This window comes from Sulfitobacter sp. TCYB15, from assembly GCF_040435955.1.
Taxonomy (GTDB): Bacteria; Pseudomonadota; Alphaproteobacteria; order Rhodobacterales; family Rhodobacteraceae; genus Sulfitobacter; species Sulfitobacter pontiacus.
The window spans coordinates 2,791,825-2,846,296 of the sequence record NZ_CP159193.1 but is presented as its reverse complement, the minus strand read 5'-3'; the positions used below and the strand labels follow the sequence as shown (position 1 = coordinate 2,846,296).

64 protein-coding genes and 1 tRNA gene (2 of these 65 running past the window's edge) are annotated in these 54,472 nt (G+C 56.9%); 54 read left to right on the top strand and 11 right to left on the bottom strand.

Annotation, left to right across the window (positions count from 1 at the left end; genetic code table 11):
- The 4 genes in view from rapZ to ABM428_RS13760 are tightly spaced (at most 55 nt apart) and all read left to right on the top strand, a layout consistent with a single transcriptional unit that may run on beyond the window.
- Positions 1–600, top strand: the 3' portion of a protein-coding gene (gene rapZ, locus ABM428_RS13775; protein WP_009825323.1) for an RNase adapter RapZ. The gene continues 294 nt to the left of window position 1, outside the view; only the last 600 of its 894 coding nucleotides appear in the window; its start codon lies beyond the left edge, outside the window; its stop codon occupies positions 598–600.
- The gene (locus ABM428_RS13770) at positions 597–989 is read left to right on the top strand and encodes a PTS sugar transporter subunit IIA (RefSeq protein WP_005849910.1); all 393 of its coding nucleotides are present in this window, start codon (positions 597–599) and stop codon (positions 987–989) included. Before rapZ ends, ABM428_RS13770 begins: the two co-directional genes overlap by 4 nt.
- Before the next feature lie 15 nt (positions 990–1,004).
- Complete coding sequence (locus ABM428_RS13765; protein ID WP_005849908.1) at positions 1,005–1,274, top strand: HPr family phosphocarrier protein; 270 nt, start codon at positions 1,005–1,007, stop codon at positions 1,272–1,274.
- Between the two features lie 55 nt (positions 1,275–1,329).
- Positions 1,330–2,220 carry a lysophospholipid acyltransferase family protein gene (locus ABM428_RS13760; protein ID WP_132998200.1) on the top strand — a complete coding sequence of 297 codons (891 nt, stop codon included), beginning with the start codon at positions 1,330–1,332 and terminating at the stop codon, positions 2,218–2,220.
- Between the two features lie 65 nt (positions 2,221–2,285).
- Here ABM428_RS13760 and ABM428_RS13755 read toward each other — a convergent pair whose 3' ends face one another.
- The gene (locus ABM428_RS13755; protein ID WP_005849905.1) at positions 2,286–3,161 is read right to left on the bottom strand and encodes a 3-hydroxybutyryl-CoA dehydrogenase; all 876 of its coding nucleotides are present in this window, start codon (positions 3,159–3,161) and stop codon (positions 2,286–2,288) included.
- Positions 3,162–3,319: 158 nt separating this feature from the next.
- Between ABM428_RS13755 and ABM428_RS13750 the strand changes: the two genes are divergently transcribed.
- Entirely contained in the window at positions 3,320–4,144 is an 825-nt protein-coding gene (locus ABM428_RS13750) for a DUF6473 family protein (protein ID WP_353628013.1), read from the top strand.
- Positions 4,145–4,194: 50 nt separating this feature from the next.
- Here the strand turns inward: ABM428_RS13750 and ABM428_RS13745 are convergent, their stop codons facing one another.
- The 6 genes from ABM428_RS13745 to ABM428_RS13720 form a co-directional block, all read right to left on the bottom strand.
- Positions 4,195–5,121, bottom strand: coding sequence for an electron transfer flavoprotein subunit alpha/FixB family protein (locus ABM428_RS13745; RefSeq protein WP_005849902.1), 927 nt, complete (start codon positions 5,119–5,121; stop codon positions 4,195–4,197).
- The gene (locus tag ABM428_RS13740) at positions 5,121–5,879 is read right to left on the bottom strand and encodes an electron transfer flavoprotein subunit beta/FixA family protein (protein ID WP_005849900.1); all 759 of its coding nucleotides are present in this window, start codon (positions 5,877–5,879) and stop codon (positions 5,121–5,123) included. Before ABM428_RS13740 ends, ABM428_RS13745 begins: the two co-directional genes overlap by 1 nt.
- Before the next feature lie 146 nt (positions 5,880–6,025).
- Positions 6,026–6,598, bottom strand: a complete 573-nt coding sequence (locus ABM428_RS13735; protein ID WP_132998202.1) for a cob(I)yrinic acid a,c-diamide adenosyltransferase — start codon at positions 6,596–6,598, stop codon at positions 6,026–6,028.
- Positions 6,598–6,804 (bottom strand): twin transmembrane helix small protein, encoded by a 207-nt coding sequence (locus ABM428_RS13730; protein ID WP_037953908.1) that lies wholly within the window; start codon positions 6,802–6,804, stop codon positions 6,598–6,600. The genes ABM428_RS13735 and ABM428_RS13730 overlap by 1 nt, the downstream gene beginning before the upstream one ends.
- Positions 6,805–6,862: 58 nt before the next feature.
- A complete protein-coding gene (locus ABM428_RS13725; protein ID WP_132998203.1) occupies positions 6,863–7,690 on the bottom strand; it encodes an SDR family oxidoreductase in 828 nt (275 codons plus the stop codon).
- Between the two features lie 30 nt (positions 7,691–7,720).
- Positions 7,721–8,374 (bottom strand): SH3 domain-containing protein, encoded by a 654-nt coding sequence (locus ABM428_RS13720; protein ID WP_132998204.1) that lies wholly within the window; start codon positions 8,372–8,374, stop codon positions 7,721–7,723.
- A gap of 201 nt (positions 8,375–8,575) precedes the next feature.
- Here ABM428_RS13720 and ABM428_RS13715 point away from each other — a divergent pair, with 201 nt between their 5' ends.
- From ABM428_RS13715 to ABM428_RS13705, 3 genes are read left to right on the top strand one after another with little or no spacing between them, the layout of a single operon-like run.
- Positions 8,576–10,897: a DNA topoisomerase IV subunit A gene (locus tag ABM428_RS13715; RefSeq protein WP_132998205.1), complete on the top strand. Its 2,322-nt coding sequence runs from the start codon at positions 8,576–8,578 to the stop codon at positions 10,895–10,897.
- 56 nt (positions 10,898–10,953) lie between these two features.
- The gene (locus ABM428_RS13710; RefSeq protein WP_132998206.1) at positions 10,954–12,213 is read left to right on the top strand and encodes a DUF898 family protein; all 1,260 of its coding nucleotides are present in this window, start codon (positions 10,954–10,956) and stop codon (positions 12,211–12,213) included.
- Positions 12,210–13,304, top strand: a complete 1,095-nt coding sequence (locus tag ABM428_RS13705; RefSeq protein ID WP_132998207.1) for a M48 family metallopeptidase — start codon at positions 12,210–12,212, stop codon at positions 13,302–13,304. Before ABM428_RS13710 ends, ABM428_RS13705 begins: the two co-directional genes overlap by 4 nt.
- On the opposite strand, the gene ABM428_RS13700 is transcribed toward ABM428_RS13705, so the two are convergent.
- Positions 13,301–14,650, bottom strand: a complete 1,350-nt coding sequence (locus ABM428_RS13700; protein ID WP_132998208.1) for a cytochrome P450 — start codon at positions 14,648–14,650, stop codon at positions 13,301–13,303. The two genes, ABM428_RS13705 and ABM428_RS13700, sit on opposite strands and share 4 nt — an antisense overlap.
- A gap of 127 nt (positions 14,651–14,777) precedes the next feature.
- Between ABM428_RS13700 and ABM428_RS13695 the strand changes: the two genes are divergently transcribed.
- From ABM428_RS13695 to ABM428_RS13640, 12 genes are all read left to right on the top strand, one after another.
- On the top strand, positions 14,778–15,377 hold the full coding sequence (locus tag ABM428_RS13695; protein ID WP_235208576.1) for a hypothetical protein: 600 nt from the start codon (positions 14,778–14,780) through the stop codon (positions 15,375–15,377).
- Between the two features lie 132 nt (positions 15,378–15,509).
- On the top strand, positions 15,510–16,685 hold the full coding sequence (tuf, locus tag ABM428_RS13690; protein WP_005849852.1) for an elongation factor Tu: 1,176 nt from the start codon (positions 15,510–15,512) through the stop codon (positions 16,683–16,685).
- Positions 16,686–16,846: 161 nt separating this feature from the next.
- Positions 16,847–16,922: transfer RNA gene (locus ABM428_RS13685), tRNA-Trp, on the top strand.
- A gap of 130 nt (positions 16,923–17,052) precedes the next feature.
- Positions 17,053–17,250, top strand: coding sequence for a preprotein translocase subunit SecE (gene secE, locus ABM428_RS13680; RefSeq protein WP_005849880.1), 198 nt, complete (start codon positions 17,053–17,055; stop codon positions 17,248–17,250).
- 205 nt (positions 17,251–17,455) lie between these two features.
- On the top strand, positions 17,456–17,989 hold the full coding sequence (gene nusG, locus ABM428_RS13675) for a transcription termination/antitermination protein NusG (RefSeq protein WP_005849878.1): 534 nt from the start codon (positions 17,456–17,458) through the stop codon (positions 17,987–17,989).
- Positions 17,990–18,148: 159 nt separating this feature from the next.
- A complete protein-coding gene (gene rplK / locus ABM428_RS13670) occupies positions 18,149–18,574 on the top strand; it encodes a 50S ribosomal protein L11 (RefSeq protein ID WP_005849876.1) in 426 nt (141 codons plus the stop codon).
- Between the two features lies 1 nt (position 18,575).
- Positions 18,576–19,274, top strand: a complete 699-nt coding sequence (rplA, locus tag ABM428_RS13665; protein ID WP_005849875.1) for a 50S ribosomal protein L1 — start codon at positions 18,576–18,578, stop codon at positions 19,272–19,274.
- 398 nt (positions 19,275–19,672) lie between these two features.
- On the top strand, positions 19,673–20,188 hold the full coding sequence (gene rplJ / locus ABM428_RS13660) for a 50S ribosomal protein L10 (RefSeq protein ID WP_037941629.1): 516 nt from the start codon (positions 19,673–19,675) through the stop codon (positions 20,186–20,188).
- Between the two features lie 75 nt (positions 20,189–20,263).
- A complete protein-coding gene (gene rplL, locus ABM428_RS13655; protein WP_005849872.1) occupies positions 20,264–20,635 on the top strand; it encodes a 50S ribosomal protein L7/L12 in 372 nt (123 codons plus the stop codon).
- Between the two features lie 284 nt (positions 20,636–20,919).
- On the top strand, positions 20,920–25,056 hold the full coding sequence (rpoB, locus tag ABM428_RS13650) for a DNA-directed RNA polymerase subunit beta (protein ID WP_005849870.1): 4,137 nt from the start codon (positions 20,920–20,922) through the stop codon (positions 25,054–25,056).
- A 94-nt stretch (positions 25,057–25,150) separates the two neighbouring features.
- The gene (gene rpoC, locus ABM428_RS13645) at positions 25,151–29,398 is read left to right on the top strand and encodes a DNA-directed RNA polymerase subunit beta' (RefSeq protein ID WP_289084199.1); all 4,248 of its coding nucleotides are present in this window, start codon (positions 25,151–25,153) and stop codon (positions 29,396–29,398) included.
- Between the two features lie 167 nt (positions 29,399–29,565).
- Positions 29,566–30,444 (top strand): DMT family transporter, encoded by an 879-nt coding sequence (locus ABM428_RS13640; protein WP_037941634.1) that lies wholly within the window; start codon positions 29,566–29,568, stop codon positions 30,442–30,444.
- On the opposite strand, the gene ABM428_RS13635 is transcribed toward ABM428_RS13640, so the two are convergent.
- The gene (locus ABM428_RS13635; protein WP_353628012.1) at positions 30,441–31,247 is read right to left on the bottom strand and encodes a putative rhamnosyl transferase; all 807 of its coding nucleotides are present in this window, start codon (positions 31,245–31,247) and stop codon (positions 30,441–30,443) included. The two genes, ABM428_RS13640 and ABM428_RS13635, sit on opposite strands and share 4 nt — an antisense overlap.
- Before the next feature lie 404 nt (positions 31,248–31,651).
- On the opposite strand from ABM428_RS13635, the gene rpsL reads away from it, so the two are divergent.
- The 14 genes from rpsL (at position 31,652) to rplP (ending at position 42,560) form a co-directional block, all read left to right on the top strand.
- Positions 31,652–32,023, top strand: coding sequence for a 30S ribosomal protein S12 (rpsL, locus tag ABM428_RS13630; RefSeq protein ID WP_005849863.1), 372 nt, complete (start codon positions 31,652–31,654; stop codon positions 32,021–32,023).
- A gap of 176 nt (positions 32,024–32,199) precedes the next feature.
- Positions 32,200–32,670 carry a 30S ribosomal protein S7 gene (gene rpsG, locus ABM428_RS13625; RefSeq protein ID WP_005849857.1) on the top strand — a complete coding sequence of 157 codons (471 nt, stop codon included), beginning with the start codon at positions 32,200–32,202 and terminating at the stop codon, positions 32,668–32,670.
- 83 nt (positions 32,671–32,753) lie between these two features.
- On the top strand, positions 32,754–34,880 hold the full coding sequence (fusA, locus tag ABM428_RS13620; RefSeq protein WP_037941636.1) for an elongation factor G: 2,127 nt from the start codon (positions 32,754–32,756) through the stop codon (positions 34,878–34,880).
- A 104-nt stretch (positions 34,881–34,984) separates the two neighbouring features.
- On the top strand, positions 34,985–36,160 hold the full coding sequence (gene tuf, locus ABM428_RS13615) for an elongation factor Tu (RefSeq protein ID WP_005849852.1): 1,176 nt from the start codon (positions 34,985–34,987) through the stop codon (positions 36,158–36,160).
- Positions 36,161–36,479: 319 nt separating this feature from the next.
- Entirely contained in the window at positions 36,480–36,797 is a 318-nt protein-coding gene (rpsJ, locus tag ABM428_RS13610; RefSeq protein WP_005849850.1) for a 30S ribosomal protein S10, read from the top strand.
- Positions 36,798–36,815: 18 nt separating this feature from the next.
- Positions 36,816–37,658 (top strand): 50S ribosomal protein L3, encoded by an 843-nt coding sequence (rplC, locus tag ABM428_RS13605; protein WP_005849843.1) that lies wholly within the window; start codon positions 36,816–36,818, stop codon positions 37,656–37,658.
- Positions 37,655–38,272, top strand: a complete 618-nt coding sequence (gene rplD, locus ABM428_RS13600) for a 50S ribosomal protein L4 (protein ID WP_009825301.1) — start codon at positions 37,655–37,657, stop codon at positions 38,270–38,272. Before rplC ends, rplD begins: the two co-directional genes overlap by 4 nt.
- The gene (locus ABM428_RS13595) at positions 38,269–38,565 is read left to right on the top strand and encodes a 50S ribosomal protein L23 (protein WP_005849839.1); all 297 of its coding nucleotides are present in this window, start codon (positions 38,269–38,271) and stop codon (positions 38,563–38,565) included. The genes rplD and ABM428_RS13595 overlap by 4 nt, the downstream gene beginning before the upstream one ends.
- 204 nt (positions 38,566–38,769) lie before the next feature.
- Entirely contained in the window at positions 38,770–39,645 is an 876-nt protein-coding gene (locus ABM428_RS13590) for a DUF1206 domain-containing protein (protein WP_132997809.1), read from the top strand.
- A 272-nt stretch (positions 39,646–39,917) separates the two neighbouring features.
- Positions 39,918–40,760, top strand: coding sequence for a 50S ribosomal protein L2 (gene rplB / locus ABM428_RS13585; protein WP_005849835.1), 843 nt, complete (start codon positions 39,918–39,920; stop codon positions 40,758–40,760).
- A gap of 3 nt (positions 40,761–40,763) precedes the next feature.
- The gene (rpsS, locus tag ABM428_RS13580) at positions 40,764–41,042 is read left to right on the top strand and encodes a 30S ribosomal protein S19 (RefSeq protein ID WP_005849833.1); all 279 of its coding nucleotides are present in this window, start codon (positions 40,764–40,766) and stop codon (positions 41,040–41,042) included.
- A 3-nt stretch (positions 41,043–41,045) separates the two neighbouring features.
- A complete protein-coding gene (gene rplV / locus ABM428_RS13575) occupies positions 41,046–41,426 on the top strand; it encodes a 50S ribosomal protein L22 (RefSeq protein ID WP_005849831.1) in 381 nt (126 codons plus the stop codon).
- Positions 41,426–42,133, top strand: coding sequence for a 30S ribosomal protein S3 (gene rpsC, locus ABM428_RS13570; protein WP_005849830.1), 708 nt, complete (start codon positions 41,426–41,428; stop codon positions 42,131–42,133). The genes rplV and rpsC overlap by 1 nt, the downstream gene beginning before the upstream one ends.
- Before the next feature lie 13 nt (positions 42,134–42,146).
- Positions 42,147–42,560, top strand: coding sequence for a 50S ribosomal protein L16 (rplP, locus tag ABM428_RS13565; RefSeq protein WP_005849828.1), 414 nt, complete (start codon positions 42,147–42,149; stop codon positions 42,558–42,560).
- An 89-nt stretch (positions 42,561–42,649) separates the two neighbouring features.
- On the opposite strand, the gene ABM428_RS13560 is transcribed toward rplP, so the two are convergent.
- Positions 42,650–43,114, bottom strand: a complete 465-nt coding sequence (locus ABM428_RS13560; RefSeq protein ID WP_132997808.1) for a hypothetical protein — start codon at positions 43,112–43,114, stop codon at positions 42,650–42,652.
- A 213-nt stretch (positions 43,115–43,327) separates the two neighbouring features.
- Between ABM428_RS13560 and ABM428_RS13555 the strand changes: the two genes are divergently transcribed.
- Complete coding sequence (locus ABM428_RS13555) at positions 43,328–43,540, top strand: hypothetical protein (RefSeq protein ID WP_005849822.1); 213 nt, start codon at positions 43,328–43,330, stop codon at positions 43,538–43,540.
- Here ABM428_RS13555 and ABM428_RS13550 read toward each other — a convergent pair.
- Entirely contained in the window at positions 43,537–44,157 is a 621-nt protein-coding gene (locus ABM428_RS13550) for a TIGR02466 family protein (protein WP_064215813.1), read from the bottom strand. The two genes, ABM428_RS13555 and ABM428_RS13550, sit on opposite strands and share 4 nt — an antisense overlap.
- Before the next feature lie 161 nt (positions 44,158–44,318).
- Between ABM428_RS13550 and rpmC the strand changes: the two genes are divergently transcribed.
- The 19 genes from rpmC to ABM428_RS13455 form a co-directional block, all read left to right on the top strand.
- Positions 44,319–44,525 (top strand): 50S ribosomal protein L29, encoded by a 207-nt coding sequence (gene rpmC, locus ABM428_RS13545; RefSeq protein ID WP_005849818.1) that lies wholly within the window; start codon positions 44,319–44,321, stop codon positions 44,523–44,525.
- 15 nt (positions 44,526–44,540) lie between these two features.
- Complete coding sequence (rpsQ, locus tag ABM428_RS13540) at positions 44,541–44,780, top strand: 30S ribosomal protein S17 (protein WP_005849816.1); 240 nt, start codon at positions 44,541–44,543, stop codon at positions 44,778–44,780.
- Between the two features lie 157 nt (positions 44,781–44,937).
- On the top strand, positions 44,938–45,306 hold the full coding sequence (gene rplN, locus ABM428_RS13535) for a 50S ribosomal protein L14 (protein ID WP_005849814.1): 369 nt from the start codon (positions 44,938–44,940) through the stop codon (positions 45,304–45,306).
- Positions 45,306–45,617 (top strand): 50S ribosomal protein L24, encoded by a 312-nt coding sequence (gene rplX / locus ABM428_RS13530; RefSeq protein WP_005849812.1) that lies wholly within the window; start codon positions 45,306–45,308, stop codon positions 45,615–45,617. The genes rplN and rplX overlap by 1 nt, the downstream gene beginning before the upstream one ends.
- Complete coding sequence (rplE, locus tag ABM428_RS13525; RefSeq protein WP_005849810.1) at positions 45,610–46,173, top strand: 50S ribosomal protein L5; 564 nt, start codon at positions 45,610–45,612, stop codon at positions 46,171–46,173. The genes rplX and rplE overlap by 8 nt, the downstream gene beginning before the upstream one ends.
- Before the next feature lie 19 nt (positions 46,174–46,192).
- A complete protein-coding gene (gene rpsN / locus ABM428_RS13520) occupies positions 46,193–46,498 on the top strand; it encodes a 30S ribosomal protein S14 (protein WP_005849808.1) in 306 nt (101 codons plus the stop codon).
- Between the two features lie 12 nt (positions 46,499–46,510).
- Positions 46,511–46,903 carry a 30S ribosomal protein S8 gene (gene rpsH / locus ABM428_RS13515; protein ID WP_005849806.1) on the top strand — a complete coding sequence of 131 codons (393 nt, stop codon included), beginning with the start codon at positions 46,511–46,513 and terminating at the stop codon, positions 46,901–46,903.
- A 10-nt stretch (positions 46,904–46,913) separates the two neighbouring features.
- Positions 46,914–47,447 (top strand): 50S ribosomal protein L6, encoded by a 534-nt coding sequence (rplF, locus tag ABM428_RS13510; RefSeq protein WP_005849804.1) that lies wholly within the window; start codon positions 46,914–46,916, stop codon positions 47,445–47,447.
- A gap of 11 nt (positions 47,448–47,458) precedes the next feature.
- Positions 47,459–47,818 (top strand): 50S ribosomal protein L18, encoded by a 360-nt coding sequence (gene rplR / locus ABM428_RS13505; protein ID WP_005849801.1) that lies wholly within the window; start codon positions 47,459–47,461, stop codon positions 47,816–47,818.
- A gap of 109 nt (positions 47,819–47,927) precedes the next feature.
- On the top strand, positions 47,928–48,509 hold the full coding sequence (gene rpsE / locus ABM428_RS13500) for a 30S ribosomal protein S5 (protein WP_005849799.1): 582 nt from the start codon (positions 47,928–47,930) through the stop codon (positions 48,507–48,509).
- 2 nt (positions 48,510–48,511) lie between these two features.
- Positions 48,512–48,700 carry a 50S ribosomal protein L30 gene (rpmD, locus tag ABM428_RS13495; RefSeq protein ID WP_005849797.1) on the top strand — a complete coding sequence of 63 codons (189 nt, stop codon included), beginning with the start codon at positions 48,512–48,514 and terminating at the stop codon, positions 48,698–48,700.
- Positions 48,701–48,940: 240 nt separating this feature from the next.
- A complete protein-coding gene (rplO, locus tag ABM428_RS13490; protein ID WP_005849796.1) occupies positions 48,941–49,423 on the top strand; it encodes a 50S ribosomal protein L15 in 483 nt (160 codons plus the stop codon).
- 120 nt (positions 49,424–49,543) lie between these two features.
- Positions 49,544–50,908 (top strand): preprotein translocase subunit SecY, encoded by a 1,365-nt coding sequence (gene secY / locus ABM428_RS13485; protein WP_037945112.1) that lies wholly within the window; start codon positions 49,544–49,546, stop codon positions 50,906–50,908.
- On the top strand, positions 50,905–51,552 hold the full coding sequence (locus tag ABM428_RS13480) for an adenylate kinase (RefSeq protein WP_037944866.1): 648 nt from the start codon (positions 50,905–50,907) through the stop codon (positions 51,550–51,552). Before secY ends, ABM428_RS13480 begins: the two co-directional genes overlap by 4 nt.
- A gap of 311 nt (positions 51,553–51,863) precedes the next feature.
- Complete coding sequence (gene rpsM / locus ABM428_RS13475) at positions 51,864–52,232, top strand: 30S ribosomal protein S13 (RefSeq protein WP_005849790.1); 369 nt, start codon at positions 51,864–51,866, stop codon at positions 52,230–52,232.
- Positions 52,233–52,247: 15 nt separating this feature from the next.
- Positions 52,248–52,637, top strand: a complete 390-nt coding sequence (rpsK, locus tag ABM428_RS13470; protein WP_005849789.1) for a 30S ribosomal protein S11 — start codon at positions 52,248–52,250, stop codon at positions 52,635–52,637.
- Positions 52,638–52,753: 116 nt separating this feature from the next.
- Positions 52,754–53,770, top strand: a complete 1,017-nt coding sequence (locus tag ABM428_RS13465; protein WP_005849787.1) for a DNA-directed RNA polymerase subunit alpha — start codon at positions 52,754–52,756, stop codon at positions 53,768–53,770.
- A gap of 131 nt (positions 53,771–53,901) precedes the next feature.
- Positions 53,902–54,321 (top strand): 50S ribosomal protein L17, encoded by a 420-nt coding sequence (gene rplQ / locus ABM428_RS13460; RefSeq protein ID WP_005849785.1) that lies wholly within the window; start codon positions 53,902–53,904, stop codon positions 54,319–54,321.
- Between the two features lie 138 nt (positions 54,322–54,459).
- On the top strand, positions 54,460–54,472 hold the beginning of the coding sequence (locus tag ABM428_RS13455) for a trypsin-like peptidase domain-containing protein (RefSeq protein WP_132997807.1). The gene runs 1,358 nt beyond the window's last position; only the first 13 of its 1,371 coding nucleotides appear in the window; it begins with the start codon at positions 54,460–54,462; the stop codon falls past the right edge of the window.

Genomic DNA, 54,472 nt, shown 5'->3' with positions numbered 1-54,472 from the left:
AACGTCCTGCTTCGGCGCTTCTCCGAAACACGCCGGCGCCATCCCATGGCGGCCACCGCTACACCAGTCGAGGGGATCGTGCGCGAGAAAGAGCTGCTTGAACCGGTGCTGGCGCTGGCGGATGTCCTGATCGACACGTCCGAGCTGAATGTACACCAGTTGCGTGCGGAAGTGGAGCGCTGGTTCGCGCTTGATGGGGAGCATCACCTCAGCGTATCCGTACAGTCTTTCTCGTATAAGCGCGGTTTACCCCGCAGTGCGGATATGGTGTTTGACTGCCGGTTTTTGCGCAATCCCTATTGGGAACCCTCGCTGCGTGGTATGAACGGCACACAGAAAGAGGTCGCCGATTACGTGCATGCCGACCCGCTGTTCGAAAGCTTTGCCGCACAGGTAAACTCTCTGTGTCAATTGATCCTGCCAGCCTGCAAGACTGAAGGTAAATCGCATATCTCTCTTGCGTTTGGCTGCACAGGGGGGCAACACCGTTCCGTAACTTTGGCCGAACATCTGGCGTTCAAACTTTCGAACGACGGCTGGCAGGTGTCCATCAGACACCGCGAACTGGATCGTAGTAAACGGGAAGAGACATCGCGTTGATTGGTATTGTGATTGTTGCACACGGCGGATTGGCCAAAGAATATTTGGCTGCGATCGAACATGTTGTTGGGTCGCAAAACGGCGTGCGCGCTATTGCGATCCATGCAGACCATGATCGTACCGAAAAGCAGCGGGAAATCTGCGAGGCTGCCGATGCCGTGGATACGGGCAATGGTGTTGTCGTCGTTACGGACCTTTTCGGTGGGTCTCCGTCGAACCTCAGTTTGCTTGCATGCCGTCCTGAAAACCGTCGGATCCTTTACGGCGCAAACCTTCCTATGTTGATCAAGCTGGCAAAGTCACGTGATCTTGAAGTGCCCGAGGCGGTGCGCGCCGCCCTGGCGGCCGGCAGAAAATATATTGATAGCCAGAATGTTAGTGCGGAATAGCAAGGCCCCTATTGTATGACCCAAGTTTCATTGAAAATCGTAAACGAAAAAGGCCTGCATGCCCGCGCCTCCGCCAAGCTGGTTGAGGTCGTCGAGGCTTTTGATGCGCGCGCCGAAGTCAGCAAGGACGGGATGTCCGCCTCTGGTGACAGCATTATGGGGCTGCTGATGCTGGCGGCGTCCAAAGGGTGTACGATTGATGTACAGACCTCCGGCCCGGATCAGGACGCATTGGCCGATGCGTTAACAGCCTTGGTGGCTGACAAGTTCGGCGAAGGCCAGTAACGGCGGTGTTTGCAATGCGGCCGGTGGTCACTGTGATGCGTAAAGGGTTAACCACATGACGGAGAATGCGCCAACCGGCCCTGCGCCCCTGCTGAACGATGGCAGCGGCGAACCGGTGACCTTCACGAAGTATGACCGCCGCAGCCTGTCCTATGCATCCACGTTTGATCATCCTGTCAAATCGGGGATCATCAGCGCTATCGAACTTTTCACCGGCAAGCTCAAGGTTCTGCGCCTGATCCGACAGTTCGAGAAACAGGGCGCGCCCACAGGGCAGGGCTTTTGGCGCGCGGCACTTGATACGATGGGTATCGACCTGACGACCCCGCAGGAACAGCTGGATCGCATTCCGAAAACGGGTCCAGTGGTCGTTGTTGCGAACCACCCGCACGGGATGGTCGATGGTATGATTTTCGCCGATCTGATCGGACGGGTACGCCCTGATTATCGGATTCTGACGCGCTCCTTGTTGACCTCTATCGATGAGGTCGCGGGCAGCTATATGATCCCCGTGCCGTTTCCTCACGATCCCGATGCGCAGCGCAAGGGTGTCGAAATGCGGAGCAAAGCGATGGCGCATCTGAAGGATGGCGGTGTTGTCGCGCTGTTCCCCTCTGGGGTCGTAGCGGCTTCGGATACCATGTTCGGCCCTGCCATAGAGGCGGAGTGGAACGTTTTCACCGCTAAAATGATCCGGCGCTCGGGCGCGCAAGTTGTGCCAATGCGCTTTCCAGGGCAAAATAGCAGAGCCTATCAAATTGCGAATAAAATCTCGCCCATCTTGCGGCAGGGGCTTCTGCTCCACGAGATTGTGCACGCATGCGACAAGCCGCAGGGCCCGATCGTAGGCGCGCCGCTTTCGCCAGAGCAGATGGCCGCTCATGCGGACGATCCACGCGGTTTCATGGCGTGGCTACGGGCGCATACACTTGCGCTTAAAGACTAACGCTATCTTCCAAATGGAATAAATCCCGGGGGCGCGGGGGCTGGCCCCCGCTGTTTGCTGCAAATTTATCGCGTGGGGACAGGCACATCGCCGCGGTAGTCATAGAAACCCCGCTGAGATTTACGCCCCAGCCAGCCCGCTTCGACGTATTTTGTCAGAAGCGGGCAGGGACGATATTTCGTATCGGCCAGCCCGTCATGCAACACGTTCATAATCGCCAGGCAGGTGTCTAGACCGATGAAATCTGCAAGCTCCAGCGGACCCATCGGGTGGTTGGCCCCCAGCTTGAGTGAACTATCGATGGATTCGACAGAGCCCACACCTTCATAGAGTGTATAGACAGCCTCGTTGATCATCGGCATCAAGATACGATTTACGATAAAGGCTGGGAAGTCTTCGGCAGAGGCCGCAGTTTTGCCCAGTTTATCAACGACGCCGCGGCAGGCCTCAAAAGTTTCCTTATCCGTCGCAATCCCGCGGATCAGCTCCACCAGCTGCATCACGGGCACCGGGTTCATGAAGTGGAACCCCATAAATTTTTCAGGGCGATCGGTTCGGCTGGCGAGCCGTGTAATCGAAATTGACGACGTGTTCGACGTCAGGATCGTGGTCGGTTTGAGGTGGGGGATCAGATCTTCAAAAATCGCTTGCTTGACGGTCTCGCGTTCAGTCGCCGCCTCGATCACCAGATCGCTTTGGCCCAACTCTGCAAGTGTTTGGGTTGTAACGATTCTTTTGAGCGTAGCGTCACGGTCTGCTTCGGTTACCTTACCGCGGCCAACCTGACGGTCGAGGTTGCCGGTAATGGTATCAACCGCCTTTTGCAGTGCTTCAGCGCTTACATCGTTCAACAGCACGTCGTAGCCCGCCAAAGCCATAACATGGGCGATGCCGTTGCCCATTTGGCCTGCGCCAACGATGCCGATTGTCTGGATATCCATGCGCTGTCCCCTTTTGTTTCGCCGCAGCATAAAGCGGGCGGGGTAGCAGCCGCAAGGGTCGGAATTCACGACAGCTTTTCTCAAATCCGAACATTAAGGAAATCGAAAATACTTAGGGCGATTCTGCGTCCGTAAAGCGGTGGAACAGGGTGAACGGTATGGGCGCTACGGATGATGGCAGGCGGCGGTTGGACTACGCGTTGTGGCGCTATGGCACGTCGAAACTACTGTTTCGCGGACCCTTTCGGGGAACTTCCGCGCCTTATGTGGTTTTTGTTGGCGGGACCCAGACGTTTGGCCGCTATGTCGAAACTCCGTTCCCTGCGTTGGTAGAACTGTCTAGCGGGGTGCCTTGCATCAATTTCGGGTTACAAAACGCGGGTCTAGATGTGTTTCTACATGATGCCGAAGTCATGAAAATTGCCGCAGGGGCGCATGTGACCGTGGTGCAAGTGTTGGGGGCACATAATATGTCGAATCGTTACTACTCAGTGCACCCGCGTCGAAACGACAGATTTATCGCTCCGTCGAAACTGCTTTGCTCCATCTACCCCGAGGTTGATTTTGCGGAGTTTCATTTCACACGCCACCTATTGGAAGCGCTCAAGCAAGTCTCGCCCACTCGGTTCGCAATGGTGGTGCATGAGCTTCAACAGGCTTGGATCGCACGGATGACCCTGCTGCTTGGCCGGATGACGGGGCCATGCGTGCTGCTTCACCTTAGTCCCGAAAAGCCCACGCGGGACATGGGGGCGCGGGCTCGTGCGGGGCCTCTGTTCGTGACCAAAGCTATGGTTGCTCAGGTAAGTCGTCTGGCGGCCGGGATGGTATATCTGACACCGTCACACGCGGCCATTTCCGAGGGGACGGAGGGGATGGTGTTCCCTGCAATAGAAAAAGAGCGGGCGTTACAGCTCCCCGGCGTTCGGGCACATCAAGAGATTGCGAAGGCGGTCGCGCAGGCGATTGAACACCTGAAATAGAAAAAGGCCCGCAGGTGATTGCGGGCCTTATCCGTGAAAACCTTAAAGGCTTACAGTTTCTCGATCAGCTCGGGAACGGCTTCGAACAGATCGGCCACCAGACCATAGTCCGCAACCTGGAAGATCGGCGCTTCTTCGTCTTTGTTGATGGCGACGATGATCTTGCTGTCTTTCATGCCGGCCAAGTGCTGGATCGCACCGGAGATACCAACCGCCACATAAAGCTCGGGCGCGACAACCTTACCGGTCTGACCAACTTGCCAGTCGTTCGGAGCATAGCCCGAATCAACGGCAGCGCGCGAAGCGCCAACAGCGGCACCCAGCTTGTCAGCCAGCTTTTCGATCAAGGCGAAGTCTTCTTCGGAGCCAACGCCACGGCCGCCGGAAACAACCACGCCAGCCGATGTCAGCTCGGGGCGATCGCTTTCTGCAACGTGGTCTTCAACCCAGGAAGACAGGCCGGGATCGGCCGCAGCGGATACCGTCTCTACAGAGGCGGAGCCACCGTCGCCCGCGGCGTCAAACGTCGTGGTGCGGAAGGTGATGACCTTTTTCGCGTCCGAGGATTTGACCGTCTGGATCGCGTTGCCCGCATAGATGGGACGCTCGAACGTGTCGGCGTCGACAACACCGGACACATCGGACAGCAACATGACGTCAAGCAACGCAGCAACACGTGGCATCACGTTTTTAGCGTCTGTGGTCGCTGGTGCGGTGATGTGGTCGTAATCACCGGCGAGCGATACGATCAACGCAGCCGTGGATTCCGCGAGGCGGTGGCCAAGGGTCTCATCCTCGGCGACCAGAACTTTGGAAACACCGTTGATTTTCGCCGCCGCTTCGCCCGCCGCAGCGGCGGAACCACCAGCGCAGAGAACAGTAACATCGCCAAGCATCTTGGCCGCAGCAACGGCTTTGGATGTTGCGTCAAGTGCCAGTTCGCCATCAGTTACTTCTGCAAGGAGTAGAACAGCCATTACACAGCCCCCGCTTCTTTAAGTTTCGCAACCAGTTCATCGACCGACTCGACCTTGATGCCCGCAGCACGTTCTGCTGGCTCAGCCGTCTTGATGATTTCCAAACGGTTGGAAACCTCGACGCCATAATCGGCAGGTGTCTTCTCATCCAAAGGCTTTTTCTTTGCCTTCATGATGTTGGGTAGCGACGCATAGCGTGGTTCGTTCAGGCGCAGATCCACAGTCACGACTGTAGGCATGGAAACCTTAATAGTCTGCAAACCACCGTCGACTTCACGTGTAACAACAGCGCTGTCGCCATCGATGTCGACTTTGGAGGCGAAGGTCGCTTGCGACCACCCCAGCAGAGCGGACAGCATCTGGCCAGTGGCGTTCATGTCGTTGTCGATCGCCTGCTTACCGCAAAGAACAAGGTCGGGCTTCTCTTCTTCGACGACGCCTTTCAGAATTTTGGCAACGGTCAAAGGCTCGATATCGTTGTGCACATCGTCGGCCGCCACGATCAGAATCGCGCGGTCGGCGCCCATTGCCAGCGCTGTGCGCAGTGTTTCCTGCGCCTGTTTTACGCCGATAGAGACGACCACAACTTCTTCGACCTGGCCGGCCTCTTTCATGCGGATCGCTTGTTCGACGGAAATCTCGTCAAACGGGTTCATCGACATCTTTACGTTGGCAAGATCAACACCCGTGCCGTCCGCTTTGACGCGTACTTTCACGTTGTAGTCGATCACGCGCTTTACAGGTACCAGTACCTTCATGAGCGTTCTCTCTCCTCAGTTGACGATCCGGGCCGGTTCGGCCCCGATCATGTGAACTCTTCGTCGGTGTAACGAAGCAATCGAATGCAAAACAGTCAAAAATAGTAATTTATTGTCTTTCGACGCGGCGTTTCTGACTGACGGCCTTAGCGATTTGCCCCGGGCACCCATAATACATCGTCCTTACCGCCGTTATTTGAAGCCCTCGCCGCGACGAAAAACCAATCGCTTAGCCGGTTCAGATATTTGACGGTGGCCGGATTGATAGAATCCCTGTCTGCCAAATGCACCGCAAGCCGTTCGGCGCGGCGCGCAACTGTCCGGCACACGTGCAAATGCGCGGCAAGTGCGGTGCCGCCGGGTAGAATAAAGCTTCTCAGCGGGGACAGATCAGCGTTCATCACGTCGATCTCACGTTCAAGCCTGTCGACCTGCGCCGCCGCGAGGCGCAGAGGCGGGTATTCGGCATCTGCATCCGCTTCCATATCGGGGCGGCACAGGTCAGCGCCCAGGTCGAACAGGTCGTTCTGGATACGCGACAGTGCGGCGTCGGTTTCGCCTTTCGCCTCAAGCCGCGCGACACCAACAAAACAGTTCAATTCGTCGGATGTGCCATATGCCTCGACCCGGAGGTCGTGTTTGGCCACACGGTCCCCGTTCCCCAACGCGGTTTCGCCTTTGTCGCCGGTGCGGGTGTAGATTTTATTAAGAACAACCATCAGCCAGCGTCCTTTCGCAGGTACACATATATGACGATGAGAACGACAGCGATGAACTGTGCGATGATGCGCATGCGCATAAGTTTATTTGAATTGCGCTTATTGAATTCTCCGCCACCAGCGAAGCCCCCAAGCCCAAAAATCAATACGATAACCACCGCAATCACGGCAACGACGGTCAGGATATATAACGGATCAGCGAACATAAGCATCCTTTGTGTTGCTGAAAGATGTAGCGGGGTCATGCAGTAGCGCAACCCGAATTTATCGAGAGAGCACCCAGTCTAGGGCACGTGTTGGTAAAATACGCTTTAAAATGCCCGAGATACGCGTCGGCGTCGTGACATAATACCGCGGCCGTGGGCGGTCGGCCTCCAGCGCATGGATAAGCCTGTCAACGACTGCTTGTGGCGGAAGCTCGAACCTGTCGGGCCCTCTCGCAGTGTAAAGCCTATCTAACAACGCGCTTTCGTATTGCGCCTTTCGGGCAGAGCTTTTCCAATCGATCCAACGCTCGAAGTGCGGGATAGAGTTCGCGCGGATGTTGGATGTAATGGGCCCGGGCTCGATCAGGGTCACGTGGATGGGGGTGTCGCGCAGCTCAATACGAAGCGTGTCCGTTAAGCCTTCCAGCGCGAATTTCGTAGAATTGTAAGCGCCACGCCACGGCATTGTGACAAGACCCAGGACGGACGAGCATTGGATAATGCGTCCGTGACCCTGTGCCCGCATCACAGGGATGATCTTGCGCGTAAGCTCGTGCCAGCCGAAGAAATTGCTTTCGAATATCTCGCGCAGCGCGTCTGTGGGGAGATCTTCGACGGCACCGGGTGTCGCATGGGCACCGTTGTTATAAAGGGCATCGAGCGTGCCACCGGTTTGCTCAAGTACATGATCCAGCGCAGTGGCGATGCTATTGGCACCCGTATAGTCGAGCTGGGGCGCATCAAATCCTTCGGCGGCTAGCCTCTCGCAATCGCGTGTTTGGCGGCACGAAGCGAAAACCCTCCAGCCGCGTTCGCGCAGCGTATGCGCAGCCGCGTAGCCGATCCCGGAGGAGCAGCCGGTAATTAAAATTGTACGTTGTTGCATTAACTGTTGTCTCGGGAGTTGTTGAGTAGTTTACCCGTTCGACAACAGGAAATCGGCCATCCAGCCCTCTGGCCCGCCGTCCACGGGGCGCATCTTTACCCATCCATCGCCGTTATCCTGAATGATCTCGACCGAATCGCCGCGACCTAGCTTGGTCACGACCTGAAACTCGGTGCCCGGGCCACCACGGACATTCACACGGTTGCCGGATACAGAACGAATATCCGCTTCGCTGCTCAGGTTCGTTTCAGCACGGGCTTCTACGATCGCGGCACCGCTGTCGTTCGGAACGATCAGGCTGGGAATAATTGCGGGCGTGTCCGCCCCGTTCGCCGCGATATTCTGGGCGACAGGCACATACGATACGTCAGTCGCAGCACCAGTGTCCGCGGTATTCAATGCGGTGGTGAGGGTGACAGAAACGCGTTCGGCATCATCAGCTTGCGCGGTGCTTTCAAAACCCGGCGGGGTCGTATCAACCGGAGCCGTCGCGACCGCCGGGATGACCTTTGCCGTCTCGACTGGTTCGTTTGAGGTTTCAGCGGTGATTTCGTTCTCCTGTGCTGGCATTTGGTCTGCATTCGCAGCCATCTGAGCGCTCGCGGGTTGAAAATCGGCCCCGCCGCTCATCTCGTAGAATGCCCAACCAAGAAACCCGAAGGTCAACAAAATAAACCGCTTCATCAAACATTCCTCGAAATAGCAGACAGCCTAGACCCGCAGCAGGTCTCCCCAAGGCTGTATTATCAAGTATAACATAAAATGCTGCCTAATCGTTCCAATATGTTTGCAAAGTTGCATGACAGAGACACCGCACGCCCTGCTGGGGCGCTGCGCCCCAAACAGTCGCTTGCCGCGTCTCGCGGCCTTGGCTAAACAATGAAGATGTCAGATGTAACCACCCCCGCCGATCCAGATTCTCGCAATTCGTCAGAGCCTTTGCGCCGTGCATTGGGCGACCGGTACCTGACCTATGCGCTGTCTACCATTATGCACCGCGCGCTGCCCGATGCGCGCGACGGGTTAAAGCCCGTTCACCGTCGGATTCTATTCGCGATGCGTGAACTGAGGCTTAACAGCACCGGGGGATTCCGGAAGTCTGCGAAAATTTCTGGCGACGTGATGGGGAACTATCACCCGCATGGCGACGCTGCGATTTACGATGCGATGGCGCGTCTCGCGCAAGATTTTAACGTGCGTTATCCGTTGGTTGACGGGCAGGGGAACTTTGGCAACATCGACGGGGATAACCCCGCTGCGAGCCGATATACCGAAGCGCGCATGACCGCCGTGGCCGAGGCCATGCTGGAAGGTCTGAATGAAAATGCTGTCGATTTTAGAGAGAATTACGACGGCACACTGACCGAGCCTGCCGTTCTGCCCGCGCAGTTCCCGAACCTTCTGGCAAACGGGTCGTCGGGTATCGCTGTTGGCATGGCCACCAACATCCCGCCGCATAATATCTCGGAACTAGTGGACGCCTGTATCCACCTGATCAAAACGCCCGATGCCCGCGACGATACCTTGCTCAAATACGTTCCCGGTCCCGATTTTCCGACCGGCGGTATTATCGTTGAACCCCCTGAAAACATTGCGAATGCCTATCGTACGGGTAAGGGCGGTTTCCGTCTGCGCTGTCGGTGGGAAACAGAGGATCTGGGGCGCGGTGCTTGGCAAATTGTCATCACTGAAATTCCCTATCAGGTGCAGAAATCCAAGCTGATCGAAAAGATCGCAGAGCTTATTCAGACCAAGAAGATTCCGATTCTGGGCGATGTACGCGACGAATCGGCCGATGATATTCGCCTGATCATAGAGCCGCGTTCCAAGAACGTTGATCCCGAGGTCCTGATGGGGATGCTGTATCGCAGCTCTGATCTTGAGGTGCGATTCTCGTTGAACATGAACGTCTTGATCGACGGGGTGACGCCTAAAGTATGTTCGATGAAGGAAGTGCTGCGCGCATTTCTTGATCACCGGCGCGAGGTGCTTCAGCGGCGCTCGACCCACCGGATGGAGAAGATCGACCACCGCCTAGAGGTCTTGGAAGGTTTTATCGTCGCGTTTCTTAACCTTGATCGCGTGATTGATATCATTCGCTATGATGAGGACCCGAAATCGGCGTTGATGGCCGAGGATTGGGGTAAGGATCACGTGCGCGCGATGGACGAGGCAAGCTATGTACCGCCAGCGCCCTCCGCTGAGAACTCGCTATCCGAAGTCCAAGCCGACGCGATTTTGAACATGCGCCTGCGGTCGTTGCGCCGGTTGGAAGAAATCGAATTGCTGCGCGAGCAAGCCGCCTTGATGGAGGAGCGCTCGGGCCTCGAACATCTGCTGGAAAATGAAGGTACCCAATGGGATACGATCATCGACCAGCTGCGCGAGACGAAAAAGCAGTTCGGCAAGGACTGGTCGCTGGACGGTAAGAACATCGGTCGTCGTAGAACGAGCTTTTCCGAAGCCGGCGTGATCGAGGAAGTCCCGCTGGAGGCGATGATCGACCGCGAACCGATTACAGTTGTCTGTTCGCAGATGGGCTGGATCCGTGCGATGACGGGACATATCGATCTGAACCGCGAGTTGAAGTTCAAGGATGGGGACGGACCCCGCTTTATTTTCCATGCAGAGACAACAGACAGGCTGTTGGTCTTCGGGTCGAACGGGCGCTTTTACACGGTGTCTGCATCGACCTTGCCTGGCGGGCGCGGCATGGGGGAGCCATTGCGATTGATGGTGGATCTGCCCAACGAAGTTCAAATTGTCGATATTTTGATCCACAAGGCGGGGCGCAAGCTCTTGGTGGCCTCCTCGGCCGGGGATGGATTTATCGTGCCGGAGGATGATGTTCTGGCGCAGACACGCAGCGGTAAACAGGTGCTGAACGTGCGCGGCGACGCGAAAGCAATGATTTGCGCTCCGGTGACCGGCGATGCCGTTGCCGTTGTGGGTGAGAATCGCAAAGTCTTGGTGTTCGGCTTGGACGAGCTTCCCGAAATGGGACGCGGCAAAGGTGTGCGGCTGCAAAAGTACAAAGACGGGGGCATGTCTGATGCGATCACGTTTAGCCGCGAGAACGGGCTAAGCTGGCTGGATCCCGCGGGACGGACACGCACAGAAGCTGACCTGACCGAATGGACTGGCAAGCGCGCGACAGCGGGGCGCATGGCACCGCGTGGGTTCCCGCGTGACAACCGCTTCGGTTGATCGCAAACGACGTGAGTGACGCCGAGCTGTCATACCCCAGTGGTTCGGCACCCGCGATGTCGGTTCAATTCGTCGGGGGGCGCGGCGCGCTCTTTTGGTTGGCGTTCAAAACCGGTTTTCTCACGATTATTACGCTGGGTTTTTACCGGTTCTGGATGAAGACCCGTTTGCGGCGATGGTATTGGTCCGCAATCCGGCCGGGCGGGCATCCGATGGAATACGTCGGCGATCCGATTGAAAAGCTATTGGGCTTCTTCATCGCCGTTGTGATCCTCACCTTCTACATCGGAATCATTAATCTGATTCTGATGTTCGTCAGCTTCTCGGTGTTTTCGAGCGCGACCTTAGGGTACTTCGCAGCGGGATTCGGGGTTGTTCCTTTGTGGTTCTATGCCCGATATCGTGCGCGACGGTACGTCTTGGGACGGACGCGATGGCGCGGGGTGCGGTTTGGCCTTGATAAAGGCGCATGGGGGTATGTCTGGCGCGCTATGCTGCATTGGTTGGTCACCATTTTCTCGCTAGGGCTGCTTTGGCCACGTATGACTTTCCACCTTGAGAAATACACGACGGACCGCACCTATTTCGGATCGGCACAGCTGCATCAAGGGGGGCGTTGGGGCATGCTCTATCGTGCCGCGATTCCGTTTGCTTTGTTCACCTTGCTGCTTCTTGGTAGCGTGGCCCACGCGTACATATCTGCCGCGTCCCAGACTTTCGACACATCTGGCTTTGCCTCGAAGATGCTCGAAACGCTGGCTGACGGGCAAGGCGCACCATTTTCTATGCAAGGCGCTTGGTGGTTGCTCCTTTTCCCCGTGAGCCTGCTAGGCATGGTCTACGGTGCAGTGCACTATCGATTTGTTTCGAAAAGGCTAATGGCAAACCACAAGTCAGCGAATGGTATCGCCATAACGTCGAGGCTAAGCGCACCGCGTATCGCGTTTATCTACGTTTTCGGCAGCTTTATCGCATATTCGGTCCTCGTTCTGGGGGTGATTTTGCTAGTGTTAGGGGCATTTGTCGTGATTGGACCAAGCGCCTTTATGGGGTTTGATTTGGGGATCGACATTGAAACGCTTCCGATCCCGCGGGCTTTGGCGATCGTGGTGTTGGCGGGCTTTTACCTCTCGGTCTTTTTGATGTGGAACGTTTGCTACAACACATTCGTCACCTTTCCGTTAATGCGTCACATGGCCAAAACCTGTGCGCTTCCGCGGTATGACGGTTTGCAAAGCATCAGCCAATCGGGGCGGGATGACTTCGCCGAAGCCGAAGGGTTTGCAGAGGCGTTGGACCTGGGAGCCGCGATATGAGCGTCGGATTTAACGGCATGGGGGCGGCATACTTTGATGGTGATCGTCCGGTTGCCGAAGATGTCAGCCTGCATATTGCGAACGATAATCTGCAGATTGGACTGGATAGCGAAGATATTATTTTCTGGCGGCTTGGCGATATTCGGTTGGTGTCCGATCAGTCGCGTGGGAAAGACTATACCCTGCGCTCAGTTACAGATCCGGTGGCGCGGCTTATCGTTGCGGATAAGACGCTGCTACGACATCTTCCTGCCGCTCGCCGCCCTGCGCCGGCCCGAGGGCGACGCAGGTTGTTCGCTTGGGCAATCGCAGCTGTCGCGGCCGTTGTGCTTCAGATTACAGCGCTGGTGCCTTTTTTGGCGGACCGTTTGGCGAATTTCATCCCACCAGCAGGAGAGGCCGCCTTGGGTGAGGCGACATTGGGTCAAATCCGCAGGGCCTTGGACGAAAGCGGCATGCAGCCCCTCGCCATTTGCGACGGCTCGGCGGGCGAAGCGGCGCTCACCAGCATGATCACCGCGCTTAACGCGGGCGAGGGGGCAGTGCAGGATTTGAATGTCCTGGTGCTGGACCACCCGATGGTTAACGCTTTTGCGCTGCCCGGCGGGATTGTCGTGCTGTTCGACGGACTGATCCAACAAGCCCAGTCCCCGGATGAGGTCGCCGCTGTGTTGGCGCATGAAATTGGTCACGTTGTCAGTCGTGACCCGACACGCCACGCGTTGCGATCCGCCGGATCGATCGGCGTGTTGGGGCTTTTGTTCGGTGACTTCGCAGGCGGTGCCGTGGTGTTGTTTCTGGCAGAGCGTTTGATCAGCGCGAACTATACCCAGCAGGCTGAAACAGAGGCAGACGCATTCGGGCATAAACTTCTGGCGACTGCGGGCGTGTCTCCGAAAGCGATGGGGTCCATGTTCGAGCGCATGCGCCAGACCCAAGGCGAAGCGAACCCGTTGATGGCCCATTTCCTGAGCCATCCATCCTTCGATGACCGTATCGCCGCAGCGCAAAATGCGGCGCGCGCGCAGTCTGAATACTCAACTATTGTCGACGCGGACGCCTGGGGCGACTTGCGGCGGATTTGCGACTAGGCAGGCGTTGCGGTTAACCATACTCCGCCTTCGGGGCGAAGGGTCAGGATCATAACCGGTTCAGGGCTTTTCCCGGCGACCGGTGTGAAACGAAACCGCGAAAGCAAGGTCGCAAGGATGATCACCGCTTCTTGCTGCGCAAAGGACGCGCCGATGCAGATACGCGGGCCATCGCCAAAGGGCAGGTAGGCGTATCGGTCGATCGCTTTGCGATCTTTGAAACGGTCGGGATCGAAAACGTCGGGCTGATCCCAAAGCTGCTGATGGCGGCCAAGCGCATAAATCGGCACCATGACAGTATCGCCGGGCCGAACTTCCCTGCCGCATAAGGTGTCATTTCTCTGCGCGGTGCGTGAAATCACCCCCGCTGGCGGGTACAGGCGCAGGGTTTCGTCGATAATTTGGCGGATGTATGGTAGGTTTTCGACGTCTGCACCCGTCGCCGCGCGCCCCTGCAGCACGGTTTGCGCCTCGGCGCGGGCTTTCTGCTGCACGGCCTGATCAAAGCCCATCAGATAGAGCGCCCAAGACAGGGTAAGGGCCGTCGTCTCATGCCCTGCGACGATGAAGGTTAACAGATTGTCCCGTAGCTCGGCCGTATTCATCTGACGCTTGGTCTTGGGGTCGGTGCCATCAAGGAGAAGATCCAGGAGGTCCGGCGTATCGCTGGGCCCCCGTTCGGCCCGCGCATCTATCGCGCCGTCGGCAATGCGTTTCATGTCTTTAAGGGCACGGCCCGACATCGCCCGTCCTGGGCGCGGAAGCCAGTCTGGCAGGCCAAGAATATCGAAAAGGCTCAGTTTCCCGGCTTCTGCAATATAGTCGTCAATGGCGCGGTGCACGGCGTCGCGGTCAAATCCATCGCCGCCCGAGAATGTGACATCCGAGATGACGTCGAATGTCGACGTGACCATCTCGTCCAGCATATTGATGGCCCGCGGGCCAGCGGCGGCGATCCGGTCGGCTGACCTTTGCGCTGCTGCGGTCATGATGGGCGACAGGTTCAGCATATTGCGGTGTGAAAAGGCCGGTGCCACCGCGCGGCGTTGCCAGCGCCAATGCGCACCCTCCGCAATGAAAAGGGAGTCTCCGATCGCGGGGCGCAAAAGGTTTTTTGTCACCAAGGATTTAGGGTAGTCGTCAACCCGATCCAACAGAATCTCGCGGATGGCAGTCGGGTCCATAACCATGTGCCAACGCTTGCCCATTTTACCAGAGACCATCGGCTGTTTGACAGCTATTTCAGGAATAATGCTAAGCACATTACGTCGCGCCATAGCGAGGCTGCGAAACAGGCCTAGGGGTTGGTTAACCAAGGCCACGCGGGCGGGCAGGGGGCGATCCATGGCAATTATCCTTCATCAGACGGATATAGGGTAGCACGCCACCCCGTGCGTGCCACTTTAGCAAACGTTGCACCCTATTCAGCCTTAGGGTATCGCAAAGGGCATAAATGCGCCGAGGAGGCATGAAATGGTTCGAATTTTATCAGCTTTGATCAGTATCGTGGTCCTTTCTGCGTGTAACGGGGCATCCGACCTCGACAAGCCGGCGGTGCCTTTGGGTGACTTTAATCTATACCACAACATCGTTGTCGCGCCGAAGGTACAGAAACTGCCGATCAGCCGTGAAGTCAGTGAAGAGGTGCTGACGACGGCTGTCAAAGACGCCATTGCCGAACGTTTTGACCGCTATGAAGGCGCGCGCAATTACCACTTTGGCGTCAGTGTCGAAGGCTACGTTCTTGCCCCTCCGGGTATTCCGCTTGTGCTTGCGCCCAAGTCGATCATGATCCTGAACCTTACCGTTTGGGACGACGCCGCGGGTAAGAAGCTTACGGACGAACCGCACCAGATCACCGTGTTCGAATCCCTTGATCAGGGGCCTATCGTCGGGTCTGGCTACACCAAGACTGCTGAAGAACAGCTTAAGAACCTCAGCCAGAATGCGGCAAAGTCGATCGAGACCTATTTGGTCAAGCAAAATAAGGCCGAAGGCTGGTTCGAACGCCCGGCGGACGCGGTCATCGAGCGCGCAGAAATCCCCTCTGCGCCGGCGGTAACAGCGAACTAGTGCGCATTTACATGAATTCTGCGGCGGTGTGAGGCGAACAGGTGCTTGATTTTATGCGCCAGACCCAATACATCGCCCGCCAGATAGGTTTGGGTCTGGGTTCAGGCCCTCATTAATATAAAGGGCTGCTCCATGGCTAAGGCAAAGTTTGAACGTAATAAACCACACGTTAACATCGGTACCATTGGTCACGTTGACCACGGCAAAACCACGTTGACCGCGGCGATCACCAAGTACTTCGGCGACTTCCGCGCCTATGACCAGATTGACGGCGCGCCCGAAGAAAAAGCACGCGGCATCACCATCTCGACCGCACACGTTGAGTATGAGACCGAAGGCCGTCACTACGCCCACGTCGACTGCCCAGGCCACGCTGACTATGTGAAAAACATGATCACCGGTGCGGCGCAGATGGACGGCGCGATCCTGGTTGTGAACGCAGCTGATGGCCCCATGCCACAGACCCGCGAGCACATTCTGCTGGGCCGTCAGGTCGGCATCCCCGCCATGGTTGTCTACATGAACAAAGTAGACCAGGTGGACGATGAAGAGCTGCTGGAACTGGTTGAAATGGAAATCCGCGAACTGCTGTCTTCCTACGACTACCCAGGCGACGACATCCCTGTGATCCCCGGTTCCGCTCTGGCGGCGATGGAAGGCCGTGACGAGAACATCGGCGAGAACTCCATCCGCAAGCTGATGGAAGAAGTCGACAACTACATCCCGACACCAGAGCGCGCTGTTGACCAGCCGTTCCTGATGCCTGTGGAAGACGTCTTCTCGATCTCCGGTCGTGGTACAGTTGTGACCGGCCGTGTTGAGCGTGGCGTGATCAACGTTGGTGACGAAATCGAAATCGTTGGCATCCGCGACACCAAGAAAACCACATGTACCGGCGTTGAAATGTTCCGCAAACTGCTGGACCGTGGGGAAGCTGGCGACAACATCGGCGCCCTGCTGCGCGGTATCGACCGTGAAGGCGTTGAGCGTGGTCAGGTTCTGTGTAAGCCAGGTTCGGTTAAGCCGCACACCAAGTTCACAGCCGAAGCCTATATCCTCACCAAAGAAGAGGGTGGCCGTCACACGCCGTTCTTCGCGAACTACCGTCCACAGTTCTACTTCCGGACCACAGACGTTACAGGTACCGTTCAGCTGCCAGAAGGCACTGAAATGGTTATGCCTGGCGACAACCTGCAGTTCGACGTGGAGCTGATCGCCCCCATCGCGATGGAAGACGGTCTGCGCTTCGCGATCCGCGAAGGCGGTCGTACCGTTGGCGCGGGCGTGGTTTCCAAAATCACCGAGTAAGCCAACCCGCGGGTCATCCCGCGCACCGGCGACAAGACGAAGGCCGCTCCCAATCGGGGCGGCCTTTTTTGTTGTGTGGGGGCGGGCGACATTATTCCTGCGCAATGCGTCTATCTGCCCTTGATCCCCCAGCGAATATCGACTACCTCACCACTCGGCATAGGGGTTTAGCTCAGTTGGTAGAGCATCGGTCTCCAAAACCGAGGGTCGTGGGTTCGAGTCCCTCAGCCCCTGCCAATCTCAACACATGTGAGAACGCGCACTTTGGTGTACCAGCTTCGCCAGTAGGCGAGCTTGATATGAAGCCTTGAATTCAGCGCTTTTGACAGATACATCCCCACAATCGTTCGTATACAGGAAAACCGACATGGCCACAGTCAACCCGCTTCAGTTCATCCAGCAAGTGCGTTCCGAAGTATCCAAGGTCGTCTGGCCCACCCGTCGCGAGGTCATGCTCACCACGGTTATGGTGTTCATCCTTGCCGCGTTGACAGCGGTGTTCTTTGCGATCGTCGATATCCTCATCCGTGGCGGGTTGCAGTACATCCTGGCCGCCTTCGGCTGATCCAGGGGCGCGGCACCTTAAAACGCCGTGGCCCTCTTGAAACATGTGCGATTGCGGGCTATCCCGCAGACCTGATCAAGAGGGGCGTGCGGCGATTCGTGTTGCGCGCCGATTTTTTGTTCACCGCCGGCATGTTGCGACAGGCTGGTTTTTACGAGAATTAGATGTGGCCGTTGCTGCATCACAAGACAGGGACCAAGTTCAGATGGCGAAAAGATGGTATTCGGTCAGTGTTTTGTCGAACTTCGAAAAGAAGATTGCCGAGCAAATCCGCACCACGGTCGCCGAGCAAGAGCTTGAGGACCAAATCGACGAAGTGCTGGTCCCCACCGAAGAGGTGATCGAGGTCCGGCGCGGCAAGAAAGTAACGACAGAGCGTCGCTTTATGCCCGGCTATGTGCTGGTTCATATGGAGATGTCCGATCGCGGGTATCACCTGATCAACTCGATCAACCGCGTCACCGGTTTCCTGGGCCCGCAGGGCCGTCCGATGCCGATGCGTGACGCCGAGGTCACCGCGATCCTGGGCCGCGTTCAAGAGGGCGAAGAAGCACCACGCACGCTGATCCACTTCGAAGTGGGTGAGAAGGTCAAAGTGGCGGACGGCCCGTTCGAGGACTTCGACGGTATGATCGAAGAGGTCGACGACGAGAACCAGCGCCTCAAGGTGTCTGTGTCGATCTTTGGCCGGGAAACTCCGGTCGAATTGGAATTCACTCAGGTCAACAAACAGGTCTGAGCGATCGGCGGGGCGACCCGCTATACGGTGGCAACACCGTTCGTTTGTGGGAGGGGATAGCGGCGCGCCGCCCAACCGCACCACGCTAGCAAGCGGCCACATCGCGATGTGGTTGTATAGGGTGAACGAAAGTTCACCGACATTAAAAGGAGAAGGCCAATGGCCAAGAAACTCGTCGGTACGATGAAGTTGCAAGTTAAAGCGGGTCAAGCGAACCCATCCCCACCCGTCGGCCCCGCATTGGGTCAGCGCGGGATCAACATCATGGAATTCTGTAAGGCGTTCAACGCCAAGACAGCGGACATGGAGCCAGGTGCCCCTTGCCCGACCGTGATCAGCTACTATCAGGACAAGTCCTTCACCATGGACATCAAGACGCCTCCTGCGTCCTACTACCTGAAGAAAGCTGCCAAGGTTAACTCCGGCGCGAAAACACCAAGCCGCGAGACCGTCGGCACCGTGACCACCAAGCAACTGCGCGAAATCGCAGAAGCCAAAATGGCCGACCTGAGCGCTGTGGATGTCGAATCCGCGATGAAAATCATTCTGGGCTCTGCCCGCTCCATGGGCATCGAGGTTAAGTAAGATGGCAAAACTCGGAAAACGCACCCGCGCCGCACGCGAAGCATTCGTAGGCAAAGAAGATCTGACCGTTGAAGAAGCAGTCGCACTGATCAAAGCCAACGCAACCGCGAAATTTGACGAAACCATCGAAATCGCGATGAACCTCGGTGTTGACCCCCGTCACGCCGACCAAATGGTTCGCGGTGTTGTCGGCCTGCCAAACGGCACCGGCAAATCCGTTCGCGTTGCTGTATTCGCCCGTGGCCCCAAGGCTGACGAAGCACAAGCAGCGGGTGCCGACATCGTTGGTGCCGAAGACCTGATGGAAGCTGTCCAAGGCGGCAAGATCGACTTTGATCGCTGCATCGCGACACCTGACATGATGCCCATCGTTGGTCGTCTTGGTAAGGTTCTCGGCCCACGTAACCTGATGCCAAACCCAAAAGTCGGCACAGTTACAATGGACATCAAAGAAGCTGTTGAAGCTGCTAAAGGCGGTCAGGTTCAGTTCAAAGCTGAAAAAGGCGGCGTTGTGCATGCTGGCATCGGCAAACTGTCCTTCGACGAAGCCAAGCTGGTTGAAAACGTACGTGCCTTTGTTGGCGCTGTGTCCAAAGCCAAGCCTACCGGCTCCAAGGGTGCCTACATGAAAAAGATCGCGCTGAGCTCCACAATGGGCCCAGGTGTGACTGTAGAGGTCGACAACGCTGTAACCGAGTAAGGTCCAGCGATAGGCGCAGTCCTGCGCCTGCTATCAGATCCCCGCATTGGTCATCCGATGCGGGGATTTTTTATGCGCAAACCGGCCAGAGAAACCCGGTCTGACGGCGTTTGAAACAGATTAGCCTAAACTCGGCGCAAGAAAGTCGAGTTTCCCCTTGGCATTCCGCGCTGCATTCCCTAAGAAGCCCTCGATTCACTGTGCATCGCATGGTGAGTCTTCTGTCCGAGACGAAGGGTGGCGCAAGCCTTAATTCCTTTCTGAGATGGGAGATGCAAGAATTACCGTTCGCGTAAGCGTGGGGCTATTTTGGCTTATTCCCGTAAAATGGACCAAGACTGTTCGCGTAAGCGGACTTAATTGAGCCGGGGGGTAACCCCCAGATTTGGAGTGAAACTGTGGATAGAGCCCAGAAAGAACAGTTGGTCGAAGAGCTCGGCCAAATCTTCGAAAGCTCTGGCGTCGTTGTGGTAAGCCACTACGTCGGCCTGACAGTTGCTGATATGCAGGACCTTCGTGCGCGCGCTCGCGCTGCGGGCGGGGCCGTGCGTGTTGCCAAAAACAGGCTCGCCAAAATTGCCCTAGACGGAAAGCCATGCGAAAGCATTGCAGATCTCCTGACGGGTATGACCGTTCTGACCTATTCCGAAGACCCCGTGGCAGCTGCCAAGGTCGCTCAGGAATTCGCTAAAGAGAATCAAAAGTTTGTCATTCTCGGCGGCGCAATGGGTGAGAACGCACTGGATGTCGCCGGTGTTGAAGCCGTGTCCAAGATGCCTTCGCGGGAGGAGCTTATCTCCACCATCGCGGGTATGCTGGGCGCACCTGCTTCCAACATCGCCGGGGCCATTGGCGCACCTGCAAGCAACATCGCTTCCATCTTGTCCACCATCGAGGACAAGGCGGCTGCGTAAAGCAATATCGTCAAGCTGGCGCAGGGTTGAACACTCGCGTTGGAACACACATATCGTTAACGGAAAGAGCTAAACATGGCTGATCTGAAAAAACTGGCAGAAGACATCGTTGGTCTGACACTGCTGGAAGCACAAGAACTGAAAACCATCCTCAAAGACGAGTATGGCATCGAGCCCGCAGCTGGCGGCGCAGTGATGATGGCTGGCCCTGCCGATGCAGGCGCGGCTGCTGAAGAGAAAACTGAATTCGACGTCGTTCTGAAGAACGCCGGCGCATCCAAAATCAACGTGATCAAAGAAGTTCGCGGCATCACCGGTCTGGGCCTGAAAGAAGCCAAAGATCTGGTTGAAGCTGGCGGCAAGATCAAAGAAGGCATCGACAAAGCCGAAGCCGAAGACATCAAAGCCAAGCTGGAAGCAGCTGGCGCAGAGATCGAACTGGCCTAAGCCATTAGATCTGGGTGCTGTTTTTGCTTGATGAAAGCAGACCGAAGTTTGTAAAGCTTTGGGCAAGCCCATAAAAATTAAGGCTGGACGGGGAATTCCCTGTCCAGCCTGATCTGTTTTGAAAAGTATTTCGCGCGAAATGCTTCTCTGGATAGGTCCTAGTGGTCGGAAGAGGTACGGTGGGACGTGCCTCAAGAATTGATCAGGATTTACCGCTCTTATGGGCGCGCATCACGGCCCCGGTGATGGCGAGCTCGGCAAGAGATACGAAAGGTGACAGACACATGGCGCAAACCTTCCTTGGCCAGAAACGTCTACGTAAATACTATGGCAAAATCCGCGAAGTGCTGGAGATGCCGAACCTGATCGAGGTTCAGAAATCCTCTTATGATTTGTTCCTGCGCTCCGGCGATGCGGAAACACCGACAGACGGTGACGGCATCCAAGGCGTGTTCCAGTCGGTTTTCCCGATCAAGGACTTCAACGAGACGTCGGTGCTTGAATACGTCAAGTACGAGCTCGAGAAGCCCAAATACGATGTCGAGGAATGTCAGCAACGCGACATGACCTACAGCGCGCCTTTGAAGGTGACGCTGCGCCTCATCGTATTTGATGTGGATGAGGACACCGGTGCGAAATCGGTAAAAGACATCAAAGAACAAGACGTGTTCATGGGCGACATGCCCCTGATGACGCCAAACGGTACCTTTGTTGTGAACGGTACAGAGCGTGTTATCGTATCCCAGATGCACCGTTCGCCCGGCGTTTTCTTTGACCACGACAAAGGCAAAACCCACTCTTCGGGTAAGCTGCTGTTTGCTTGCCGCATCATCCCATACCGCGGGTCGTGGCTCGACTTCGAATTCGACGCCAAAGACATCGTGTTCGCGCGCATCGACCGTCGTCGTAAGCTGCCTGTAACAACGCTGCTCTACGCGCTTGGCCTTGACCAAGAAGCGATCATGAACGCGTATTACAACACCGTGAACTATACGCTGAAAGACGGCGAAGGCTGGGTTGCACCTTTCTTCCCTGACCGTGTGCGGGGCACACGTCCATCGTATGATCTGGTTGACGCCGCAACAGGCGAGATCCTGTTCGAGAAGGGCAAGAAGGTTACGCCTCGTGCCGTGAAGCAGTTGATCGACGAAGGCAAAGTGACAGAACTGCTGCTGCCCTTCGGTCACATCGCTGGCAAATTCGCCGCGCGTGACATCATCAACGAAGAAACCGGCGCGATCTATGTCGAAGCGGGCGACGAGCTGACGCTCGAGCACGACAAAGACGGCACGCTCATCGGCGGTACAGCGAAAGAGCTGATCGACGCGGGCATCACCGAGATCCCACTTCTCGACATCGACAACATCAACGTCGGCCCCTACATGCGTAACACCATGGCGGCGGATAAGAACATGAACCGCGACACCGCGCTCATGGACATCTACCGTGTGATGCGCCCGGGCGAGCCGCCCACAGTCGAAGCCGCGTCGAACCTGTTCGACACGCTGTTCTTTGATGCGGACCGCTACGACCTTTCCGCGGTTGGCCGCGTGAAGATGAACATGCGTCTTGCGCTCGACAAAGAAGACACGCAGCGCACGCTGGACCGTGACGACATCGTTGCCTGTATCAAGGCGCTGGTTGATCTGCGTGACGGCCGTGGCGACATCGACGACATCGACCACCTTGGGAACCGTCGTGTACGCTCCGTTGGTGAGCTGATGGAAAACCAGTACCGCGTCGGCCTGCTTCGTATGGAGCGCGCGATCAAGGAACGTATGTCCTCGGTCGAGATCGACACTGTCATGCCACAAGACCTGATCAACGCGAAACCAGCGGCTGCTGCGGTACGTGAATTCTTCGGCTCCAGCCAACTGTCGCAGTTCATGGACCAAACCAACCCACTGTCCGAGGTGACGCACAAGCGTCGTCTGTCCGCGCTTGGGCCAGGTGGTCTGACACGCGAACGTGCCGGCTTTGAGGTGCGTGACGTTCACGCGACCCACTACGGCCGTATGTGTCCGATTGAAACGCCCGAAGGTCCGAACATTGGTTTGATCAACTCGTTGGCAACATTCGCCCGCGTCAACAAATACGGCTTTATCGAAACACCCTACCGTAAAGTAACGAACGGTGTTGTTTCCGATGACGTGCAGTACATGTCCGCGACCGAAGAAATGCGTCACACCGTGGCGCAGGCGAACGCGAACCTTGATGAGAACATGAAGTTCGTCAACGATCTGGTGTCGACACGGAAATCCGGTGACTACACGCTGTCGCCTTCCGAGAATGTCGATCTGATCGACGTTTCGCCAAAACAGTTGGTCTCGGTCGCTGCGTCCTTGATCCCGTTCCTTGAAAACGACGATGCGAACAGGGCCTTGATGGGCTCGAACATGCAACGTCAGGCGGTGCCTTTGCTTCAAGCCGAAGCACCACTGGTGGGCACGGGTATCGAAGAAGTCGTCGCACGGGATTCCGGTGCTGCCTATATGGCGAAACGCGGTGGTATCATCGACCAAGTCGACGCCAGCCGTATCGTTATCCGCGCCACCGAAGACCTTGAACTGGGCGACGCGGGCGTAGACATCTACCGCATGCGCAAGTTCCAGCGTTCGAACCAGAACACCTGCATCAACCAGCGTCCGCTGGTGAAAGTGGGCGAGACGGTTCAAAAGGGTCAGGTTATCGCGGACGGTCCATCGACCGACATGGGTGAACTGGCGCTTGGTAAGAACGTGGTCGTCGCGTTCATGCCCTGGAACGGCTACAACTACGAAGACTCCATCCTGATCTCTGAACGTGTATCGCGTGACGACGTGTTTACCTCGATCCACATCGAGGAATTCGAAGTCGCCGCCCGTGACACAAAGCTGGGGCCAGAGGAAATCACACGCGATATTCCGAACGTCGGTGAAGAAGCGCTGCGCAACCTCGACGAGGCGGGCATCGTGTACATCGGTGCGGATGTTGAACCCGGTGACATTCTCGTCGGCAAGATCACTCCCAAGGGCGAAAGCCCGATGACGCCAGAAGAAAAACTGCTGCGCGCCATCTTTGGTGAGAAAGCCTCGGACGTGCGCGATACGTCGCTGCGTGTGAAGCCCGGTGATTTCGGTACCGTTGTTGAAGTCCGCGTGTTCAACCGTCACGGCGTTGAAAAAGACGAACGTGCGCTGCAGATCGAACGTGAAGAAGTCGAACGTCTGGCCCGTGACCGGGACGACGAACTTGGCATTCTTGACCGCAACATCTACGCGCGTCTGCAGTCGATGATCATCGGCAAGACGGCTGTCAAAGGCCCGAAAGGCGTCAAGGCAAACTCTGAAATCACCGAAGACCTGCTGGCATCCTTGTCGCGCGGTCAGTGGTGGCAGTTGGCTTTGGCCGACGAAGATGATGCCAAGATCGTCGAGGCCCTGAACGAGCAGTACGAGATCCAGAAACGGACCTTGGATGCACGTTTCGAGGACAAAGTCGAAAAAGTCCGTCGTGGTGACGATCTGCCCCCGGGCGTGATGAAGATGGTCAAGGTTTTCGTCGCGGTGAAGCGCAAGCTGCAACCGGGCGATAAGATGGCCGGTCGTCACGGCAACAAAGGTGTTATTTCCAAGGTTGTACCGATGGAAGACATGCCGTTCCTCGCGGATGGTACGCCGGTTGACTTCTGTTTGAACCCGCTGGGTGTTCCGTCGCGTATGAACGTCGGTCAGATCCTTGAAACCCACATGGGTTGGGCCGCACGTGGCCTGGGCATCAACATCGACGAGGCGCTGCAGGAATACAAACGCTCCGGCGATCTGACACCTGTGCGCGAAGCAATGCACCACGCCTATGGCGACGATGTCTACGAAGAAGGCATCTCGGGTATGGACGAGGAAACATTGCTGGACGCCGCCAAGAACGTCGCGCGCGGTGTCCCAATCGCCACGCCGGTTTTCGATGGTGCCAAGGAAGCGGATGTGAACGACAGCCTGACACGGGCCGGTTTCGACAGCTCCGGTCAGTCGGTACTGTTTGACGGCCGCACGGGCGAGCAGTTTGCGCGTCCGGTGACCGTCGGCGTGAAATACCTGCTGAAACTGCACCACCTTGTGGACGATAAAATCCACGCGCGTTCAACTGGTCCATACTCGCTGGTCACCCAGCAGCCATTGGGCGGTAAAGCGCAGTTCGGTGGTCAGCGCTTCGGTGAGATGGAGGTCTGGGCTCTGGAAGCTTACGGCGCTGCATACACCCTGCAGGAGATGCTGACTGTGAAATCGGATGACGTGGCCGGACGGACCAAGGTCTATGAAAGCATCGTCAAAGGCGAAGACAACTTCGAAGCCGGTATTCCGGAATCGTTCAACGTACTTGTGAAAGAGGTACGCGGTCTTGGCCTGAACATGGAACTCCTGGATGCGGAGGAAGACGAGTGAGGCACGCGCCGGGGTTTTCATAAACCCCGGACCGTTTCCTGAAGCAGGAAACACCTCTCTCCCTCCGCTTTCGAGACTTATCTAAGGATTTAAGATGAACCAGGAACTGACAAACAACCCGTTCAACCCCGTCGCGCCGATGAAGACGTTCGACGAAATCAAGGTCTCTCTGGCATCGCCAGAGCGGATCCTGTCGTGGTCGTTCGGTGAAATCAAGAAACCAGAAACCATCAACTACCGGACGTTCAAACCAGAGCGTGACGGCCTGTTCTGCGCGCGTATCTTTGGCCCGATCAAAGACTACGAATGCCTGTGCGGTAAATATAAGCGCATGAAGTATCGCGGCGTTGTCTGCGAGAAATGTGGCGTCGAAGTCACGCTGCAAAAGGTCCGTCGCGAGCGTATGGGCCACATCGAGCTGGCGTCGCCTGTTGCGCACATCTGGTTCCTCAAGTCGCTGCCATCGCGCATCGGCCTGATGCTGGATATGACCCTGCGCGACCTGGAACGTGTTCTTTACTTTGAAAACTACGTTGTGATCGAACCCGGTCTGACGGACCTCACCTATGGTCAGATGATGACCGAGGAAGAGTATATGGACGCGCAGGATGCCTATGGCATGGACGCGTTCACCGCCAATATCGGTGCCGAAGCGATCCGCGAAATGCTGGCCGCCATCGATCTGGAAGCCGAAGCAGACCAGCTGCGTGCCGATCTGAAAGAGGCGACCGGCGAACTGAAGCCCAAGAAGATCATCAAGCGTCTGAAAGTCGTTGAATCCTTCCTCGAGTCCGGCAACCGGCCCGAGTGGATGATCATGACCGTCATTCCGGTGATCCCGCCAGAGCTGCGCCCGCTGGTGCCGCTGGACGGTGGCCGTTTCGCGACGTCGGATCTGAACGACCTGTATCGCCGCGTGATCAACCGGAACAACCGCTTGAAGCGTCTGATCGAACTGCGCGCGCCTGACATCATCGTCCGCAACGAAAAGCGGATGTTGCAGGAATCCGTCGATGCCTTGTTCGACAACGGCCGTCGCGGCCGCGTCATCACTGGTGCCAACAAGCGCCCTCTGAAGTCGCTGTCCGACATGCTGAAAGGTAAGCAAGGTCGCTTCCGTCAGAACCTTTTGGGTAAGCGCGTCGACTTCTCCGGTCGTTCGGTCATTGTGACCGGCCCCGAGCTGAAGCTGCACCAGTGCGGTCTGCCCAAGAAGATGGCGCTCGAGCTGTTCAAGCCGTTCATCTATTCGCGTCTTGAAGCCAAAGGTCTGTCTTCCACTGTGAAGCAAGCTAAGAAGTTGGTGGAAAAAGAGCGTCCCGAAGTGTGGGACATCCTCGACGAAGTGATCCGCGAACACCCTGTCATGCTGAACCGTGCGCCTACCTTGCACCGTTTGGGCATTCAGGCGTTCGAGCCGGTTCTGATCGAAGGTAAAGCGATCCAGCTTCACCCGCTGGTCTGTTCCGCCTTTAACGCTGACTTTGACGGCGACCAAATGGCTGTGCACGTGCCGCTTTCGCTGGAAGCACAGCTGGAAGCACGCGTCCTGATGATGTCGACGAACAACGTTCTGTCGCCTGCAAACGGCGCGCCGATCATTGTTCCGTCGCAGGATATGATCTTGGGTCTGTACTACACGACCCTGGAACGCGAAGGCATGCCGGGCGAAGGCATGGTGTTCGGCTCTGTCGAGGAAGTCGAGCACGCGCTTGGTGCCGGTGCGATCCACCTGCACTCCAAGATCAAGGCGCGGATCAAACAGATCGATGCCGAAGGCAACGAGGTGATGAAGCGTTACGACACCACGCCGGGCCGTATCCGCCTTGGCGCGCTGCTGCCGCTGAACGCCAAAGCGCCGTTCGATCTGGTGAACCGTCTGCTGCGTAAGAAAGAAGTGCAGCAGGTCATCGATACGGTCTACCGCTACTGTGGTCAGAAAGAATCCGTTATCTTCTGTGACCAGATCATGACCATGGGCTTCCGTGAAGCTTTCCGTGCCGGCATTTCCTTCGGCAAGGACGACATGCTGATCCCGGAAACCAAGTGGACCTTGGTGGACGAAACGCGCGAGCAGGTTAAAGACTTTGAACAGCAGTACATGGACGGCCTGATCACTCAGGGCGAAAAGTACAACAAAGTCGTCGACGCCTGGTCCAAGTGTAACGACAAGGTCACCGACGCGATGATGGGGGCCATTTCGGCCGAACGTCGCAACGATAACGGCGCGGTGATGGAGCCGAACTCGGTCTACATGATGGCGCACTCCGGTGCGCGTGGCTCGGTCACACAGATGAAACAGCTGGGCGGGATGCGCGGTCTGATGGCGAAGCCGAACGGCGACATCATCGAGACTCCGATTATCTCGAACTTTAAAGAAGGTCTGACCGTTCTGGAGTACTTTAACTCCACCCACGGTGCCCGTAAGGGTCTGTCGGATACCGCTTTGAAAACAGCGAACTCGGGTTACCTGACCCGTCGTCTGGTGGACGTGGCACAGGACTGTATCGTGCGTATGCATGACTGTGGCACCGAAACCGCGATCACGGCCGAAGCGGCTGTGAATGATGGTGAGGTTGTCTCTTCGCTGGCGGAACGTTTGCTGGGTCGCGTTGCGGCGGATGACATCCTGCGCCCCGGGACCGACGAAGTGTTGGTGCCTGCGCAGACTGTGATCGACGAACGTCTGGCTGACATCATCGATGAAGCGGCTGTTCAATCCGCACGGATCCGCAGCCCGCTGACCTGTGAGGCCGAAGAGGGCGTCTGCGCCATGTGCTATGGTCGTGACCTTGCACGCGGTACGCTGGTGAACCAAGGTGAAGCTGTCGGCATTATCGCTGCTCAGTCGATCGGTGAACCCGGCACGCAGCTGACCATGCGTACATTCCACATTGGTGGTGTTGCGCAGGGTGGCCAGCAGTCCTTCCTCGAGGCATCGCAGTCCGGTAAGGTTGTGTTCGAGAACGCTCAAACCCTTGAGAACGCCGCAGGCGAGATCATGGTAATGGGCCGGAACATGAAGCTTGCCATCGTTGATGATAACGGCGACGAGCGTGCCAGCCACAAGGTTGGCTACGGGACCAAGCTGTTCGTCAAGGAGGGTCAGTCGATCCTGCGCGGCGACAAGCTGTTCGAATGGGACCCCTACACGCTGCCGATCATCGCGGAGAAATCCGGTATGACCAAGTTCGTCGACCTGACGTCGGGGATCGCGGTCAAGGATGAAACCGATGATGCAACCGGTATGACACAGAAGATCGTGATCGACTGGCGTGCAGCACCCAAAGGCAATGAGCTGAAGCCTGAAATCATTCTGGTGGATGCCGATGGCGAGCCGGTCCGCAACGATGCGGGCAACCCGGTGACCTACCCAATGTCCGTTGATGCCATTCTGTCCGTTGAGGACCAGACTGAAATCAAGGCCGGTGACATCGTCGCGCGTATCCCGCGTGAAGGTGCCAAGACCAAGGATATTACCGGTGGTCTGCCACGTGTTGCGGAACTCTTTGAGGCACGTCGCCCCAAAGACCACGCGATCATCGCCGAGATCGACGGCTACGTCCGCTACGGCAAGGACTACAAAAACAAGCGTCGTATCTCGATCGAGTCGTCCGAGGATCCGGATCACAAGGTCGAATACATGGTGCCTAAGGGTAAGCACATTCCCGTTGCGGAAGGTGACTTTGTCCAGAAGGGCGACTACATCATGGACGGCAACCCTGCGCCGCATGACATCCTCGCGATTATGGGTGTCGAAGCGCTGGCTGACTACATGATCGACGAAGTGCAGGATGTTTATCGTCTGCAGGGCGTTAAGATCAACGATAAGCATATCGAAGTGATCGTGCGTCAGATGTTGCAGAAGTGGGAAGTCCAGGACAGCGGTGATACCACCCTGTTGAAAGGCGAACACGTCGACAAGCAAGAGTTCGACCAGGCCTGTGCCAAAGCGCTGTCCAAAGGCGGGCGTCCTGCGCAGGGCGAACCGATCCTGCTGGGGATCACCAAGGCGTCGCTGCAAACCCGCAGCTTCATCTCGGCGGCGTCCTTCCAGGAAACCACACGCGTTCTGACCGAAGCATCGGTTCAGGGTAAGCGCGACAAGCTGGTTGGCCTGAAAGAGAACGTCATCGTGGGTCGTCTGATCCCAGCCGGTACCGGTGGTGCAACGCAGCAGATGCGCAAGGTTGCGACGGATCGTGACAACGTGGTCATCGAGGCCCGTCGCGAAGAAGCCGAAGCCGCAGCACGTCTGGCCGCGCCAGAGCCTACAGCCGACGATGTTGTTGGTGGCGATGTCTTCGACAACGTTCCCAGCGACGACGAAAGCCGCAGCTAAGCCTAGGCTTGATAGCTGACGAACAGAGCCCCCGCCGATCTCTCGGCGGGGGTTTTTCGTTGTAGGGCGGGGGGATGAAATAGCGTCGAAAATTTGCGCAGGTGGGCTGGTTTTCCACTGCGGCTTGCGCCAATGATAAGCCAACCTAACAAACGGAAAGCCACCCGATGTCGCCAAACCTTGCCGGAGCACTTTTCATGATGGGCTCCATGGCGGCCTTTGTGTTGAACGACACGATGACCAAGACGACCGGCGGGGCGGTGCCCTTGTTCCAGCTGCTGTTCTTGCGCGGTGTGATCTCTATCTCGTTGATCGTGATGCTATGGGGGCGGCTCGGCCCGATGCACCTGCGTCTTAGCCGGCGCGATTGGAAACTGGTCGCAATCCGGTCTGGTGCCGAAGTCGGGGCGAGCTTTTTCTTCGTGACCGCCTTGTTCAATATGCCCTTGGCGAACCTCAGCGCCATTCTGCAATCCCTGCCGCTGACGGTGACTTTGGGCGCGGCGCTGGTCTATCGCGAAAAGGTCGGCTGGCGGCGCTTCTCTGCGATCCTTGTGGGGTTCTTCGGCGTGATGCTGATCGTCAAACCGGGCACGGACGGATTCAACATCTGGTCGATCTACGCGCTGATCGCGGTGTTCTTTGTCACCGTGCGCGACCTCAGCACCCGCCGCCTGTCGAAAGAGGTGCCGTCGATGACCGTGACCTTCGCCGCTGTGCTGGCCGTGACGGGGTTTTCGACCTTCGCGCAGTTCACCACGCCGTGGGCTCCGGTCTCTTCCGCGCATTGGATCGCCATTACGGCGGCCGCGGTCTTTGTGCTGATGGGGTATTATTTCAGCGTGCAGACGATGCGGGTGGGCGACGTATCGTTCATCGCGCCGTTCCGCTATACGGGGCTGATCTGGGCGCTTATTCTCGGATGGTTGGTGTTCGGCGACTGGCCGGTGCCGTCAACGCTCGCTGGGGCATCTATCGTCGCTGCGACGGGGCTGTTCACGCTCTACCGCGAACGCATCACCACCCGCCCGTTGCCGCCGCTTTAACCTTTGGCAAAGACGCGGCGCACAGTGTCGATGTCGATGGCAAAGCGGTCCTTGAACAGGATCTCTTCCTCGGTGCTGAGGGGGGATAGGTCGACCGCCCGTGCATTCTTTTGGCGTGAATCGTTAAATCCATTGTGGCCGCGGACATACATTGCAGGGTCGGGAAAGCTCAGCGCAGGCATGAAGCGGGGCAGCTTGTCATGGGCAAAGTTCATGATCGTAAGCGGACACCCCGCGTTCACGAACATTGCCAAGGCCGCGGTGTAGAACGGCCGGAACGACGGGGTCGCCGCGATACCATCCGCGCCGAACTCGGCCACGTAGCCCTTGTTCCAGTCAAGCGCGACGGATTTGTGCTGGACCAGGAGCGGGGCGGCGTCATCAACAGCTTTACGCAGCTTGGCCACGAAATCGACCGCAATCGCGTCGTCGTCATCAAAGCGGAATTGCACACAGGGTTCAGAGCGCGCGTGACGGGCCTTGTTCAGAATCTCTTTCATCACCTCGCGGTGAGGGCGCGGCGGCTCTACCACAATCCGCGCTTGGGGCAGGGGGGCGAGCAGGGCCGTGAGCCGTTCCAGATGGACAGGGGGAAAGCGATCGCCGACCAGCACGATCATTTCGAAATCGGGGTCTGTTTGCGCCCTCAGGCAGGGCAGGGCGACGGTTTCGAACAGGCGGAACCTTTCCTCAAGCCGCGCGGGATCATAAAGGTAGGCGATACGATCAGCGGTGGTTTCATGCCCGACCTGAAACCCGCCAAGCGCCGGATAGGAAAAGCGGCATAGCCCAAGTACCTGCATCGTGATCCGCCCTGTCCGAATAATGTGGCATAAATATGCGCGGTAGCCGGGGTATCTTGCAAGGCGGAATACCCGTTTGGCGTGCCATGGGCGGCTTGGGGGCGGGGGCTGTTGACAGCGTGGACGACTCTGCCTATACGCCCCTTATCTCGGATGCGGGGGTCGCCCTGCTTTGCCGACATCATATCTACTGTGGTCACGATCCGGTCTACTGCTGACTCGATCCTCTGTTACCCCACCGCTTCGTTTTCCTCGGTACGGGAACGCTGCGGTGATTTTGCTTTGCGCCAGTGGTGTAGGGCGAAAGATAGGCTTCGTGGACGTGCGAAGTGACCGAATTTGAAACCGCACTGGGGTCCGCCCCGCTGCACCACTTATGTGAGCTAAACGGGGATAAAACCGGAATGCCAACGATCCAACAGCTGATCCGCAAACCGCGCCAGCCTAAAATCAAACGTTCGAAATCCATGCACCTGCAAGAATGCCCGCAAAAGCGCGGCGTTTGTACACGTGTTTACACTACCACACCTAAGAAGCCGAACTCGGCCATGCGTAAGGTTGCCAAAGTGCGCCTGACCAACGGTTTCGAAGTCATCAGCTACATCCCGGGTGAATCGCACAACCTGCAAGAACACTCCGTTGTTCTGATCCGCGGCGGCCGTGTAAAAGACCTTCCCGGTGTGCGCTACCACATCCTGCGCGGTGTTCTCGATACGCAAGGCGTTAAAGACCGTAAGCAGCGTCGCTCCAAATATGGTGCAAAGAAGCCAAAGTAATTTGGGTCGGTTTGGGGGCGCGCATCGCAGATACACGATGCCGGATCCCGCCGCCCGCCATGTTTTCCCGTAAGGGAGTGAGCCGAGTAAGACTGAGCGCCGGACGATCGGGGTGCAATATGCACCAGACGCACTGGACCAAACCTGCCTCGGCAACTGACAATTAGGAGCTTTAAATGTCACGTCGTCACGCCGCTGAAAAACGCGAAGTACTGCCAGACGCCAAGTACGGTGATCTGGTTCTCACCAAATTCATGAACAACCTGATGATCGACGGTAAGAAGTCGGTTGCGGAGCGTATCGTTTACAACGCGATGAACCGTGTTGAAGACAAAATCAAACGCGCGCCCATCGAAGTCTTCCACGAAGCGCTGGACAACATCAAGCCGTCCGTCGAAGTGCGTTCGCGCCGCGTTGGTGGTGCCACCTATCAGGTTCCTGTCGAAGTGCGCCCCGAGCGTCGCGAAGCACTGGCGATCCGCTGGTTGATCAAAGCGTCCCGCGCCCGCAACGAGAACACCATGGAAGAGCGCCTTGCCGGTGAGCTTCTGGACGCTGTTCAATCGCGCGGTACTGCTGTTAAGAAGCGCGAAGACACCCACAAGATGGCCGACGCGAACAAAGCGTTCAGCCACTACCGCTGGTAATTCGGGCGGCATAAGCCGTTCCCGTCGCGTCCCACCCCGGGGCGCGATTTATCCGTTTCAGATATATTCGAGGAAGCAGCCCAATGGCACGCGACTATCCGCTCTCACGCTACCGCAATTTCGGCATCATGGCCCACATCGACGCAGGCAAAACAACCTGCTCCGAACGGATCCTGTTTTACACTGGTAAGTCCCACAACATCGGCGAAGTGCACGACGGTGCCGCCACGATGGACTGGATGGAGCAGGAGCAGGAACGCGGTATTACAATTACCTCCGCTGCGACGACAACTTTCTGGCAGCGCCAGGAAGAGCCAACAGCCGACGCGACATCCGACACCAAGTACCGGATGAACATCATCGACACCCCCGGCCACGTTGACTTCACCATCGAAGTTGAACGTTCGCTGGCCGTTCTTGACGGCGCCGTTGCTGTTCTTGACGCCAACGCCGGTGTTGAGCCCCAGACCGAAACCGTTTGGCGCCAAGCGGACCGCTACAAGGTTCCGCGCATCGTTTTCGTCAACAAAATGGACAAAATCGGCGCTGACTTCTTCAACTGCGTGAAGATGATCAAAGACCGTACCGGTGCGACACCTGCGCCGATCCAAATTCCGATCGGTGCCGAAACCGAGCTGGAAGGCATGATCGATCTGGTCACCATGAAAGAATGGGTCTGGGCCGGTGAAGATCTTGGCGCGAGCTGGGAACAACGCGAAATCCGTGCCGAGTTGAAAGACCTGGCCGACGAATGGCGCGCGCATCTGATCGAGACTGCGGTCGAGATGGATGACGAAGCCATGGAAAACTACCTGATGGACGGCGCAGAGCCTGACGTCGACACCCTGCGCGGTCTGATCCGTAAAGGGACACTGGCGATCAAGTTCATCCCCGTACTCTGCGGCTCCGCGTTCAAAAACAAAGGTGTTCAGCCTCTGTTGAACGCTGTAATCGACTATCTGCCATCCCCGATGGACGTTGTTGACTACATGGGCTTCAAACCAGGCGACGAGACAGAGACACGTAACATCCCACGCCGTGCGGATGACGACATGGCGTTCTCCGGTCTGGCGTTCAAAATCATGAACGACCCCTTTGTTGGCTCGCTGACCTTTACCCGCATCTACTCCGGTGTGCTGAACAAGGGCGACACGCTCTTGAACTCCACCAAAGGTAAGAAAGAGCGCGTCGGTCGTATGATGATGATGCACTCCAACGATCGTGAAGAAATTCAAGAAGCGTTCGCGGGCGACATCATCGCGCTGGCAGGTCTGAAAGACACAACAACCGGTGACACGCTTTGCGCCGTCAACGATCCTGTTGTTCTTGAAACAATGACCTTCCCCGATCCGGTTATCGAAATCGCGGTTGAGCCTAAAACCAAGGCTGACCAAGAGAAGATGTCCACCGGTCTGGCGCGTCTGGCTGCAGAAGACCCCTCCTTCCGCGTTGAAACGGATCTGGAATCCGGCCAGACCATCATGAAGGGCATGGGCGAACTTCACCTCGACATTCTGGTGGACCGTCTGCGTCGTGAATTCAAAGTTGAAGCGAACATCGGTGCGCCTCAGGTTGCCTACCGCGAGACCATCTCGCGCGAAGCAGAAATCACCTATACCCACAAGAAACAGTCCGGTGGTTCCGGTCAGTTCGCTGAGGTGAAGATGATCCTGATGCCAACCGAGCCAGGCGAAGGCTATTCCTTCGAGAGCCGCATCGTTGGTGGTGCCGTTCCGAAAGAATACATCCCGGGCGTCGAAAAAGGGATCAACTCGGTCATGGACTCCGGTCCTTTGGCGGGCTTCCCGGTCATCGACTTCAAGGTTGCTCTGATCGACGGTAAATTCCACGACGTTGACTCTAGCGTTCTGGCGTTTGAAATCGCGGCCCGTATGGGTATGCGCGAAGGCATGCGCAAAGCGGGTGCGAAACTGCTCGAACCGATCATGAAAGTCGAAGTTATCACTCCTGAGGATTACACAGGCGGGATCATCGGCGATCTGACATCGCGTCGCGGTCAGGTTCAGGGTCAGGACACACGCGGGAACGCAATCGCGATCGACGCACAGGTGCCGCTGGCCAACATGTTCGGCTACATCAACACGCTGCGTTCGATGTCGTCGGGTCGTGCGAACTTCACCATGCAGTTCTCGCACTACGAACCTGTTCCGCAGAACATCTCTGACGAGATCCAAGCGAAATTCGCGTAACTGGCGCGTTGCAATAACTGGGACGGCGGGGATAACCCCGCCCTACCCAAACCGTAGGGTGGGTGTTCAACCCACCGCCCAATTTGAAAACCAAGGAGGCCACCATGGCTAAGGCAAAGTTTGAACGTAATAAACCACACGTTAACATCGGTACCATTGGTCACGTTGACCACGGCAAAACCACGTTGACCGCGGCGATCACCAAGTACTTCGGCGACTTCCGCGCCTATGACCAGATTGACGGCGCGCCCGAAGAAAAAGCACGCGGCATCACCATCTCGACCGCACACGTTGAGTATGAGACCGAAGGCCGTCACTACGCCCACGTCGACTGCCCAGGCCACGCTGACTATGTGAAAAACATGATCACCGGTGCGGCGCAGATGGACGGCGCGATCCTGGTTGTGAACGCAGCTGATGGCCCCATGCCACAGACCCGCGAGCACATTCTGCTGGGCCGTCAGGTCGGCATCCCCGCCATGGTTGTCTACATGAACAAAGTAGACCAGGTGGACGATGAAGAGCTGCTGGAACTGGTTGAAATGGAAATCCGCGAACTGCTGTCTTCCTACGACTACCCAGGCGACGACATCCCTGTGATCCCCGGTTCCGCTCTGGCGGCGATGGAAGGCCGTGACGAGAACATCGGCGAGAACTCCATCCGCAAGCTGATGGAAGAAGTCGACAACTACATCCCGACACCAGAGCGCGCTGTTGACCAGCCGTTCCTGATGCCTGTGGAAGACGTCTTCTCGATCTCCGGTCGTGGTACAGTTGTGACCGGCCGTGTTGAGCGTGGCGTGATCAACGTTGGTGACGAAATCGAAATCGTTGGCATCCGCGACACCAAGAAAACCACATGTACCGGCGTTGAAATGTTCCGCAAACTGCTGGACCGTGGGGAAGCTGGCGACAACATCGGCGCCCTGCTGCGCGGTATCGACCGTGAAGGCGTTGAGCGTGGTCAGGTTCTGTGTAAGCCAGGTTCGGTTAAGCCGCACACCAAGTTCACAGCCGAAGCCTATATCCTCACCAAAGAAGAGGGTGGCCGTCACACGCCGTTCTTCGCGAACTACCGTCCACAGTTCTACTTCCGGACCACAGACGTTACAGGTACCGTTCAGCTGCCAGAAGGCACTGAAATGGTTATGCCTGGCGACAACCTGCAGTTCGACGTGGAGCTGATCGCCCCCATCGCGATGGAAGACGGTCTGCGCTTCGCGATCCGCGAAGGCGGTCGTACCGTTGGCGCGGGCGTGGTTTCCAAAATCACCGAGTAAGCCAACCCGCGGGTCACCCCGCGCACCGGCATTAACGCGAAGGCCGCTCCCAATCGGGGCGGCCTTTTTCGTGGCTTGGGGGCGGGCGGTGCTGGCTGTGACACTACCGCTTTGACCGATGATTGCTGTCGCACTGGGCGGATTTGAGCGAAACCTCGGATTCCCCCCTTGCCACATGGCGCGACTCGACCTATAGAGCGCAAGTCTCAGCGGGGTGCGTTTTTACGCGCCCCGTTTGATTTACGACAAAACGCAATGAAGGGCCGTGATGAGGCGTCTCTTCCTCTTCGTTTCTACTCCCAATGAGGGATGATGACATATGGCACAAAGCCAAAATATCCGCATCCGTTTGAAGGCGTTCGATTACCGCGTGCTGGATGCGTCCACACAGGAAATCGTTAACACCGCCAAGCGTACCGGTGCATCTGTTCGCGGCCCAATCCCGCTGCCGAACAAGATCGAAAAATTCACAGTTCTGCGTGGCCCACACGTTGACAAGAAATCCCGTGACCAGTTCGAAATCCGCACGCACAAGCGTCTGCTGGATATCGTTGATCCGACCCCCCAGACCGTGGACGCGCTGATGAAGCTCGACCTGGCCGCTGGTGTGGACGTCGAGATCAAGCTGCAGTCATAAGCGTAGGAGGGTAATAATATGTTGCGCTCAGGCGTTATTGCAAAAAAGATGGGCATGACCCGTTTGTTCATGGAAGACGGCAAGCAGATCCCTGTGACCGTTCTTCAGCTCGACAAACTGCAGGTTGTTGCTCAGCGTACCCCCGAGAAGGACGGCTACACAGCTGTTCAGCTTGGCGCAGGTACAGCCAAGGCCAAGCGGACGTCGCAGGCCATGCGTGGTCACTTTGCTGCGGCAAAGGTTGAACCCAAGCGTAAGGTTGCGGAGTTCCGTGTGGACCCCGAAGCCATGTTGAACGTTGGCGAAGAAATCATCGCCGATCACTACTTTGCTGGTCAGTATGTTGACGTTGCAGGCACCTCCATCGGTAAAGGGTTTGCCGGTGCGATGAAACGCCACAACTTTGGCGGTCTGCGTGCGACACACGGTGTTTCGATCTCTCACCGTTCGCATGGTTCGACAGGTCAGTGTCAGGATCCAGGCAAGGTTTTCAAAGGCAAGAAAATGGCCGGTCACATGGGTGCTGCCCGTGTTACCACGCAGAACCTCGAAGTTGTCAAAACCGACAGCGCACGCGGTCTGATCATGGTCAAAGGCGCCGTACCAGGCTCCAAAGGTGGTTGGGTGACTGTTAAGGACGCGGTGAAAAAGCCGTTCCCAGCAGACGCGATCCTGCCTGCCGCTTTGAAATCCGCCGCTGACGAAGCCGCGAAAGCCGCTGAAGAAGCCGCCGCAGCAGCCGCTGCAGAGGCCGAAGCAGAAGCAGCACGCTTGGCAGAAGAGCAAGCAGCGACCGAAGCTGCCGCACTTGCCGAAGCCGAAGCATCCATTGAGTCGGACAAGAAGGAAGGTGACGAATGAAACTTGATGTCATCAAACTCGACGGCGGCGCAGCCGGTTCGGTAGACTTGGACGAGGCCCTGTTCGGTCTTGAGCCACGCGCCGACATTCTGCACCGTGTTGTCCGCTGGCAGCGTAACAACGCGCAGCAGGGTACGCACAAGGTCAAGACACGGTCCGAGGTCAGCTATTCGACCAAGAAGATCTATCGTCAGAAAGGCACCGGCGGCGCACGCCACGGCGCACGTTCTGCACCGATCTTCCGTTCGGGTGGTATCTACAAGGGTCCAACCCCTCGTAGCCACGGCCACGACCTGACCAAGAAGTTCCGCAAACTGGGTCTGCGCCACGCTTTGTCTTCCAAGGCAAAAACCGGCAACCTGGTCATCATCGACGATGCCACATCCGATGGGAAAACAGCTGCTTTGGCCAAACAGGTTAAGAACCTGGGCTGGAAGCGCGCGTTGATCATCGACGGTGCCTCGGTAAATGAGAACTTCTTGCAAGCCGCGCGCAACATCGAAGGTCTGGATATCCTGCCGACGATGGGTGCAAACGTCTATGACATCCTCAAGCGTGACACTCTCGTGATCACCAAAGCGGGGATCGAAGCACTGGAGGCCCGTTTGAAATGAGCGCCAAGCACGAACATTACGATGTGATCCGCAAGCCGATCATCACTGAAAAAGCGACAATGGCTTCCGAGCACAATGCAGTCGTTTTCGAAGTTGCGATCGACAGCAACAAGCCAATGATCAAAGAAGCTGTTGAAGCTCTCTTTGGTGTCAAGGTGAAGGCCGTGAACACGACCATCACCAAAGGCAAGGCAAAGCGTTTCCGCGGCCAGATGGGTCGCCGGAAAGACGTGAAAAAGGCTTACGTTACGCTCGAAGAAGGTAACTCCATCGACGTATCCACCGGTCTGTAAGTCAGCCTGGACGTAAAAGTTAAAGGGCCCCTCGCTGCAAGGCGGGGGGCCTTTTCCGTTTTGAGGGCGGTAGTGCCTGCATGATACCCGCAGCGCATGTCGCGCGGGAACTTGCCGACCGACGGTGCGTTGACCTTGCACATCACGTCAAAGGAATGGCCCCGCTGAATGGTGGCCGGCTTTGCCCGAAGGGATAGCGCCACTATGTCGACCAACTCCGTCCAGTCCACCCGATCAGAGATCCTGTCTCATAATGACCCCGACGATTTCGCCTGGGCCGTGCCGATCATGCGGACGGGGTATGCAGGGCGCGGATTGGTTTACCTTGTCGTGGCCGGGCTGTCGCTCTGGTCCGTTGTATCTGGCGGTCAGGCCGAGGGCACTAAGTCGACGCTGCAGTCATTAGACGGAGCGACGGGGTTTGCAGTGATCTTCGCGATCGCCACGGGCATGTTCGCCTATGCGACCTGGCGCGCGGTTGATAGCTTTTGGGACCTTGAGGCATATGGCAGCGGTGCCAAGGGCATCGTTGCGCGGTTCGGGATGCTGGTCACAGGCCTGATCCACGGTGCCATCGGTGCGCTGGCTGTGACGGTGCTGGGGGTGGCGTCGTCTGGCTCTAGCAGCAAGGAGTTGCTGAACCAGTTCCTGCAGACCACAGCGGGCGTGTGGGTCGTGGGCGGGATCGGTCTGGCGACGATGGGCACGGGGTTCTACTATTTCTACAAAGCAGCGTCGCAGTCGTATCGCGAGCATCTGGAGGCCAACCACTTTACCCTGCATTGGAACCCGCTATTGCGTATCGGCGTGGCTGCGCAGGGCGTGGTGGTGCTGATCATCGGCGGTTTGATCGCCTATGCCGCGATAAGTGCCAATGCGTCGAGTGCAGGCGGCATCGATGCGGCGTTTGAGTGGTTGCACCAGCAGGCCTACGGGCGGGTGCTGGTTGGGCTTCTCTGTGCCGGATTGCTGATGTTTTCGCTGTTCTGCTTTGTGAATGCGGTCTACCGTATTGTACCGAAGGCTGCCGACCCGTCGGTTGAAAGCGTCGCGCGCAAGGTCAAGGCAATGGCGTCCTGACGGGCACCGCGTAGGTCTACGTCGGGTTTTCGAGACTATTCCCGAACGCTCCCTTGACCCTCGGCTGATCCTCCCCTAAACGACCCCATCGGCAGTGCCCCGGATTCGTCCGGGGCTGTGTCGTTTTGCGCATAGGTGAGTTCTAGCCATGCGCGAGGTTGGGCAAAGGGGTTCTTTGTCCGGCATTTCAAATTGGGGACCTTCGGGGCCCTACAACCATCTCGGCACCAGCACGACGGGGCCGGGGACAAGCAAAACGGAAGACAGAGAACATGGCACTCAAGTCGTACAAACCGACGACGCCAGGCCAGCGTGGGCTGGTACTGATCGACCGTTCGGAGCTTTGGAAAGGCCGCCCGGTCAAATCCCTTACACAGGGTTTGACCAAATCTGGCGGTCGGAACAACACCGGACGGATCACAATGCGTCGCACAGGCGGTGGGGCAAAGCGCCTTTACCGTATCGTCGATTTCAAGCGCAACAAGCTGGACATGTCCGCGGTTGTCGCACGTATCGAATATGACCCTAACCGGACCGCATTCATCGCACTGATCCAGTACGAAGACGGCGAACAGGCTTACATCCTGGCCCCACAGCGTATCGCTGTTGGCGACAAGGTGATTTCCTCGGCCAAGGCCGACATCAAGCCTGGGAACGCTATGCCATTTTCGGGCATGCCAATCGGTACAATCGTTCACAACATCGAAATGAAGCCAGGCAAAGGCGGCCAGATCGCACGCGCCGCCGGTACCTACGCACAGTTCGTAGGCCGTGATGGTGGATACGCTCAGATCCGTTTGTCCTCGGGCGAACTGCGTCTGGTGCGTCAGGAATGCATGGCCACCGTTGGTGCCGTGTCCAACCCTGACAACTCCAACCAGAACTACGGTAAAGCGGGCCGCATGCGTCACAAGGGTATCCGCCCTTCGGTACGTGGTGTTGTTATGAACCCGATCGACCACCCTCACGGTGGTGGTGAAGGCCGTACATCGGGTGGTCGTCACCCTGTTACGCCTTGGGGCAAGCCCACAAAGGGTGCAAAAACCCGCAACAAGAACAAAGCGTCCAGCAAGCTTATCCTACGCTCGCGCCACGCCAAGAAGAAGGGGCGTTAATAGATGTCTCGTTCAGTATGGAAAGGTCCTTTTGTTGACTCTTATGTCCTCAAGAAGGCCGAAGCCTCCCGCGAAAGCGGTCGCAGCGAAGTGATCAAAATCTGGTCGCGCCGTTCCACGATCCTGCCACAGTTTGTTGGCCTGACGTTCGGCGTGTACAACGGTCACAAGCATATCCCAGTAAACGTCAGCGAAGAAATGATCGGTCAGAAGTTTGGTGAGTATTCGCCAACTCGCACCTATTATGGTCACGCAGCTGACAAAAAAGCGAAGCGGAAATAAGCCATGAGCAAGGATAAAAATCCCCGCCGCGTGGCTGACAACGAAGCCCGTGCAAAACTGCGCATGCTTCGCACAAGCCCGCAGAAACTGAACCTCGTCGCCGCGATGATCCGTGGCAAGAAGGTAGACAAGGCCCTGACGGACCTGACCTTCTCGAAAAAGCGGATCGCACAGGACGTGAAGAAATGCCTTCAGTCCGCCATCGCGAACGGTGAAAACAACCACAACCTTGACGTGGATGAACTGGTCGTTGCCGAAGCATATGTCGGCAAGAACCTGATCATGAAGCGTGGTCGTCCACGTGCGCGTGGCCGTTTCGGCAAGATCATCAAGCCGTTTTCGGAAATCACGATTGTCGTGCGTCAAGTTGAGGAGCAAGCCTGATGGGTAACAAAGTAAATCCGATCGGTATGCGTCTTCAGGTCAACCGCACCTGGGACAGCCGCTGGTACGCCGATACGAAGGACTATGGTGATCTTCTGCTCGAAGACCTCGCCATCCGTGACTTCATCAAGAAAGAATGTGCACAGGCCGGTATCGCCCGTGTGATCATCGAACGCCCACACAAGAAGTGCCGCGTCACGATCCACACAGCGCGCCCCGGTGTGATCATCGGCAAGAAAGGTGCAGACATCGAAGGTCTGCGTCAGAAAATCGCCAAGATCACCAAATCTGACCTGCACCTCAACATCGTTGAAGTGCGCAAGCCAGAGCTGGACGCAGCCCTTGTTGGTGAATCCATCGCACAGCAGCTGGAACGCCGGGTCTCTTTCCGTCGCGCCATGAAGCGTGCGGTACAGAACGCCATGCGTATGGGTGCCCTGGGTATCCGTGTGAACGTTGCTGGTCGTCTGGGTGGTGCAGAAATCGCGCGTACCGAATGGTACCGTGAAGGCCGCGTGCCGCTCCACACTCTGCGTGCCGACATCGATTACGCGCATGTTGAAGCGTCGACCGCTTACGGCATCATCGGGATCAAAACCTGGATCTTCAAAGGCGAGATCATGGAACATGACCCGGCTGCGCGTGACCGCAAGGCACAAGAAATGCAAGACGGCCCAGCACCACGCGGTGCCGGCGGTCGTCGCTAAGGGGGAATGAAAGATGCTACAACCAAAGCGTACTAAATTCCGCAAGCAGCACAAAGGCCGTATCAAAGGTGTGGCAAAGGGCGGGTCTGACCTGAACTTTGGTACCTACGGTCTGAAGGCTCTCGAGCCCGAGCGTGTAACTGCACGTCAGATCGAAGCTGCTCGTCGTGCTATGACGCGTCACATGAAGCGTCAAGGCCGTGTCTGGATCCGTATTTTCCCAGATGTACCTGTCACCGCAAAGCCCATCGAAGTTCGTATGGGTAAAGGTAAAGGTTCCGTGGATCGTTGGGTCTGCAAGGTCAAGCCAGGCCGTGTTATGTTCGAAATCGACGGTGTCGCCGAGGACGTTGCACAAGAAGCTCTGCGTCTTGCCGCGATGAAGCTGCCTATCAAAACCCGCGTCGTTGTACGCGAAGATTGGTAAGACCTTCGCTTCGACATCTGTCGGAGAATGAATAGAAAAGCCCCCGCTGAGATATCAGCGGGGGCTTTTTTTGTCGCTCCCTGTGAGGGTTAGGTAAACAGCTTGGCGCGGCGGCGTGCCAGTTTTTGCCAGACCATCGAGATGACAACGGTCATGCCCACGTGCCCCACGAAGGATGACTGCGTGTAGGTGCCAAAACCCATCATGAAGCTACGCCCCATCAGCGGTGCCAAAATGCCTTGGGCGACAAACCACAAGATGACGCCGGCCAGGGCACCCGCGCCAATATAGCCGAACTGTGTCATCCGCTTGGTCAGATAGACCACCGCTGCAAATCCTAACGCGCCAATCAGGAAGTGGACGGCAAAGGCCGCGCCGTAAGTCAGGTCCAGGCCTAAAAGCCTTTTGCTTAGCCCGATGACCAGGTTCGCGGGTTCTAGCTTGACGCCGAACAGGACGGGAGAGGCGAGCCATGCGTAGGCCTCGAATGTGAGTTCGCCGACCAGACCGGCAAGGGCAAGGGCGGGCAGGGGGCTTTGGTTTGGGGTATCCACGTGGGGCTTCCTTATGTGCGCATCGTTTACGGTAACGGGGTCGAGATGGCACCGGGACACATGCAATCCTAGTCACAAGCTGCTGAACCCGCGGTGACGTGATCCAGCCCGCGATTTTTGAAACATTAATGCACGATGAATAAGCGGCGGCAGGGTCTAGCCAGCGCAAGGCGTGGCGCATAGGCTCGGGCTAACCTGCCTATAGGAGCTGACATGAAACATGTGCCCAAGCCCACCACCGACGAAGACCTGATCAAAGCGTTTCTTGAGAAGGGGGGTACGATCAAAAAGGGCAAGACCAAGCCGATGCCGGATGATCTGGGGCTTAGCAATAATCAGTGGGGCAATAAGCTGACCAAAGAGGAAAAGGCCGCGATCAAAGAGCAAGAGGCGGCGCGCAAGGCAACGCCGCCCAAACGTGGTTAACCCCAGGCGTAGTTGAACGAGACCGAGATGCGATCGTCTTCGGACATGTTCATCGGCACTTCGTGTCGCAGCCAGCTTTCCCAAAGCAGCACGTCACCGACGACGGGTTGTGCATAGACGAACTGGCGCAGTTCCCGCGGGGCGTCTTTCTTGCGACCGGGGGCAGCCATCATCATCGGCAGCCGCGGATCTTCGAGCTTCAGCGCGCTCGTGCCTTCGGGCATCGCCACATAGGTCGTGCCGGAGATCACCGAATGGGGATGGATATGTGCCGTATGGATGCCGCCTTCGGGTAGGATGTTAATCCAGAGGTCTTCAAGCTTGAGCTTGCGCCCGTCCAGATCAAACGCCAGTTCCTTTGCAAAAGCTTTGACGTGTTTATCCAGCGCTTTCTTCACCGTCTTGAAGATCGGGAACCGCCACGGCAGATCGGTGAGCGATGCATAGCTGGTGTAGCCCGGGAAATCATGTTCCTCGCACCATTCCTGCCCGGCCTCGTCATCCTCGGCGATGGACAGGCACGCGGCCTCCAGCTCGGCCGGATCAACGGGTTGACCGTGCTCGGACAGGGCGGCGCGGTAAAGACGGGTGACGAAAAGGGATTCGATCTGTGACATAGGGCCATTCTATATCAGCCCGTTCTGGGTGGCGATACGGTTTTATAGAAAGCTTGCTTGCCAAACAGGGGTAGGGCCTGTAGAGGAACCTTTCACATGAACTCCACCAGAATCATGGTCACCCATAAGGGGCCTACTGGTGATGTCGAAAGGAAGAGGCGATGAACGCCAAAGAACTGCACGACAAGACGCCGGATCAACTCCGCGATGAGCTTGTTAACCTGAAAAAAGAATCCTTCAACCTGCGTTTTCAGCAAGCCACAGGCCAGCTGGAAAACTCCGCACGTTTGAAGACCGTTAAGCGTGACGTCGCACGTGTCAAAACCGTTCTGAACCAGAAAGCCGCTGCCGCGGCATCTGCTGAATAATAGGAGCCTGAGAGTATGCCCAAACGTATCCTGACAGGCACCGTGACAAGCGATGCCAACGCACAGACAGTAACCGTTTCCGTAGAGCGTCGCTTTACGCACCCGGTTCTGAAGAAAACCATCCGTAAGTCCAAAAAATACCGGGCGCACGATGAGAACAACACATTCAAAGTGGGCGACGCTGTTCGCATCATCGAATGTGCACCAAAGTCGAAAACCAAACGTTGGGAAGTGCTGCAAGCCGCTGAGGCTTAAGGTGCTGCTCGCTCGGGCCTGAGGTCCTTGTTTCCCTTGACTCTGAGGGCGGCAAGGCCCAAAGGCACGAGCGAGATGCCCATTTCGGGCGGACCAATATAATCGAAACCCTGGGGTTAGGGCACGCATCGCCCCCCAGAAGGTCGGGAGAAACCAAATGATCCAGATGCAGACCAACCTGGATGTTGCTGACAACAGCGGCGCGCGCCGTGTTCAGTGCATCAAGGTATTGGGTGGTTCCAAGCGTAAATACGCATCCGTCGGCGACATCATTGTCGTGTCGGTCAAGGAAGCCATCCCTCGCGGTCGTGTGAAAAAAGGTGACGTGCGTAAAGCCGTCGTCGTTCGCACTGCCAAGGAAGTTCGTCGTGAAGATGGCACAGCCATCCGTTTCGATCGTAACGCCGCCGTCATCCTGAACAACTCGAATGAGCCTGTAGGTACACGTATCTTCGGGCCAGTTGTTCGTGAGCTGCGCGCCAAAAACTTCATGAAGATTATCTCGCTTGCGCCGGAGGTGCTGTAATGGCTGCTAAACTTCGCAAAGGTGACAAAGTCATCGTGCTTGCTGGCAAGGACAAGGGCAAGACGGGTTCCATCTCGTCCGTTGACCCAAAGGCCAACAAAGCAATCGTAGATGGTATCAACATGGCAATCCGCGCCACGCGTCAGTCCCAGACGTCGCAAGGCGGCCGTATTCCCAAAGCGATGCCCATCGATCTGAGCAACCTGGCGCTGGTTGATGCCAACGGCAAAGCAACCCGCGTTGGCTTTAAAATCGAAGGCGACAAGAAAGTGCGCTTTGCAAAAACCACGGGGGACGTGATCGATGCTTGATAACGCAACATACACACCCCGCCTGAAGGGCGAATACGCGGACAAAATCCGCGCTGCTCTGAAGGAAGAGTTCGGTTACAAGAACGAAATGCAGATCCCGCGTCTGGATAAAATCGTTCTGAACATCGGCTGTGGTGCAGAAGCTGTTCGTGACAGCAAGAAAGCCAAATCCGCACAGGAAGACCTGACAACAATCGCCGGCCAAAAAGCGCTGACAACTGTTGCCAAGAAATCCATCGCTGGTTTCCGCGTACGTGAAGACATGCCTTTGGGTGCGAAAGTGACCCTGCGTGGCGAGCGTATGTACGAATTCCTGGATCGTCTGATCACGATCGCAATGCCTCGTATCCGCGACTTCCGCGGCATCAACGGCAACAGCTTTGACGGCCGTGGCAACTACGCCATGGGCTTGAAAGAGCACATCGTGTTCCCTGAAATCGACTTTGATAAAGTTGATGAAACTTGGGGAATGGACATCGTGATCGCCACCACGGCGAAAACCGACGCTGAAGCGAAGGCACTGTTGAAAGCGTTCAACATGCCCTTCACATCGTAAGCGCGGGGAGGATTTAGATATGGCTAAGAAATCCATGATCGAGCGCGAAAAGAAGCGCGAAGCACTGGTCAAGAAGTACGCTGCCAAGCGCGCTGCCTTGAAAGAGATCGTAAGCGACGAATCCAAGCCGATGGAAGAGCGTTTCCGCGCCTCCCTGAAGCTGGCAAAACTGCCTCGCAACTCCAGCGCTGTGCGTCTGCACAACCGCTGCCAGCTGACAGGCCGTCCACACGCTTACTACCGTAAACTGAAAATTTCGCGGATCGCGCTGCGGGACCTTGGCTCTTCGGGCCAAATCCCCGGCATGGTCAAGTCGAGCTGGTAAGGAGCGCATCAGATGAACGATCCTATCGCAGATATGCTGACACGCATCCGTAACTCTTCGCTGCGCGGCAAATCCACCGTCATGACACCAGCTTCCAAGCTGCGTGCATGGGTTCTGGACGTGCTTGCAGACGAAGGCTACATCCGTGGCTACGAAGCAAAAACGGGCGCCGATGGCCACCCCGCGATTGAAATCAGCCTCAAGTACTACGAGGGCGAACCTGTTATTCGTGAGCTGAAGCGGGTTTCCAAGCCCGGTCGCCGCGTCTACATGGGCGTCAATGACATTCCCGTTGTCCGTCAGGGCCTTGGTGTGTCGATTGTCTCCACCCCCAAGGGTGTGATGTCGGATCAGAATGCACGCAGCCAGAATGTTGGCGGCGAAGTGCTCTGCACCGTATTCTAAGGAGAGCAAAATGTCTCGTATTGGTAAAAAACCGGTCGACCTGCCAAGCGGTGTTACAGCATCCGTGAGCGGCCAGACCATCGAAGTCAAAGGCCCCAAGGGAACACGTTCCTTCAAGGCAACTGACGACGTTACATTGGCTGTCGAAGACAACGTGGTCACCATCACACCACGCGGCAAATCCAAGCGCGCACGCCAGCAGTGGGGCATGAGCCGCACAATGGTAAGCAACCTGGTTGCCGGCGTCACCGAAGGCTTCAAAAAAGAGCTTGAGATCCAGGGTGTTGGTTATCGTGCTGCCATGAACGGCAACACGCTGAAACTGAACCTGGGCCTGTCCCACGATGTTGACTATGTGGCACCCGAAGGTGTGACAGTCACAGCCCCGAAACAGACCGAGATTGTGGTAGAAGGCATTGACGAACAGCTTGTTGGTCAGGTCGCTGCGAACATCCGCGCATGGCGCAAGCCCGAGCCCTACAAGGGCAAAGGCATCCGCTATAAGGGTGAGTTCGTCTTCCGCAAAGAAGGCAAGAAGAAGTAAGGATCGCACAGATGGCAAACAGCAAAAGACAACTGTTTCTGAAACGCCGCCTGCGCGTTCGGAACAAACTTCGCCGGGTCAACGCAGGGCGTCTTCGCCTCTCCGTTCACCGCTCGAACAAAAACATCAGCGCCCAGCTGATCGACGACGTAAACGGGGTCACATTGGCTTCCGCGTCCTCAATGGAAAAAGACTTGGGCGTTGTTGGCAAGAACAACATCGAAGCAGCGACCAAGGTTGGTTCGGCAATCGCCGAGCGTGCCAAGAAGGCCGGTGTAAGCGAAGCATATTTTGACCGTGGCGGTTTCCTGTTCCACGGCAAGATCAAAGCTTTGGCCGATGCAGCCCGTGAAGGCGGTCTGAAAATCTAAGCGAACGTAGGCGGCGCGGGTCTCGCGCCGCCTCGATGATCCGGGGGCTTTGCCCACTTGGATTGACTCTATGACGCGCGCAAGCGCAGCACCAAAAGGATGATGCCGCATGGCAAGAGATGACAACCGGGGTGGCAACCGCCGCAACCAACGCGACGAGACACCCGAATTCGCCGACCGCCTAGTGGCGATCAACCGCGTTTCCAAAACCGTTAAGGGTGGTAAGCGCTTTGGCTTCGCTGCACTTGTCGTTGTTGGCGACCAAAAGGGCCGCGTAGGCTTCGGCAAAGGTAAAGCGAAAGAGGTTCCAGAAGCCATTCGCAAAGCCACCGAGCAAGCTAAGCGCCAAATGATCCGCGTTCAGCTGCGCGAAGGCCGCACTTTGCACCACGACATGGAAGGCCGTCACGGCGCCGGTCGCGTTGTAATGCGCACAGCACCAGAAGGTACCGGGATCATTGCCGGTGGTCCAATGCGTGCCGTATTCGAAATGCTGGGTGTTAAGGACGTTGTATCGAAGTCCATCGGGACCCAGAACCCTTACAACATGATCCGCGCCACCATGGACGGCCTGAAAAAAGAATCTTCGCCACGTGCTGTTGCTCAGCGTCGCGGCAAGAAAGTTGCAGACATTCTGCCCAAGCGTGAGGACAATGTTGAATCGTCCGCACAAGTCGCTGAGGAGGCATAAGCATGGCTAAGACGATCGTAATCAAGCAGGTTGGCTCGCCAATCCGCCGCCCCGCCGACCAGCGCGCTACGTTGATTGGTCTGGGTCTGAACAAAATGCACCGTGTGCGTGAACTGGAAGACACACCTTCCGTTCGCGGCATGATCCGCAAGATTTCTCACATGGTTGAGATCATCGAAGAAAAAGGCTGAACGCTTTCCTAGAAAGCTAGAGACTTTATAATGGTCTTGCTGCTCGGTATCGACGCCCCGTGGGAAACTACGGGGCGTTTTCATTTGTCTCGGGCACCTGGGAGTTGGGGCAGGGCTTGAAACCTTCAAGCCTCCCGTCTATACGCCCCCAGTGGCCACCAATCCGCCACAAGAATCATGCAACGCCGCGTTTGGCCGCTCCCGTCGCTGGGGGCCACATCCGGCAAAAGGAGAAGCGACATGAAACTTCATGAACTGTCTGACAACGAAGGCGCCACCAAGAAACGCAAGCGCGTCGGCCGTGGTCCTGGTTCCGGCACCGGTAAAATGGGTGGCCGTGGTATCAAAGGTCAGAAATCCCGTTCGGGTGTATCGATCAACGGTTACGAAGGCGGTCAAATGCCCTTGTACCAACGTCTTCCAAAGCGCGGCTTCACCAAGCCAAACCGGAAGTCCTATGCCGTTGTGAACCTGGGCCTGATCCAGAAATTCATCGACGCCAAAAAGATCGACGCCTCCGCTGCGATCACCGAGGACGCCCTGATTTCCTCCGGTCTGGTTCGTCGCAAGTTGGACGGTATCCGCGTTTTGGCCAAAGGCGATTTCAACGCCAAGGTTGAACTGCAAGTATCCGGTGCATCCAAATCCGCGGTTGAAGCCGTAGAAAAAGCGGGCGGCAAACTGACCGTCACAGCACCTGCCGCGGCAAACGCAGACGCGTAACCCGACCTTTTGCCTTGTGAGCGGGACGCGTCCCGCTTACATAGTCAATCGAGTTTTCCCAAATGCCGCCCGCCGGAAAACGGCTTGGGCGGCGTTTTTGCAAAGAAAGAGCCCTATATCATGGTATCAGCCGTCGAAAGCATGGCCGCCAACACCAGTTGGTCCGCGTTGGGCAAGGCGACAGACCTGCGCAACCGGATTCTATTCACTCTGGGGTTGTTGATCGTTTATCGCCTTGGCACGTTCATTCCGGTTCCCGGGATCGACGGCACCGCCCTGCGCCAGTTTATGGAAAGCGCGGGTCAAGGCATCGGCGGCATGGTTTCCATGTTCACCGGCGGCGCACTTGGCCGTATGGGGATCTTTGCCTTGGGTATCATGCCCTACATCTCTGCATCGATCATCGTTCAGCTGATGACCTCGATGGTGCCCGCGCTAGAGCAGCTCAAGAAAGAGGGCGAGCAGGGGCGCAAGAAGATCAACCAATACACCCGCTTCGGTACGGTGGCTCTGGCGACGCTGCAGGCCTATGGCCTGGCTGTCTCCCTTGAGGCTGGCGATATCGCCGCTGATCCGGGCATGTATTTCCGCATCGCTTGTATGATCACGCTGGTCGGTGGCACGATGTTCCTGATGTGGCTGGGTGAGCAGATCACCGCACGCGGCATCGGTAACGGTATCTCGCTGATCATCTTTGTTGGCATCATCGCCGAGGTTCCTGCCGCGATTGCGCAGTTCTTCTCTTCGGGTCGTTCTGGTGCGATCAGCCCCGCGATTATCGTTGGCGTGCTGGTTATGGTTATCGCGACGATCATGTTCGTCGTCTTTATGGAACGCGCCTTGCGCAAGATCCACATCCAGTACCCGCGCCGTCAGGTTGGGCAAAAGATGTACGATGGCGGTTCTTCGCACCTGCCGGTCAAGGTAAACCCCGCCGGTGTTATCCCTGCGATCTTTGCCAGCTCTTTGCTGCTGCTGCCGGTCACGATCAGCACGTTCTCGGGCAATTCTACCGGTCCGGTGATGTCGGTTCTGCTGGCCAACTTCGGCCCCGGCCAGCCGCTGTACCTGCTGTTCTTTGTCGCGATGATCGTCTTCTTTGCATATTTCTACACGTTCAACGTCAGCTTCAAACCTGACGAGGTTGCGGACAACCTGAAGAACCAGAACGGTTTCGTCCCCGGCATCCGCCCCGGTAAGAAAACCGCCGAGTATCTGGAATATGTTGTGAACCGCATTCTGGTGCTCGGGTCGCTTTACCTAGCGGCTGTTTGTATTCTGCCCGAAATCCTGCGTGGCCAGTTTGCGATCCCGTTCTACTTTGGCGGTACATCGGTGCTGATTGTTGTGTCCGTGACCATGGACACGATCCAGCAGGTACAAAGCCATCTGCTTGCACATCAGTATGAAGGTCTGCTTGAACGTTCCCAGTTGCGCGGTAAGTCTGGCAAACCACGGAAAAAACGGAGCCCGGTACGTCGATGAACATTATTCTCTTAGGACCACCCGGAGCGGGTAAAGGTACACAAGCGCGTCATCTGGTTGAGACACGCAATATGGTACAGCTTTCCACTGGTGACATGCTGCGTGAAGCCAAAGACAGCGGGACAGAGATGGGCAACATGGTTGCCGATGTCATGGCGCGCGGTGATCTGGTGACCGACGAGATCGTGATCGGCCTGATCCGCGAAAAGCTGGAAGACACCACTGACCACGGCGGTTTCATCTTTGACGGTTTCCCACGCACGCTGGCGCAGGCCACTGCGCTCGGTGAGCTGCTGGAGGCGACAGGCAAGCCATTGGATCACGTGATCCAGTTGGGCGTGGATGATGAGGCGCTGGTTACGCGTATCTCCGGTCGGTCCACCTGCGGCAACTGTGGCGAAGTCTATCACGACGTGACAAAGCCGCAGCCAGCAGACGGCAAGTGCGAGAAATGCGGCGCGTCGGACTTCAAGCGCCGCGCAGACGATAACGAGGAAAGCCTCCGCAATCGTTTGATGGAATACTACAAGAAGACCTCGCCGCTGTTGGGCTATTACTACGCCCACAACATGCTCACGCGCGTTGACGGTTTGGCAGACATCAAAGAGGTGCAGGACAGCATCGCCAAGGTTCTGGACGCTTAATCCAACCTTACGACCGACAGGCAACGGCGCGCTTTTCTAGGCGCGCCGTTTTGCGATTATATGGGGCAGGGCGGGGTGCTTTCGGATTGAAAGGGATATCCATACGGCGGACCGCCGCTATGGGTTGACGCGCCGGTCAATTCCTCATAACCAGCCGTATCTCGTAAGAGAATCGAATTGCAACGGGCACCGATCACGCCCTGCGCATGAACACCTGATCAGCTGGAGCCCGACGGCACATTCGCCTCGGGCTTCACGTTGTGAAAAAAGGGTCTGGCATGACGGACCCGCAACGAAAAGGAAGCACACACGTGGCACGTATTGCCGGCGTAAACATCCCGACTGCAAAGCGGGTTCCAATCGCCCTCACATATATCACCGGTATCGGTAACTCTTCCGCAGCTGCAATCTGCGAAGCTGTTGGCATCGATTCCACACGTCGTATCAACGAACTTTCGGATGCTGAAATCCTGAAAATCCGTGAGTATATCGACGAAAACTACACCGTCGAAGGTGACCTGCGTCGCGACACGCAGATGAACATCAAGCGTCTGATGGACCTTGGTTGCTACCGTGGCCTGCGCCACCGTCGTAACCTGCCGGTTCGTGGTCAGCGTACCCACACCAACGCTCGTACGCGCAAAGGCCCTGCAAAGGCCATTGCCGGTAAGAAGAAGTAAGGGAGGGTCTGATCAATGGCACGCGAAAAGACAAAGACGAAGCGTAAGGTTTCCAAGAACATCGCCGCAGGTGTGGCGCATGTTAACTCCAGCTTCAACAACACAAAGATCCTGATCTCTGACGTTCAGGGTAACGCAATTTCCTGGTCCTCCGCAGGCACCATGGGCTTTAAAGGGTCGCGTAAATCGACACCTTACGCGGCTCAGATGGCTGCTGAAGATGCAGGTAAAAAAGCCCAGGACCACGGCGTGAAAACGCTGGAAGTCGAAGTGCAAGGCCCCGGCTCCGGCCGTGAAAGCGCCCTGCGCGCGCTGGCAGCTGCCGGGTTCAACATCACATCGATCCGTGACGTGACCCCAATGGCGCACAACGGCTGCCGCCCTCCGAAACGCCGCCGCGTCTAAGAGTATAAGTTACAAAAGGGGCCGCGCCTTTGCGCACGGCCTCTTACTGCTTTGTTGAAACCTCGGGAGTTCTTCGCCATTTGGACATGGGGCGCAGAACAGGAATGGAGGGACGTATGATCCACAAAAATTGGGCTGAATTGATCAAGCCACAGCAGTTGGACGTCAAGCCGGGCAATGACCCTGCACGTCAGGCTACTGTCATCGCCGAGCCGCTGGAGCGTGGCTTTGGTTTGACAATGGGCAACGCGCTGCGCCGCGTTCTGATGTCGTCGCTGCAAGGTGCCGCCATCACATCTGTACAAATCGATAATGTTTTGCACGAATTTTCGAGCGTTGCGGGTGTTCGCGAAGATGTCACCGACATCGTTCTGAACCTCAAAGGCGTTTCCCTGCGCATGGAAGTCGAAGGGCCCAAGCGCCTGTCGATTTCTGCCAAGGGACCGGGTGTTGTCACAGCTGGTGATATCTCCGAAAGCGCTGGTATCGAAATTCTGAACCGCGATCACGTGATCTGCCACCTGGATGACAACGCTGACGTTTACATGGAACTGACGGTCAACACCGGCAAGGGCTATGTGGCGGCAGACAAGAACAAGCCAGAAGATGCGCCTATCGGTCTTATCCCGATCGACGCGATCTATTCGCCGGTCAAGAAAGTGTCCTATGACGTGCAGCCGACCCGCGAAGGTCAGGTGCTGGATTATGATAAGCTGACGATGAAAGTCGAAACAGACGGCTCCATCTCTCCTGACGATGCCGTGGCTTTTGCTGCGCGTATTCTGCAGGATCAGCTGGGTATCTTCGTCAACTTCGACGAGCCTGAATCCGCATCGCGTCAGGACGACGACGACGGTCTGGAATTCAACCCGCTGCTGCTGAAGAAAGTGGACGAGCTGGAACTGTCCGTCCGTTCGGCAAACTGCCTGAAGAACGACAACATCGTCTACATCGGCGATCTGATTCAGAAGACCGAAGCCGAAATGCTGCGCACGCCGAACTTTGGCCGCAAATCCTTGAACGAGATCAAGGAAGTGCTGTCGGGCATGGGCCTGCACCTTGGTATGGACGTCGAGGACTGGCCACCAGACAACATCGAAGACCTCGCGAAAAAGTTCGAGGATTCGTTCTAAGAGATTTGTCGGGTTGGGCTTCCCCGCCCGACAATACGACCGGGCATCGGCCCCAAGGAGAGTTGGCGCTACGCACGCCAACCAGACAAAGCAAAACCGCCCGTAGAGGGCATTAAATTGGAGACTAGAAAATGCGTCACGCACGTGGTTACCGCCGCCTGAACCGTACACATGAGCACCGCAAGGCGTTGTTCTCGAACATGGCAGGCTCGCTCATCGAACATGAGCAAATCAAAACAACATTGCCAAAAGCCAAAGAATTGAAGCCAATCATCGAAAAGATGATCACATTGGCAAAGCGCGGCGACCTGCACGCGCGTCGTCAGGCTGCAAGCAAGCTGAAGCAAGACCAGTATGTCGCGAAGCTGTTCGACATCCTGGGCCCACGTTACAAAGACCGTCAGGGTGGCTATGTCCGCGTTCTGAAAGCGGGCTTCCGTTATGGCGACATGGCACCTATGGCCATTATCGAATTCGTAGATCGCGACCGCGACGCGAAGGGTGCAAACGACAAGGCGCGCGTCGCGGCCTATGAGGTTGCCGAAGACTAAAGCGACCTGCTTTTGTTAAGAATTCTGAAAGCCCCTGCCAACGCAGGGGCTTTTTGCTTTTATGCCTTCGGCGAGGATTTAAATCCATTTGGAACTCGGGTGTTGCGCAAGGGCCTATGGCTGCGCATATCTGGGGGCATGAAAATACTTC

Bases quoted from the DNA above. Each gene is read 5' to 3' on its own strand.
- ABM428_RS13765 (WP_005849908.1), top strand. From the start codon at position 1,005: ATGACCCAAGTTTCATTGAAAATCGTAAACGAAAAAGGCCTGCATGCC.
- ABM428_RS13760 (WP_132998200.1), top strand. From the start codon at position 1,330: ATGACGGAGAATGCGCCAACCGGCCCTGCGCCCCTGCTGAACGATGGC.
- ABM428_RS13755 (WP_005849905.1), bottom strand. From the start codon at position 3,161: ATGGATATCCAGACAATCGGCATCGTTGGCGCAGGCCAAATGGGCAAC.
- ABM428_RS13750 (WP_353628013.1), top strand. From the start codon at position 3,320: ATGGGCGCTACGGATGATGGCAGGCGGCGGTTGGACTACGCGTTGTGG.
- ABM428_RS13745 (WP_005849902.1), bottom strand. From the start codon at position 5,121: ATGGCTGTTCTACTCCTTGCAGAAGTAACTGATGGCGAACTGGCACTT.
- ABM428_RS13740 (WP_005849900.1), bottom strand. From the start codon at position 5,879: ATGAAGGTACTGGTACCTGTAAAGCGCGTGATCGACTACAACGTGAAA.
- ABM428_RS13735 (WP_132998202.1), bottom strand. From the start codon at position 6,598: ATGGTTGTTCTTAATAAAATCTACACCCGCACCGGCGACAAAGGCGAA.
- ABM428_RS13730 (WP_037953908.1), bottom strand. From the start codon at position 6,804: ATGTTCGCTGATCCGTTATATATCCTGACCGTCGTTGCCGTGATTGCG.
- ABM428_RS13725 (WP_132998203.1), bottom strand. From the start codon at position 7,690: ATGCAACAACGTACAATTTTAATTACCGGCTGCTCCTCCGGGATCGGC.
- ABM428_RS13720 (WP_132998204.1), bottom strand. From the start codon at position 8,374: ATGAAGCGGTTTATTTTGTTGACCTTCGGGTTTCTTGGTTGGGCATTC.
- ABM428_RS13715 (WP_132998205.1), top strand. From the start codon at position 8,576: ATGTCAGATGTAACCACCCCCGCCGATCCAGATTCTCGCAATTCGTCA.
- ABM428_RS13710 (WP_132998206.1), top strand. From the start codon at position 10,954: ATGTCGGTTCAATTCGTCGGGGGGCGCGGCGCGCTCTTTTGGTTGGCG.
- ABM428_RS13705 (WP_132998207.1), top strand. From the start codon at position 12,210: ATGAGCGTCGGATTTAACGGCATGGGGGCGGCATACTTTGATGGTGAT.
- ABM428_RS13700 (WP_132998208.1), bottom strand. From the start codon at position 14,650: ATGGATCGCCCCCTGCCCGCCCGCGTGGCCTTGGTTAACCAACCCCTA.
- ABM428_RS13695 (WP_235208576.1), top strand. From the start codon at position 14,778: ATGGTTCGAATTTTATCAGCTTTGATCAGTATCGTGGTCCTTTCTGCG.
- tuf (WP_005849852.1), top strand. From the start codon at position 15,510: ATGGCTAAGGCAAAGTTTGAACGTAATAAACCACACGTTAACATCGGT.
- secE (WP_005849880.1), top strand. From the start codon at position 17,053: ATGGCCACAGTCAACCCGCTTCAGTTCATCCAGCAAGTGCGTTCCGAA.
- nusG (WP_005849878.1), top strand. From the start codon at position 17,456: ATGGCGAAAAGATGGTATTCGGTCAGTGTTTTGTCGAACTTCGAAAAG.
- rplK (WP_005849876.1), top strand. From the start codon at position 18,149: ATGGCCAAGAAACTCGTCGGTACGATGAAGTTGCAAGTTAAAGCGGGT.
- rplA (WP_005849875.1), top strand. From the start codon at position 18,576: ATGGCAAAACTCGGAAAACGCACCCGCGCCGCACGCGAAGCATTCGTA.
- rplL (WP_005849872.1), top strand. From the start codon at position 20,264: ATGGCTGATCTGAAAAAACTGGCAGAAGACATCGTTGGTCTGACACTG.
- rpoB (WP_005849870.1), top strand. From the start codon at position 20,920: ATGGCGCAAACCTTCCTTGGCCAGAAACGTCTACGTAAATACTATGGC.
- rpoC (WP_289084199.1), top strand. From the start codon at position 25,151: ATGAACCAGGAACTGACAAACAACCCGTTCAACCCCGTCGCGCCGATG.
- ABM428_RS13640 (WP_037941634.1), top strand. From the start codon at position 29,566: ATGTCGCCAAACCTTGCCGGAGCACTTTTCATGATGGGCTCCATGGCG.
- ABM428_RS13635 (WP_353628012.1), bottom strand. From the start codon at position 31,247: ATGCAGGTACTTGGGCTATGCCGCTTTTCCTATCCGGCGCTTGGCGGG.
- rpsL (WP_005849863.1), top strand. From the start codon at position 31,652: ATGCCAACGATCCAACAGCTGATCCGCAAACCGCGCCAGCCTAAAATC.
- rpsG (WP_005849857.1), top strand. From the start codon at position 32,200: ATGTCACGTCGTCACGCCGCTGAAAAACGCGAAGTACTGCCAGACGCC.
- fusA (WP_037941636.1), top strand. From the start codon at position 32,754: ATGGCACGCGACTATCCGCTCTCACGCTACCGCAATTTCGGCATCATG.
- tuf (WP_005849852.1), top strand. From the start codon at position 34,985: ATGGCTAAGGCAAAGTTTGAACGTAATAAACCACACGTTAACATCGGT.
- rpsJ (WP_005849850.1), top strand. From the start codon at position 36,480: ATGGCACAAAGCCAAAATATCCGCATCCGTTTGAAGGCGTTCGATTAC.
- rplC (WP_005849843.1), top strand. From the start codon at position 36,816: ATGTTGCGCTCAGGCGTTATTGCAAAAAAGATGGGCATGACCCGTTTG.
- rplD (WP_009825301.1), top strand. From the start codon at position 37,655: ATGAAACTTGATGTCATCAAACTCGACGGCGGCGCAGCCGGTTCGGTA.
- ABM428_RS13595 (WP_005849839.1), top strand. From the start codon at position 38,269: ATGAGCGCCAAGCACGAACATTACGATGTGATCCGCAAGCCGATCATC.
- ABM428_RS13590 (WP_132997809.1), top strand. From the start codon at position 38,770: ATGTCGACCAACTCCGTCCAGTCCACCCGATCAGAGATCCTGTCTCAT.
- rplB (WP_005849835.1), top strand. From the start codon at position 39,918: ATGGCACTCAAGTCGTACAAACCGACGACGCCAGGCCAGCGTGGGCTG.
- rpsS (WP_005849833.1), top strand. From the start codon at position 40,764: ATGTCTCGTTCAGTATGGAAAGGTCCTTTTGTTGACTCTTATGTCCTC.
- rplV (WP_005849831.1), top strand. From the start codon at position 41,046: ATGAGCAAGGATAAAAATCCCCGCCGCGTGGCTGACAACGAAGCCCGT.
- rpsC (WP_005849830.1), top strand. From the start codon at position 41,426: ATGGGTAACAAAGTAAATCCGATCGGTATGCGTCTTCAGGTCAACCGC.
- rplP (WP_005849828.1), top strand. From the start codon at position 42,147: ATGCTACAACCAAAGCGTACTAAATTCCGCAAGCAGCACAAAGGCCGT.
- ABM428_RS13555 (WP_005849822.1), top strand. From the start codon at position 43,328: ATGAAACATGTGCCCAAGCCCACCACCGACGAAGACCTGATCAAAGCG.
- ABM428_RS13550 (WP_064215813.1), bottom strand. From the start codon at position 44,157: ATGTCACAGATCGAATCCCTTTTCGTCACCCGTCTTTACCGCGCCGCC.
- rpmC (WP_005849818.1), top strand. From the start codon at position 44,319: ATGAACGCCAAAGAACTGCACGACAAGACGCCGGATCAACTCCGCGAT.
- rpsQ (WP_005849816.1), top strand. From the start codon at position 44,541: ATGCCCAAACGTATCCTGACAGGCACCGTGACAAGCGATGCCAACGCA.
- rplN (WP_005849814.1), top strand. From the start codon at position 44,938: ATGATCCAGATGCAGACCAACCTGGATGTTGCTGACAACAGCGGCGCG.
- rplX (WP_005849812.1), top strand. From the start codon at position 45,306: ATGGCTGCTAAACTTCGCAAAGGTGACAAAGTCATCGTGCTTGCTGGC.
- rplE (WP_005849810.1), top strand. From the start codon at position 45,610: ATGCTTGATAACGCAACATACACACCCCGCCTGAAGGGCGAATACGCG.
- rpsN (WP_005849808.1), top strand. From the start codon at position 46,193: ATGGCTAAGAAATCCATGATCGAGCGCGAAAAGAAGCGCGAAGCACTG.
- rpsH (WP_005849806.1), top strand. From the start codon at position 46,511: ATGAACGATCCTATCGCAGATATGCTGACACGCATCCGTAACTCTTCG.
- rplF (WP_005849804.1), top strand. From the start codon at position 46,914: ATGTCTCGTATTGGTAAAAAACCGGTCGACCTGCCAAGCGGTGTTACA.
- rplR (WP_005849801.1), top strand. From the start codon at position 47,459: ATGGCAAACAGCAAAAGACAACTGTTTCTGAAACGCCGCCTGCGCGTT.
- rpsE (WP_005849799.1), top strand. From the start codon at position 47,928: ATGGCAAGAGATGACAACCGGGGTGGCAACCGCCGCAACCAACGCGAC.
- rpmD (WP_005849797.1), top strand. From the start codon at position 48,512: ATGGCTAAGACGATCGTAATCAAGCAGGTTGGCTCGCCAATCCGCCGC.
- rplO (WP_005849796.1), top strand. From the start codon at position 48,941: ATGAAACTTCATGAACTGTCTGACAACGAAGGCGCCACCAAGAAACGC.
- secY (WP_037945112.1), top strand. From the start codon at position 49,544: ATGGTATCAGCCGTCGAAAGCATGGCCGCCAACACCAGTTGGTCCGCG.
- ABM428_RS13480 (WP_037944866.1), top strand. From the start codon at position 50,905: ATGAACATTATTCTCTTAGGACCACCCGGAGCGGGTAAAGGTACACAA.
- rpsK (WP_005849789.1), top strand. From the start codon at position 52,248: ATGGCACGCGAAAAGACAAAGACGAAGCGTAAGGTTTCCAAGAACATC.
- ABM428_RS13465 (WP_005849787.1), top strand. From the start codon at position 52,754: ATGATCCACAAAAATTGGGCTGAATTGATCAAGCCACAGCAGTTGGAC.
- rplQ (WP_005849785.1), top strand. From the start codon at position 53,902: ATGCGTCACGCACGTGGTTACCGCCGCCTGAACCGTACACATGAGCAC.